Genomic DNA, 55,616 nt, shown 5'->3' with positions numbered 1-55,616 from the left:
GGCGAACGGCCTTGTTTTTCTGATTGTCTCGGTCCTCTTGCTGGCGCTGGTGGGGCCGGCATTGCGGGGGCTGATACCGGGATCACCGTAGGTGGCGCCATCCGCGGTGACGACCAGTGCGCGCACACCTCCGCCGTTGAGTTGGGCTGCAAGCAGATCGGGTGCGGTCCCCTGGGCGGCCAGTGCGTCGGCGCGGGAGGTGGCGGCCAGCAGTCGATCGTGCAGATTCCGACGCGCCTGCACGCCCAGGCTGACATCGACCGTCAGACCGAGCACGACCAGCAACACCGCAAGGAGCGCCACCACCAGCATCAACACCCGGCGCTGCAGCGACGGCGTGGCCGTCTGACTGTCGCTTGTCATGATCGCTGCGGCTGCAGTCGATAGCCGATGCCCCGCACGGTGTGCAGAATCCGCGGCCCGTGTGCCTCGAGTTTGCGTCGCAACCCGCTGATATGCACCTGAACCAGGTTGGGATCGTATGCGTCGTAGCCCCACACCGCGCTGAGGATCTGACTGGCACTGACAATCCGGCCGCGTTGTTCCACCAGAAATTGCAGCAACCTCAGTTCGGTGGCGGTCAGGTCGAGCCGGTGGCCATCGCGGGCCGCTACGCCGGCATCGACGTCCAAAATCACGTCACCGATCTGCACCACGGTGGGTAGTCGCCCGCGGCGACGCAGCACCGCGCCTACCCGCGACACCAGTTCGGCGAGCTCGAACGGCTTGACCACGTAGTCGTCGGCGCCCCCGTCGAGGCCGCGTAGCCGGTCCGGCAATCCATCGCGGGCCGTGATCAACACAATCCCGATCTCACCCCATTGGCGGATCACGTCGATGAGTTCGAATCCGTCGCGCCCGGGCAGCATCACGTCGAGCACCACCAGATCGGGCCGCACACCGTCGAGTACCTCTTCCAATCCTTCTCCGTCACAACGGATATCGGTGTGGTAGCCGACATCGGTGAGCGCTTCGCCGACCATTTCGCGGATGGTTTCGGAATCCTCGACTACCAGCACCCGCGGAGTGCCGACACTGAACTGGGTCATACTTCGCGAGGGTAACGCGGCAACTTTGCCGGCTCAGGGGTCGGCGATGGCGTTACGCTCTGCGCGTGACCTCGACCAACACGCCGCCGGCCGCTCCGCCACCGGCCGTCCGACGGCATTCCACCGGTGTGGTGATCGGCGCTGGGCTGGCGGGCCTGGCACTAGGCGCGGCTGCCGCCTTCGCGGTGACCGGTCTGGTGTTCACGGTTCGCGTCCAGCTGCCGCCGCCGCCCTACCCGCAGTTTTCTTCCACGCCGAGCTATCCGCCACCGCCGCCCGTATCGAGCGTCGCGCCGGCGCCCAGCATCGGGACGTCAGTGCCACCCAGCCTGGTACCGGTGCCCCCGCCGCCGCTGCCGCCCGGTCCCCCACTACTGCCACCGCCACCACCGCCGCCCGCTGTCCCGCCCGACGGCACCGCGACCGTGCTGGTGCACCCCCTGCCCGGCGGGGCTCGGGTGATCCTGGTCGCCGACACCACCCAGACCACCGAGGTCACCCGGGATTTGCGTCGACTGATGATCAGCGGCGGCCTGGCGACTCTGGTGGTCGCGGGGCTGTTGCTGGTTGCGGTGAGCCGCACGGCGTTGCGCCCGCTGGACCGGCTGACCTCCCTGGCCCGGGACATCACCACCGGTGACCGTGGTGGACGACTGCGCCCGTCACGCACGGATACCGAATTAGGCCGCGCCGCGAGCGCATTCGACGGGATGCTGGATGCCTTGGAGGAGTCCGAACAGCGTGCCCGCCGGGCCGCCGAAGAGGCGCAACGAGCCGAAGCCGCGACCCGGCAATTTCTTGTCGACGCCGCACACGAGTTGCGCACCCCGATCGCGGGAATGCAGGCTGCCGCCGAACAACTCGCCGCTCACGAGACCGATTCGGCTGGTCAGCAGCGGCGGGCCGATTTGTTGCGGTCCGACGCGCGACGTGCCGGGCGGTTGGTTGCCGACATGTTGGATCTGAGTCGCATCGACGCGGGGCTGGCATTGGATTGCCAAGACACCGACCTGGCCGTAATCGTCGACGCCGAAGTGCAGCGAGCCTCGATGCTGAGTCCCCGCATCTCGGTTGTCCGCACCGGGTTGCCGATGCTCACCATCCACGCGGATCCCATGCGCGTCGCGCAGAGCTTGTCCAATCTGCTGGACAATGCGCGCAGGTACACCCCAGCCGGCTCTATCACCGTCGACCTGTCCGAAGACGGCGCGGCCGCGGTCATCACTGTCACAGATACCGGCCCCGGGGTTCCCGACGATCAACGAGACCGGATCTTCGAACGTCTGGTGCGCCTGGATGCCGGACGCGCCCGCGAGCACGGTGGCGCCGGCCTCGGACTCCCGATCGCCCGGGCATTGGCCCGAGCGCATGGTGGCGACCTGATCTGTGTGCCGCATGACGGCGGTGCGCAATTTCGACTGAGTTTGCCACTCAGCTCGTCACGGCGGTGAGACCCCACTGCGTCAGCCACGGCTGCACCAATTCGGCCACCGAAAATGTTGCCGGCGTGGAACATCCGGGGTTGGGGTCGTTCGGCCTCCCGGCGCGGATGTGGATACCCACCGCGACGGCACCGTCGTTGGTCAAGAGATAGACGGGGCCCCCGGAGTCGCCGCATCGGCTGGCCGCCAGGAAGACCACCTTGCTTTCACTGACGCCGGTGATCTGTCCGCATTCCATCCGGCCCGTCGTCATGCCGTACTTGCACAGCTGCTGACCAAGTTGTAGCTCGTCGGCCACACCGGTGACCGGCATCGAGGCGGTGATGGCTGGGGTGCGGGGTACCTCGTCGGAGTCGAGCAGGATGAGCCCGATGTCGTGGGCCTCGCCGCGCTCTCCTTCGAGCACGGTTCGGCTGAATCTGCCCACGGTCGTGTAGGGGATGCTGCCAGGATTCATGCTCACCTTGCTCTGTTCGCCGACCTTGTTGCAGTGTCCGGCGGTGAGCACGCCGGTGTCGCCGTCGTCAGTGCGGACCAGAAATCCTGCGGTGCAACCCATTCCGCCGCTGCCGTCGGCGTAGGTGACGGCGATACCGGTGCCCGGCCCGATGGCGCCCGCAGCGGGCAGCGGGATGGGCGGCTGCACATCCGGCTTCAATTGCAGCAGCGGCGCCTGGTGTGGCGGCATCCACAACGCCGCCACAAACGCTGCGGTGCTGAGCAAGGCGAACGCGGACAGCCGCCAACTGTAAGTTCCCCGCGAATTCGGTGCCGGTCTGCGCCTTGCCCCGCGCGCGATCAACGGCCACACCGCCACCATCAGGCAAAGCAGCGTGCCGGCGAGCAACAGGACGGTGCGAAGAGACGCCTGTGTCGCCGGGTTCATGGGATAAATCATGCATCCAACGCGGCCCCAGCCGGGCAGGGCGGATTGTTCAGTGCGTGACGGCCGGCTCAGCCGCCGGATCGGCAGCCTCCGGCGCGCGCCGGTGGTGGCGCCGGTATTGGCGTACCTCGTAGACCAGGCCACAAAGGCCCAACCCGCCCGTGCACACCGAAACCAGGATCAGCAGCGGGCTGCTGTCCCCGGCGAACGCGTTGCCCAGGATGACCACTGCCGCGGTGCCCGGCAACAGACCGGCCATGGTGGCCCACATGTAGGGCTGCACCCGCACCGCTGATGCGCCGGCGGCGTAGTTGATCGCCGAGAACGGCACCACCGGAATGAACCGCAACGACAGGATCGCGAGCCAGCCGCGCTCGCGGAGCCGGTCATCCAGCCGGCCTACCGCGCGGTTGTGCACCAGACGGTTCAGTCGCCATCCGGTCGCCCGTACCAGTAGCGTCGCCAAAACCGCGCTCGCGGTGCTGGCGGTCACTGCGATCGCGATGCCGAACAACGGCCCGAACAACAAGCCCGCCGCCAGCGTGAACGCCGTGCGGGGAAAGGGCGGCACCGTCACGACTACGTGCACCAGCCAGAACACCAGCGGGAACCATGGGCCCACCGACCGGGCCCAATCCCGCATTTCCATCGCGGTGGGCAGCGGAACCAGCAGGGCGACAACCACCAAGACTGTGATTCCTACCACCGTGACGGCCAGGCGCAATGGCGACGTTTGCCGCACCGCGGTGGCGACGACACCGGCAATCCCGCGCACCGTGTCGGCGGTCTTGCTGATGGCGGCGGTCGTCACGGTCTCCAAGGGTACGGGTCGGACGTGAATATCCCGTAGCCGCAGGCTGGCGTTTCGTCACCGGTGAGCCACTGATCACAACACCTCGATAGCTATGTTCAGCCCCCGATCAATTAGCCTTATTAGCCAAGTGACAATCCCGGAGTAACCCACAATTGCTGCGGAAACAGGAGCAAATCGGTGTCCATTGACGTACCCGAACTCGCCGACCTAGAACAGGTTCGCGGGCGCTGGCGCAGTGCGGTTGCCGGCGTCCTGTCGAAGAGCACGCGGACCGAGCCCGCCGACCTAGGGGATCACCCCGAGGAGCGGCTGGAGACGCCGACCTATGACGGGTTCGCCATCCGCCCGCTCTACACCGCCTTCGACGAACTGCCGGAACCACCGCTGCCCGGGCAATGGCCGTTCGTACGGGGCGCGGATGCTTTGCGCGACGTCAAGTCCGGTTGGAAGGTCGCCGAGGCATTTCCGCTGCCCGACATGCCTACCAACGAGGCGAATGGGGCACTCCTGGCCGCTCTTGGTGAAGGTGTCAGCGCGTTGCTGGTCCGGGTGGGGGAGTCGGGCGTCGCACCCGAACAACTTGAGACGTTGCTCGACGGTGTGTACCTGAGCATGGCGCCGGTGATCCTCGACGCGGGCGCTGACTACGTCGCGGCCGCCAACGTGCTGTTGTCGCTGGTTGAACGGGTGGAAGAGGACCAGCGGGCCACGGTGTCGGTGGACCTGGGTGCCGACCCGTTGACGGCGACGCTCAGTGACCGCAGCGCTGCGCCGCTCGAGGACGTCGTCGCGGTGGCCAAACTAGCGGTCGGCAGCCAGGGCGTGCGGGCCGTCACCGTCGATGGGCCCGCGTTCCACAATCTGGGCGCGACCGCCGCGTGGGAGCTTGCAGCCACGGTTGCCGCCGCGGTCGCCTACCTGCGGGAGCTAACGCAGGCCGGGCTGACGGTCGGGCAGGCCCTCGGCCAGATCAGCTTCCGGTTGGCCGCCGACGATGACCAGTTCATGACGCTGGCCAAAATGCGCGCGGTGCGCCAACTCTGGGCGCGGGTCGCCGAAGTTGCCGGCGATCCCGACGGCGGCGCGGCCGTCGTGCACGCGGAGACGTCGTTGCCGATGATGACGCAGCGCGACCCGTGGGTGAACATGCTGCGCTGCACGCTGGCGGCGTTCGGCGCCGGCGTCGGTGGCGCCGACACGGTACTGGTGTATGCGTTCGACGTGTCGATCCCCGGCGGGTGGCCGGGCACCGCGACCAGCTTTGCCCGCCGAATCGCACGCAATACCCAGCTACTGCTGCTGGAGGAGTCACACGTCGGCCGGGTGCTCGACCCTGCTGGGGGGTCCTGGTTCGTCGAGGACCTCACTCAGCAATTGGCTGAACGGGCCTGGCAGCACTTTCAGTCCATCGAAGAGCACGGCGGTTTCGTCGAAGCCCGTGAGTACCTGGCCGGCCGCATCGCGGAGTTGGCCGAACACCGCGCCGAGGACATCGCGCATCGGCGGATCGCCATCACCGGTGTGAACGAGTTCCCCAACCTGGGTGAAGCTCCACTGCCGCAAGGGGATTCGCTGGGCCGGGCCGGGCACGTGCGGCGTTACGCCGCAGAGTTCGAAGCCCTGCGGGACCGGTCGGACGTATTCCTCGTCGAACATGACAAGCGCCCGCAGGTGTTGCTGCTGCCGCTGGGGCCCCTGGCCGAGCACAACATCCGCACGTCCTTCGCCACAAACCTGTTGGCCTCGGGAGGCATCGAAGCGGTCAACCCCGGAACCGTCGATGCGGAAGGGGTGGCGGACGCCGTCGATGCGGCGGGATCACCGGCGGCGGTGGTGATCTGCGGTACAGACAAGCGTTACGCCGACGAGGCGGCCGGAATTGTGCAGGCGGCGCGCGCCGCCGGCGTCGAGCGGGTATACCTGGCCGGTCCGGAAAAGGCGGTGGGGCAGGCCGAGCATAGGCCTGACGAATTCTTGACGGCCAAAATCAATGCGGTCGAAGCACTTTCGGATCTACTCACCCGGCTGGGAGCCTAGACAATGACGGTACATGATGTCGCCGGCAATCCGGCTCCGGAAACCGTCCCAACCCTGATTGGCAGTTTCGCCGACATTGCGCTGCACAGCGAACGGGCCACCGAACCGCCCACCGAAGGCGCGGTGCAAGAGCACATCACCGCCGCCGCCAAGGCGCACTGGTACTCACCGGACGACTTGCAGTGGCAGACACCCGAAGGCATCGACGTCAAGCCGGTGTACATCGGTTCAGACCGTGCGGCGGCAGGTGAGGACGGTTACCCGCTGCACACCTTCCCGGGTGAGCCCCCCTTCCTGCGGGGTCCCTATCCGACGATGTATGTCAACCAGCCTTGGACCATTCGGCAGTACGCCGGGTTCTCCACAGCCGCGGAGTCCAACGCGTTTTACCGCCGCAACCTGGCTGCCGGCCAGAAGGGCTTGTCGGTGGCTTTCGACCTGGCCACCCACCGCGGCTACGACTCCGACCATCCCCGCGTTCAGGGCGATGTCGGAATGGCCGGCGTGGCAATCGATTCCATTCTCGACATGCGCCAGCTGTTCGACGGTATCGACCTGTCGACGGTGTCGGTGTCGATGACGATGAACGGCGCCGTGTTGCCGATCCTGGCGCTGTACGTGGTTGCCGCCGAGGAGCAGGGGGTGCCGCCGGAGAAGCTGGCCGGCACCATCCAGAATGACATCCTCAAAGAGTTCATGGTCCGCAACACCTATATCTACCCGCCGCAGCCGTCCATGCGGATCATCTCCGACATCTTCGCCTACACCAGCGCCAAGATGCCGAAGTTCAACTCCATCTCGATCTCCGGCTACCACATCCAAGAAGCCGGTGCTACAGCGGATTTGGAGCTGGCCTACACGTTGGCCGACGGTGTCGAGTACATCAAAGCGGGCTTGGACGCCGGCTTGGACATCGACAAGTTCGCGCCGCGACTATCGTTCTTCTGGGGCATCGGAATGAACTTCTTCATGGAGGTGGCCAAACTGCGGGCGGGGCGGCTGCTGTGGAGCGAGCTGGTCGCCGAATTCGACCCCAAGAACGCCAAATCGCTGTCGTTGCGCACACATTCGCAGACCTCGGGCTGGTCGCTCACGGCTCAGGACGTTTTCAACAACGTCGCCCGCACCTGCATCGAAGCGATGGCCGCTACCCAAGGGCACACGCAGTCGTTGCACACCAACGCACTTGACGAGGCACTGGCATTGCCCACCGATTTCTCCGCCCGCATCGCGCGGAACACTCAGCTGGTGCTGCAGCAGGAGTCCGGTACCACCCGACCGATCGATCCGTGGGCGGGTTCGTATTACGTGGAATGGCTGACTCACCAACTGGCGCAGCGGGCACGCGCACACATCGAGGAAGTCGCCGAGCACGGCGGCATGGCCCAAGCGATCAGCGACGGTATTCCCAAGCTGCGCATTGAGGAAGCGGCCGCCCGGACTCAGGCGCGCATCGATTCGGGTCAGCAACCGGTGATCGGCGTCAACAAGTATCAGGTGGTCGAAGACCAAGAGATCGAAGTGCTGAAGGTCGAGAACAGCCGGGTGCGCGCCGAGCAACTGGCCAAACTCAAAGAGCTGCGGGAAAGCCGGGATAAGGCTGAGGTGGAGGCCGCCCTGGCCGAACTCAGCCGCGCGGCCGCTGCGCAGGGTCCCGCCGGAGACGACGGTCTGGGCAACAATTTGATGGCGCTGGCCATTAACGCGGCCCGGGCCAAGGCGACGGTGGGGGAGATCTCGGATGCCCTGGAAAAGGTTTATGGCCGGCACCAAGCCGAGATTCGGACCATCGCCGGTGTCTACCGGGACGAAATTCAGGGAGGGTCCAACATCACCGGGTTGTCCAAAGCAACCGAACTCGTCGAGAAGTTCGCCGAAGCCGACGGTCGCCGGCCCAGAATTCTGGTTGCCAAGATGGGGCAGGACGGTCACGACCGCGGCCAGAAGGTGATTGCCACCGCATTCGCCGACATCGGGTTCGACGTCGACGTCGGGTCGCTGTTCTCTACTCCCGAAGAGGTCGCGCGGCAGGCCGCCGACAACGACGTGCACGTCGTGGGGGTGTCCTCGTTGGCGGCAGGGCATCTCACCCTCGTCCCGGCGCTGCGTGACGCGCTTGCCGAGGTGGGCCGCTCCGACATCATGGTCGTGGTGGGCGGCGTCATCCCGCCTGGTGACTTCGACGAGCTGTACGAGGCCGGGGCGGCCGCAATCTTCCCGCCCGGGACCGTTATCGCCGAAGCGGCGGTCGGCTTGCTGGAAAAGCTCGCCGAGCGACTCGGGTACGACCTGAGCTAGCCGCCGATGGTTGCGTCGAGACTGAAAACTGGCACATGCCGTGCGGCGTGTCCTGTGCAGGGATGCAGTGTCGCGGTGAGAACCGCCCGATGAAGGTCGAGAACCTAGCCGAAGCGATCCGCAGCGGCGACCGTGCTGCGTTGCCACGGGCCATCACAATGCTGGAATCCACCCGCGCCGACCACCGGGAACGGGCCCAGCAGCTACTACTGACGCTGCTGCCCGACGCCGGCAACGCCCACCGGGTGGGCATCACCGGGGTGCCCGGGGTGGGCAAATCCACCAGTATCGAGGCGCTCGGCATGCACCTCATCGACCAGGGTCACAAGGTGGCGGTGCTGGCCGTCGACCCCTCGTCGACGCGCACCGGCGGCTCAATCCTGGGTGACAAAACCCGGATGGCCCGCCTGGCGATTCACCCCGACGCCTACATCAGGCCATCCCCGACGTCGGGGACGCTCGGTGGGGTAGCAAAGGCCACCAGGGAGACAGTGGTCCTGTTGGAGGCAGCGGGTTTTGACGTGATCCTGATCGAAACGGTCGGCGTCGGGCAGTCCGAAGTCGCGGTGGCCAATATGGTCGATACTTTCGTCCTGCTGACCCTGGCCCGCACCGGGGATCAGTTGCAGGGCATCAAGAAAGGTGTGCTCGAACTCGCCGACATCGTCGTGGTCAACAAGGCCGACGGTGCGCACCTCAAGGATGCGCGGGTGGCCGCCCGTGAGCTGTCCGGAGCGATCAGGCTGATCTATCCTCGCGAAACACTCTGGCGGCCACCCGTTTTGACGATGAGCGCGACGGAGGGGACCGGCCTGACCGAACTGTGGGAGACCGTCGAAAAACACCGTCGGGTGCTCACCGAGGCCGGACGGTTCGAGGCGCGTCGACGCGATCAGCAAGTGGACTGGACCTGGCAGATGGTTCGCGACGCAGTGCTGGACCGGGTGGTGTCGAACCCGGAGGTGCGCCGGATCCGCAAGGATGTCGAGCGTCAGGTCCGAGACGGCGAGCTGACCCCGGCCTTAGCCGCCCAGCAAATACTTGAGATAGCAAATTCCTAACGGTTAGGTAACTTAATCTTGGTTTGCCAGTGCCCGCTGGTGACAGGCAAGTAAATTCGAAGTGTGACGGTAGACATCGGAGTCGATCGCCGCGCTGCCCCTTCTCACGATGCCCCTGACGCAGGGCATGGTGTGTTCGGCGCCGCGGACTCCCACTTTGCATGCGTCATTCGTGCTTTTTCGACCATGTTCCCTGGTAGCCGCCTCGGCGGCGGAGCTTTAGCGGTCTATCTCGACGGTCAACCCGTCGTCGATGTGTGGAAGGGGTGGGCCGACCGGCACGGACGGATCCCCTGGTCGGCGGACCACGCGCCGATGGTGTTCTCTGCGACCAAGGGAATGGCGGCCACTGTCATTCACCGCCTGGCCGACCGCGACCTGATCGACTACGACGCGCCGGTAGCCGAGTACTGGCATTCCTTCGCCGCCAACGGCAAGGCGAAGATGACCGTGCGCGAGGTGATGAAGCACACCGCAGGGCTATCGGGTCTGCGTGGGGCCACCCAGGAGGAGCTGCTCGACCACGTCCTGATGGAGGAACGGTTGGCCGCCGCGTCGCCGGGACGGCTGCTGGGCAAGCCGGCCTATCACGCGCTGACGTTCGGCTGGCTGATGTCCGGGCTGGCCCGGGCAGTCACCGGCAAGGACATGCGGGTGCTTTTCCGGGAGGAACTGGCCGAACCGCTGGGCACCGACGGTATCCACCTGGGTCGTCCGCCAGCCGAATCACCGACCCGCGCAGCCGAAATCATCATGCCGCAGGACCTCGCCGCCAATCCGATCCTGACCGGGGCGGTGCAGAAAGTGGCGAACTATTTTTCCGGCGGGTACCGGTCCATGTACTTCCCGGGTGTCATCGCGGCCGTCCAGGGCAACATGGCCATGCTGGACGCCGAGATCCCCGCCGCCAACGGGGTGGTGACGGCCCGAGCGCTGGCCCGGATGTACGGCGCGATCGCCAACGGCGGCGAGGTCGACGGTACGCAGTTCCTGTCCCGGCGCCTGGTGAGCGGCCTGACGGGGGAGCGGATCATTCAGCGGGACCGGAATATCTTCGTACCGATGGCATTCCACCTCGGCTACCACGCGCTGCCCCTGAAGAATGTGATGCCCGGATTTGGTCACGTGGGGCTGGGCGGATCGGTGGGGTGGACCGACCCGGAAACCGGGCTGGCCTTCGCAGTGGTGCACAACCGGTTGCTCACACCGTTGACGCTGACCGACCACGCCGCCTTCGTCGGGCTGTACAAGCTGATCCGCGACGCCGCCGCCAAGGCGCGCAAGCGAGGCTACCGGCCGGTGCACGGGCTGGGCGCACCGTTCTCGGAGCCAGGGGCCGTCGCGGGGTAGCGCCGGACCTACGAATCTTCCAGGCGGAAGCCGACTTTCATGCTCACCTGGTAGTGCGCGACGCTGCCGTCTACCAGGTGGCCGCGAACGGACTGCACTTCGAACCAGTCGATGTTGCGCATCGTGTCCGATGCGCGGGCCAAGCCGCTTTTGATTGCGGCGTCAACCCCGTCGGGTGAAGTTCCGACGATCTCGATCACGCGGTAGGTGTGGTTGCTCATGGGCTTTCTCCTTTGATCGCGGGTCTTCAAATCAGGTTTTCAAATGCCTCGATTTGCTCGCGGGTTACGTCGAGGGGGCCGGCGCCGTCGTGAACGCGCTGTTCCCAGTCGATGGTCCAGCCGACGGCATCGCGGAAGCCCAGTCGGTTGTGCCAGCCAAGTTCCTGTTGCGCTTTGGTGGCGTCGAGGGCCAAAAGATTTGCTTCGTGGGGATGGTCGCCAGGCTGCTTCTCCCAGTGAGCGCCGCCGCCCCAGAGGTCGGCGGCCAGGGTGGCGACCTGGCCGACCTCGACGAAACTGTCCCGGCCGGGTCCGATGTTCCATTGGCCCTGGCCTGATCCAGCCAGCAGCGCGTCGGTAATGGTGAGGTAACCGTTGAGGCAATCGAGCACGTGTTGCCACGGTCGTACCGCGCGGGGAAACCGCAGCAAAGGTGCGTGGCCCTTTGCATAGGCGCGCACCAAGTCAGGCATCAGGCGCTCGGGGCTCACGTCCCCACCGCCGATTACGTTGCCGCCGCGGGCGATCGCGGTGGGGCAGCCGGGATAGCTGCGGATCCAGGATTGGGTGAGCAGATCGGCCATCGCCTTGGATGCGCTGTACGGATCGTCGCCTCCGAGTGGGTCGGTCTCGACGTAGCCGGCTTCTTGGTCGACGTTCCGGTAAACCTTGTCGGTGGTGATCACGACGTGCGCGCGCACTGAAGGAGTGGCGCCGACCGCCTCGAGGACGTTCATAGTGCCCATGGCATTGGTTTCGTAGGTGAAGCGTGGGTTGCGATAGGACTCGCGAACCAACGATTGGGCGGCCATGTGCACCACGACGTCAGGAGCCAACTCGCGAATTGCTGCGCATGTGGCTGCGGCATCGCGGACGTCTACTCGGTAGTCGGCTGCGAGTAGGTCGGCAAGTCCGGCCCGGTCGAAGAGGCCGCCGTCAGGTGGATTGAGAGCCAGTCCAGAAACCTGGTTGCCGCGCCCGAGTAGCAACAAGGTCAGCCACGGGCCTTTGAAGCCGGTGTGCCCGGTGACCAGGAAGTGCACAAGATCCCCTTGGGCGTTTGCGACGGTGAAGTGACATGGTATGCGGCCGCGGCACGGGCTTGGTGGGGCGCCCCGGCCGACCAGCCTCTCTAACTGCGGCTACACCGGTTCGTGCGTGAACTGAGTCGTCGTATTTGCCGAAAAACGTCCCAACGACGGGTGGCAATCTCGTACGCTCGTCCCAACAGTCTCCCTGGGCGTCAGGGGCTAAGTTGATCGCGTCCGAAGGGCGGGGTCGGGGATAACGAGGGGAGGGGCGGTTCGCGTGGCGAATCCACCCAACAAGCGAATCTGCATCATCGGGGGCGCCGGGCATGTCGGCTTACCGCTGGCCTTGGTTTTGGCGGACGCGGGCTACCTCGTCGACATCTTGGACACCAATGCCGCGGCGTTAAAGACAATCATGGCGGGTGAGATGCCTTTCATCGAGAACGGAGCCGAGGAGCTGCTTAAGCGGCTGCTGCCGACCGGTCGCATCTCGGCGAGCACCGACTCTTGGATTGTAAGAAATGCAGACATCGTCATCTGCGTGGTAGGGACACCGGTAGACGAGTACCTGACGCCGCAGGCACACACATTCTTCCGGATTATCAACGAGATCAGCCCGTACTTTCACGACGAGCAGACCCTTGTGCTCAGAAGTACTGTGTACCCAGGTCTCACCCAGCGCGTCCACGACCTGTTTCAAAAGCGTGGCATAGGCGTTCATGTGACCTTTTGCCCCGAGCGGATCGCGCAGGGGCATTCTATCCGTGAGCTGCGGATGATCCCTCAGATCATCAGCGGATTCGACAGCGAGGGAATCCGAGTCGTGCGTGACCTCTTCTCACGCATCACTAGCGAAATCATCGAGGTCGAACCGCAGGAAGCCGAACTGGCGAAACTGTTCTGCAACGGATACCGCTACATCCAGTTCGCCGTCGCCAACCAGTTTTATCTGCTCTGCCGCGAGGCGGGTCTCGATTTTAACCGCGTCCACCACGCCGCGACCTACAAGAACGGTCGCGTCGACAGCTTGCCGAGAGCCGGGCTGGCGGCAGGACCGTGTCTGTTGAAGGACACGATGCAACTGGCGGCGTTCAGTAACAACAACTTCATGCTGGGTCACTCAGCCATGCTGATCAACGAGGGACAACCACAATTCATCGTCAACATGCTTAAGCGCAGAGTTGATCTGCGAGACAAGACTGTTGGCATCCTCGGCATGACCTTCAAGGCGGACTGCGACGACACTCGCGACTCGCTGAGCTTCAAGCTATGGCATCTGCTGCTGCTCGAAGCCAAAGAAGTCATCAGGCATGACCCGTTCCTGGATGGTCCGGGTTATCTGCCCCTGGATACCGTAGTGGGGCGAGCAGACGTGATTGTGATCGGAGTACCTCACTCGGAGTACCGAGGTTTGCACATACCGCAGGGCAAAGTCGTCGAGGATGTCTGGGGATGTGTGGACGTGAGTGAGCTTGACAGTGAGTTGAATGGAGCCGAATTGGCGACTCTGGGGATGGGAGCTGCGGCCCGGTGAAGGTTCTGGTAACTGGCAGCGCGGGATTCATCAATGGCTACGTCGTCGACGAGTTGCTTCGGGCTGGCCACGAAGTCGTAGGGATTGACAACTATTCGAAGTACGGCCCAGTCAAGAAGAGCTATGACGATCACCCGAACTACCATTTCGTCGAGGGTGACGTCAAAGACGTAGATCTGATGCTCAGGCTGGTGGAGGGCTGCGACCAGATGGTGGCCAGCGCAGCCCGAATCGGCGGCATCACCTATTTCCACGAGTACGCCTACGACCTGCTCGCCGAGAACGAGCGGATCGCGGCAGCGCACTTCGATGCCGCCATCTACGCTTACAAAAAGGGCTGGCTGAAGAAAATCAATGTGATCAGCTCGTCGATGGTGTTCGAGAACGCCAGCGTGTTTCCCACCCCTGAGAAGCACATCACCGAATGTCCGCCTCCGACAAGCACTTACGGGTTTCAGAAACTGGCGTGCGAGTATTTCGCGCACGGTGCTTACGAGCAGTACGGCCTGCCTTACACGATCATTCGTCCCTTCAATTGCGTGGGTACGGGCGAACAGCGGGCAATCGGGGGGCGTGAAATCCCTAGCGGCAACGTCAAGCTCGCGATGAGTCACGTTGTTCCGGACTTGATCCAGAAGGTTGCAAAAGGTCAGGATCCGCTTCGCATCCTCGGTGACGGCACGCAAGTGCGGCATTACACCTATGGTGGGGATCTGGCCCGCGGCATACGTACATGCATGGAGCACCCGGCCGCTCTGAACGACGACTTCAACCTGTCCACTCCCGAGGCCACCACCGTGATCGAACTGGCCGAAGTTATCTGGCGCAAGATGCGCCCCGATACCCCCTTTCGTTATGAGAGCGATCCGCCGTTCGAGCACGACGTACAGCTCCGCTCACCGGACGTCCACAAGACATCCGAGATGCTCGGTTTTTCGGCCACGACGACACTCGACGACATGCTCGACGAGGTCATACCGTGGATTGTCGACGCCGTTGAAGCGGGGACCATCTGACGCGCGTTGAATTTACCTCAGAGGACAACATGCGTATTGCGGGCGAAACGGACTTACAGCAGCTCTACCGCAATCGATTCGGCCATGATCTCGAGTCGCGATCTGAGATTTGGAATGTACTGGTCAGCAATTTCCTACAATCGTGGATCAGGCGTAGCGACACAGTCGTTGATCTGGGATGCGGCTACGGCGAATTCCTGAATCACGTCAAGGCCACCCGTCGCATCGGCGTCGATGTGAACCCGGACAGCTCCGAGATGCTGGAGACGGGCGTGGAATTCCACGAAGGCTCAGCCGACGATCTTAGCTTCCTTGCCGATGATTCGGTCGACGTCGTCTTCACCAGCAACGTGCTGGAGCATTTGCAAAGTAAGGCGGAGGTCGAACGCACCATCGTTGAGGTGCATCGGGTCCTCAAACCCGGGGGCCACGTCATAGCTCTGGGGCCGAACGTCAGGTGTCTGCCGGGCGCTTACTGGGACTTCTGGGACCATGCGGTAGCCATCAGCGACCGTTCGCTGATCGAGCTACTCCAGATCCACCACTTCAAAGTCGTTGAAACGTTTGAGCGTTTCCTGCCGTATACGACCCGCTCCCCGTGGCCGCAGGCACCGATCCTAGTCCGGCTTTACCTGCGCTCCAGATGGGCGTGGCCCGTCTTCGGCAAGCAATTTCTGATTCGCGCGCAGAAGCCGGCCCGGCCTCTCGATACGGTTGACGAGCGAATGATTAGCGTCGTCATCCCGGTTTACAACGAGGGCGAGAACATTCAGGTTTGCATCCGGCGTCTCACCGAAGCGCTGGGCGACACAGCACACGAACTATTAATCTGTTATGACTTCGACGAGGACACCACGTTGCCCGCCATCGCGGCGATGCTCGACAAGCCCCCGACGGTTCGTCTGGTCCGCAACTCCATCGGCAAGGGCGTTGCAAATGCTCTCATTGCCGGCTTCGCAGCCGCACGTGGCGACGTGATTGTGAGCAGTATGGCCGATTTGTCGGATCCGCCATCGGTCATTCCATTGATGGCGAAGAAGATTCGCGAGGAGGGCGCGGACATCGTCAGCGGTTCTCGCTACATGACGGGAGGTTCGCAAACTGGTGGCCCTCGTCTGAAGACACTCATGTCTCGGACGGCCGGCTTGAGCCTGTATTACGTAGGTCGCTTGCCGACGCATGACGCAACCACCAACTTCCGCGGTTACAGCCGGCGGCTTATCCAAGAGGTTCCGGTCGAGAGCGTCCGCGGTTTCGAAGTAGGACTTGAGCTCACGACGAAAGCGTATTTGTTGGGTTATCGGGTCGACGAGGTGCCCAGCAGTTGGGAAGACCGGACGGCGGGTACGAGCAAGTTCGACTTGGTCGGATGGCTGCCGGCGTATCTGCGCTGGTACGGGCTGGCGATGCGGCGACCCATGTTGCGTTGGACGGCCAGCACGATGGTGACTGCCGGTGCTGCGCGTCTGATTAAACGGCGACGGCACGGCGACCACGACTGAGTCACGCTCGAAAAATGTTGTCGTGCAATGCAATCAAGGACGGACCGGCATCGTCGATGCCCGGCGTTCAGAAGGGTCGTTTGCCCCGCGTTCTGAATGGACGCGGCAGCGCGTCGGGGAAGCGAAAGAGAAATTAAAGTGGCGACCCAGGACACATGGGAGGTGCGCGCTAGCGTGCAGACCAGCAAGGGCCGCTACGTTTTAGTGGCCGTGCTGGTCGGTGCATGCGTACTGATGCTACGCGGCAGTCTTCGCCTTTTGCATCCAGCATTTTTCGCCGAAGATGGCGCAATTTTCCTGTCGCAGGCACATAACCGCGGTCTTGGTGCTTTGGTGCAGCCGTACGCAGGATATCTACACCTCATTCCGCGGCTGGTAGCCGCCACGCTGACGCCGCTGCCTTTGGCATTAACTCCCGTCGTCTATACATCGGCGGCACTGCTGCTTCACCTAACGATGCTGACCCCTGCGCTGTCGGCGCGGCTCGAATGGGTCATTCCCGGCAGAAAGCTGCGCGCATTGTTGTTCGTGTTGCTCTGCTTAATGCTGCCGCTGGGGGAGGTAGCGGCGAATATCACCAACTTAATATGGATCGGCGGAGTGTGCCTACTCCTTCTGATGCTGTCCGGTGACCCGCAGAGCCGGGGCGCAAAGATTGCTGAATCGGTCGCCGTCACTATTCTCGGCTTTAGCGGTCTGATGAGTATATTCATCGGGCCGTGGTTCCTGTGGCGGTGGTGGCGAATGCGATCCCGCCACAGCCTCGCATTGTTCGTGCTGGTGATGGGCGCAGCGCTGGTTCAGGGTGTGGTCCTTCTGCTGTCTGACCGCGAGACGTCTGGCGGAAGTCTGCTCGATCTGCCGCAGGTGTGGGCGCGAGTCGGCGCGACGTGGCTATTCGGTTTCACGCCTGTGCTGATTTCACCGTGGCGCATTTTGTTTCTGGTGCTGTCTCTCGCGTGGTGCGTGGGCGCTGTCCTGATCACGACATCAGTTTTGGGACGCACTGCTGTTCTCCTATGGCTTTTGCAAATTGTCTTGTTGGCTCCGCCCGCATTGGTCTGTGGTCCGCTTACGTCGCCGTACCTGATGCAGCGGGTGTTCGTGGTTCCCGCGGCAATCGTCATCGTGCTACTCGTGGCGGTGATAGGTAGCCAGAATCGCTTAAAGCTGGCGGTGTTGTGGCTAGTGCTGGGGATTGGGGGCACGCTGATAAATCTGTCACCGGCCGCTTATACTTTCCGGCCCGATCTGACCGGACTGCAGCATTGCTTCGAGCGGGGCGAGCCCGTTTGCCGCCAGGCGATATATGACGATGACTGGAAAATCGAGCTACATCAATAGCCTGGCAATACGTGGTGACGCTGACCGTCGCTGCCGCCATCTCCGGCGTACTGAGTAGCGGTTGCCGCGGTAGGACACTAGCGTATGACGGGAGACCATGCGGTCCTCGTGCAGCACTAGCGGATACGCGATGCTAGAAGAAGCGCCAAGGGTTAGGTAGCGGGGAGGGTGGCCACCGTGACCTTTTCCGGCAGCGGTGGCTCGGCGCCGGGCATCAGCACGCATTCGGAATAATTCATCGAGGCTGAACTGTGCCTGTTCGACGTGACGTCGTCCGGCCATTTGGGCCACTAGCGTTGGGCTGCAGTGTGATTGACTTCCTCCACCGCACCTATTGCGGCTGCCACGCCGCGCCGGAAGATAGGGACAGCTAGGCCCTAGTACTTGGCCGCCCCGGCGAATGACGCGGTGACTCGGCCGGAACCGGGCTCGCATACGGTGACATCCGGTCAAAGCGCCCAGGCATGGGGCAGCTTGCCGAGAGGGCGCGAGATCAGGTCCAGGCGGTTGACGAGATGCGTTGGATCATCGCCGGCGCCAACACTGCCCGCCACCGACTCGAATGGACCACGGATACGACCAACAGATGCGCCGTCACACCCCAAACCCCCACGGATGCGAGCGGGTTCTGCAGCACTAGCTAGTCCCCATTTAGGTCCGGCCCCGGGCGGGCGATCAATTACCGCGTTGGCGGTCTGCCGTGTGGGCGCACTCCTGGCGAGCTGGGCGCACGTTACGTGCCGGGATCTGAAGCGTCAGCGTCGGATAGAGCAGCTGGTAACCAAGGTTTCCGAGCTCGTCGCATAACGTGCCGGCCCACAGATGCTGATCCTTAGTCAGCCACGCACTGACGTAGTCGACGAACCACTCAAGCGCACTAGTGGTGGCGGGTTCCCGCACGCCGGGAGTCGTGACACCGTTCAAATAGTTGCGGACCGTTCTGCGATTTTTTCGGTATGGCGGGCAATCGCCGAGATCGACCACTTCGTTTGCAGGGCATGTATCTCCAAGTTGTCCTGCCAAGTGCGCATGAGAAAGCGGGTCTCGTTCAAAGAGCTGCTGGTGCGTGGTCACAGACCACCAGCATCTAAGGAGGCCCACCCTCATCGGCGGAGCGACACAGGTGGGCACTTCCGGTGAGGGAGTTGCGCATTTTCGATGTGCGCCGTCACCGAAGCGCAACCGCGCATATCCCTTAGTTTCGTCGTTTCCGGTACGTACGTACACGTTCCCGTTTAGGCTTCCTGCATGCTCAACACGGCTGAAACAGCCGCGTCCGAGGCCACAAAAGCTCATCGGCCGTCGCTCCGACAATCGATTGCCATCGTCCTTGTCGCGTTCGTCTGTCCGGTAGCAGTCGGCCTCTTGGCGAACGGATTCGTGTACGACGACCCGTTCATCTTGATGCGTTACGCCGCCAACCTCGCTGACGGACTCGGCTGGACCTTCAATCCCGGATCAATTACTGACAACGCTGTTACATCACCCCTTTATGTTCTCTTAATTTCGTTGGCGAAACTGGTCGGTGTCGCGCCCCCGCTTTCTGCACTCTGGCTCTACGTGGCCGCCTGGGGTGCTGGCGGCGTCACCCTCGCCCACGTCCTCTTCGCTGACGGGCGACGCCGCGCCGGATGGCTGGCCTGCGCGCTGTACTCGGCGGACCCACTAATGGTTCACGTCAGAGGCATGGAGACATCCCTCTACCTGCTTCTGATCATTAGCTCAGTTTGGGCGCTGCAACGCCAGCACTGGGTCTTGCTCGGTTGCTTGCTAGGAATGCTTGGGATTTGCCGATCCGATGGAGCTCTCCTTGCCGCAGCGGCGATCATATGGTTGCTTATCCGGCGACAACTCCGGCCTGCATTTCGCGTATTCGCGCCGTTCGCCGCCATCCTGGGCGTGTGGACAGCGGTGGTGTGGAGCGTCACCGGAAGCCCGTTCCCCAGCACACTCGCCGCGAAACTCGCACAGCGGGACGCCCACGGTGGTTTCATAAGCCAACTGGGCTTCTTGGAAAAATTGAACGCTGAAGGCATAACCGGGTGGGAAGTGCAGAACTTCAACGGTCTAACGGTACTCGGCGCTTTCATGGTCGCCGCAGCAGCTGTTGGCGCCCTTATTTCCTTCCGCCGCCGTGAAGCCGCACTCCTCGCATTTACCGTCGTAGCGGCCATAGTCGCAATTGAATATGGTCTCGTCTTCCGACTGTTCCCAAGTTACGTCTGGCACTACGCGCCGTGGACGTTGTGGGTGATCGCCGGCCTGTCAGTTGCGCTTGACGAATTGATCCAAAGAGGCCACACGACAGTGGCATTAGTCGCTACTGTGACTGTCTTGGCCGGGTTCGGTGCCGCTATCGCACTGCGCCCTACCGATGTTGACAAATCACGAAATCAACATCGCGCGGTCGGAGAGTGGATAGATCGCCACAGTACCGAATCTCATCCAACGGCGGCCATGGTGGAAATCGGCGAGGCAGGGTTCTACAGCCGCGCTGATATCGTGGACTATTGGGGCCTTCTTGACAAGCGCGCCGACGATTCAATAAGGCGTAACGACTTCACCTGGTGGTTGTCTCAAAAACCGGACTACTTCGTCACGGACTCGACGCCAATTGACCTGCCTACGATGGCGCTGCCCGAGTTTCAGCGCGAATACCGGTACGCCGCGACGTTGGGGCCGTTGACGATCTACCGTCGGATCAGCTAACGGGCGTTGAGGGCAACTGCTGCATCCGCCGGGAGGTAGATCGCGCCAAGACATCTGGCGGGAGCGGCTGTTGTAGAGGGAGGACCTATGCTGCCCAATATCAACCGGTCCAGCGACTCTTTGCCAATGTCGAAGCTTCGCGGCCGCTGGGACGACGCCTCAGGTGATGACTTCCGGTCCTTCTACGATCACAGTCGCAGCGCCGGGTGCCAGTTCTCCGCGGAGACGCGCCGTGTAGATGAGTTCGTCGAGCAGTCGCGGCGGTATGACGACGCCGCACTCGACGTGGCAAAGCAGCAGCGCGAATTCGGATCGAGATAGCAAGACTCGCTCGCTGCCAGAAGTCGCACCTACCGAACCTTCGCCTAGAAAGGGCAAAAGCCTCCGCTTACTGTCACCAATCACCAACCTCGTCTTCGACGTCTCATTTCCTGACTCGGAGCGGCAGGCTGAGATTCTTCGGGATTCGGAGATTAGGGCGATTCTGCCATGCGGCATTCGGCGCGCGGATGCCGATAATCGCATGTGGCTGAAGGGGGGCTTGCCGGACATACCCGTGCGGCGGTCCACTTCGTACTCGCCATAGGTCCGGTGTTGCTAGCATTGGAGTGAGCTTGTTCTTCGCTATGGCGGGCCGGTGGCTCTTGTCGGGTGAAGCGGCTGGATGATGCTATGTTGAAAACGATCAGAATACTGCGCGACGAGTCGCAGCGCAGCGCTCTCGCGAACGCGGCACGTCACCGCTTGGGCGGCGATGCGCTGTCATTCTTGTGCGAGACTCACCAGGAACTTCCGCCGCAACCCGCTGCCGCGCGTCGCACGCTTATTCTTTTCGCGCATTACGACCCTCAGGGCGTCATCGATCCCTACGTTGCTTATTATCTGAACGAGCTGAACCGGTTGGGCGCAACGATCATATTCGTTTCCGGCTCCCCGACGCTCATTCCGGAATCTGTGGCACCGATCAAATCGGTCTGTGCGGGCATCTACACCCGCCACACGCTGTCGCTGGATTTCGGCTCTTGGCATCTCGCTTGGTGCATCCTCCGGCAACACGGATGGTCACTGGATCAGTTCGACCGCCTCGTCCTTGCCAACGACAGCGTTTACGGCCCGCTTTATCCGATCGAGGAGATGTGGAATACGTTTCGCGATGCCGACATGTACGGCGCCATCGAGAGCGAAGAACAAGGCCTACACCTGCAGTCATTTTTTCTGGTGTGGGACCTGAACCCGCGAACCCGTCGCTTCCTCAACCGCTTCTGGAATCGTTTCCACTATATCGTCGACAAGAACACACTCGTCCAGAAGTACGAAATCGGCCTATCGCGGCGCGCACGGAAGGCGGGGTTGAGGATCAAACCCTTTCTTTCTGCAGCGACGATAAAAGCGGCCTATGAGCAGTCGTCGGCACATCAATGGGCCGACAAGTTCGACGGGGAGCCGTTCAATAACACCCTCTATTTCTGGGACGGGCTGATCGAACACTTGAGATTTCCATTCTTAAAGACGGTCTTGCCGCGGCGCAATTCCCCATGGCACGACTCGATGGCCGAACTTCAGAACTTCCTGGAGCAACACACCGCGTATCCGTATGCGCTCATTCAATCAAATTTGGACAGGCTCGGTTGCGGCGCAGCTTCGTGGGGCGTCGAGTCACCGGCTGGCTCAACCGCGGCGACCGCTGACGTGGCTGGGCAGACTCCGTAACTCCGCGCGTCACGGTCCTACTGCCATTTCGTAGAAACGCAGGCGGGCAGACGCAGAGTGGTTCCCGATCGACGTGTGCCTACCCACCCCAATTGTTCGCGCGCGAATCTCCAAGTTGGTGCCCCGCGCTGACTCAGGGTTATTGACCAGAAATGGCTCAGCGGCATTGTCGCTGACGAGGCGGTAACCCACCCCATCAATTGCAACCGTAAAAGCAGTGAGAGGGGCAGCCGCTCCTTGGAAGAGGCGATCAAATAAGTTGGCGTTCAAGTCTATGCCGACGAGCACTGCGTTTCCCGGCCCTGTGGGCGCAGGCACCGTGACGGTATCGTTGTCACGTGCAAGAACCTCCGACAGCCGAGTGAGCGGCCCGCAGTGGGGACGGGTGCGCTCGAAGAGAGCCCAATGGTTCTCAATGCCTTTCAACGCGTAATCGCACAGCAGCGCGCGTGAGTACAGCGGGGATTCCTGAGTGCCGAGCCTGCCATCGATCCCCGTGGCAGGCTTACTTGCGGACACGTGCGACAGGACATATTGCGGCCCGTCCTTCAGTGTCGCTTCGTTGAGCTTGTCCAGGACCGGCGTGTACGCCGAGTACGTCTGAAATACCGGTGCCGGGTGCCAGGCAAAGTTGTACGACCACACCACCGACGCCTCGCTGGGATCAACGTGAACCGTTCTCTTACCGATGGTCTCGACGAAGCGAGCCGGGATGGCGTAATTGGTACGTTGCCGTTCTTTCGATTGCTCGATGCTGTCATCCATCGCACCGGGCGCCCCAAGCGTGACCAGGCGGTCGACCGCATGCACAGGAGCCAGCACCGCCGCCAGCACCCGGTCGCCGACGCCCGGCCCGATGAGACTCAAAAACAGCAAGGTAACCGCGGTTCCGATTACCGCCACATGACGGGTCGAAATGTGAGGTGTTATGGCCAAAACCACCACAACCAGGGCCAAGAAGATGAAGACATGGCCGGCATCGAATCGTCCCAGCGCGGTCTTGGCGACCATTAGGCTCACCAGAGCGGTGAAGAATACGAAGCGGCGCGGAACATCTATGCCCCGCTGCACCAACACGAAACAGACCGCCGCGAGCCAGGTAAGTGTCAGCGCAACGGTGGGAATCGCAACAGCGCCAAGCACAACGGACATTCCGTCGACATAACCCGACGCCACATCGCCGCTGAGCCGCAACCATGTGGGCAGGAGTTCGAGTTGCTGGCCGGCGAGCAACCATGACAACACAGTGGACGCAGCGAAGGCAGCCAAAATCGCGAAGTGTCGCAGGAACGTTCGCCATCCGAGCAATACCGAAACGGTCAGTGCGATCACCAGAATGGTGGGTCCGCTGTTGATCTTCACCAGCAGCTGAAATCCAGCTACCGCCCCCAGTGTGACGCAGGTGACGAAGACAGTCGACCGCGCTGGTTCGCTCTGCAGCAGCAGCACGCTCGCCCACGCGAACGCTGCAAGGACGGCCAAGTCGGGGTAGAGGGAGGCGATCAAAAAATTCGCGATGCCCGTGGTCACGAATGCGACGATGAGTGACGTCATTGGGTTGAACCGTTGACGCAACGCGGCAGCGATCCCAAGAAACAATGCCATCAACACGATCAATTGGTAGACGGTGGCGGCAACTGACTGGCCAGAGTAATAGTTGACGGGATTGTGTAGGTATCCCAGCGGTCCAGCCGTGAAGACAATCTCGGGGCCCCACGCGAGGTTCTGGGCCCTTGCCAGCGCGAGCGCGCTCTCCCAAGACGGATCCAGGCCTACGGCGGCGTCGGCGGACGGGACCGCGAAGAACAGCAGGGCGGCGATGAATGCTGTAAGGGTTAGCTGCCAGGGGGCGGATCCCCACGTTGTTGTCGAGACCCATGATTTCAAGCGATCGGACCCCGCCATCCCCATGCCCTACAAGCTAGCAAACGTGAATAGATGCTTTTGGCGACTCTCTCGTCATCGGCGACCGTGCGCCGAGTCGGTGAATACACTAGCAATTTGCCAGGCATTCGTGTTCGGCTGCTGCCGCGATGCGGACGTCAGACCATACTTCCTTTCACTTGTCTAGTCTCGTGTAACTGCGGAACATGGCTTTTGCATACCACGAGCTTGATATCTGGCAGATCACTATTGGGATCAAATCCTTTCGTTTTACGACGAGATCAAATCGCAGAAGTTAAATCTTTCAAGAAGTCTTTGATGATCGGATCCGGGTTGCCCCACCACAGATTGCGCGAGCACGTATAGAACTCACGATCAGGGCTCCAATCCTGTTTGCTGACGTGGTGGTACCAATCCATCGAGCGAGCGGCTGAATCCGAACCGTTGCTTCGCTGAATGCGATGTGCGGCTCGATCCGAATACGAACCTTGGAGTTCTTGCGCGGTACGGATTACCTATGGTTAGCCGCTGATACTGTTTGCCGCCAGAATTGTGTATTTGGAATACTTGGCACTCTGCCTGCGGATCCCCAATTGCGTGCGCGCACGGCGAGTAGGCCGCGGCCGACTGGGCAAGGCAGTTAGGCCCGCGTCTCGTTGCCGTGAGCGGGCGGAGCGGGTGGCTTACATCGTCGGCCGACGATCGCGATACGCTCTCGTGGGGTCGACGAGTTGCTCATCACGCGCCAAACGCGACGTGCCTGGCCAAAGTGCTGATCGCGCTAACCATCGCCACGCCGTTCGCGGCGCAGACCGACCCGGGTACCGCTGGGCGTCATGGTCGCGAGTAGATTGCCGCTAAGCCTTCATGCCGTTGCGTCGACGGAGGCTCGTGGTGGCCGTTGAGCTTGCGAATGCCTGGTGTGACGTATCGGGCTCTTTGGCCAAACGTCACTCCACACCGGTGGCCCGACAACGACGCATGGTCGCCGGGCTTCGGTGACTCTATTGAAAGACGCTGACCGGCACCGTCCGTTGTCCGTCCGCCCGATGGATTACCGCGATCGAGTCGTAAAACGACACTTTTTCCACCAGCGTCGTCGCCAACGGCACCTTCAACTCGCGCAGTCGATGCTCACCTCCGGCCCGGTAGAACACCTCAGCTCGCGCTAGCTGATAATGCGCGTGCATCGCGTCAATCAACCATTTTGTGAAGTCAGGGAACGACATGCGGTCATCCCGGTACGGACGCCAGTAATTCGCCGAGATGTCCTCAACTACGTACACCCCATTGGAGGCCAAACCGTTCGGGAACAGGAACCGGAACGACTGCACGATGTGTGAATTCATGTGACTGCCGTCGTCTAGGATCACATCGAACGGCCCGAACTCGTCGACCACTCGCTGAAGAAACTCGGTGTCGGTCTGGCTGCCAACGCGGACATGGATCTGCCGGGACGGGTCATCGAATTTTGCGGTGTCCGGTTCGATGTCGACACCAACAATCACAGACTCAGAATGCAAGAAGCGCCGCCACATCTGCAGGGAGCCACCGCGCGCAACGCCGATCTCAAGCATTCGCACCGGCCGATCCCGGGGCAGCGCCGACTCGTACACCGGGAGGTAATGCAGCCACTTGTGGACATTCGGCGTCTCGGCGAAGATGGCACCGAGCTCGCCGTCCGGGGCTGGTGCATCCGAGGCAGCCCAAGTCACTACTCGCCCCAACTCCGGGCCAAGCTCTCGCAGCATGCGCCGACGACCGCGGTATTTGGAGTTGATCTTGACGAACGGGGGCTGCTTTGAGACGGCTACGCCGGCAGCAAAAAGTCTCTGCTGGACCCGCTGATTCAACTTTGAGGGCATGGTCGGCTACCTTACTGGGACCTTTAGGCGGCGGGTAGGTAGGCGCCGTATACCCCGATCAGCGGGTCACCCGCCAGATGCGCCCCGTGCTGGCGGTCCGCCCGCGCATACAGCTGTGAATCGCGGACCGAGCGGACCATTGCCCAATCGTCACGGCCGGCCGATGAGCCCCCCGATGGCACGGCGCACCGTGGCCGCCAAAGCCGCCAGGAGCGATGTGTAGCGAAAGATGGAGCGCGCCACGAGCAGTAGTAGACCAAAAGCGACACCTTCCAACCGTCTAAATGACGCGGCCGGGCAGTACGCTCGAATTGCCGCGTGCCACTGAGAAAATTTGGCGTCCTCGTGGGTGAACAGCCTGGGTTGCTTTCGAGGCGGCGGGAGCGGGCGTCGAGCGCATCGAGACCACCGTCGCGGTAGGGCGCAATAGCCGGTAAATGTGTTGCCGAGAGAGCCGGTGAGCGCGGGCGGCCTCGGTTCCTGACAGGTGGCTACTGATGACTTCAACGATGACACTCGGGCTTTGGGCATGAATCATGAGTCACCTTGACGCGACGCGTCAACTGTTGCCCTCGTGGCGCACATGACGCGACTCATCTCACCCATGCAAGTAACCACACACAAGTGGCCTCGCGGGTGCGGCGGCGGCCGGGTGTACAGTCGCCCCGTGGCCGTGCTGATTACGGTTCCGGTATTCGGACAACATGAATACACGCACGCTCTGGTAACAGATCTGGAGCGTGAGGGCGCCGACTACCTCATCATCGATAATCGCGGCGACTACCCCAAGGTCGGCAACGAACGGGTCATGACGCCGGGTCAAAACCTGGGCTGGGGCGGGGGCAGCGAACTCGGTTTCCGGGTTGCCTTCTCCGAGGGTTACTCCCACGCAATGACGTTGAACAACGACACGCGTATCTCCAAGGGGTTTGTCACCGGATTGCTCGATCCCAGGCTCCCGAAGGACGCGGGGATTGTCGGCCCGATGATCGACCACGGATTTTTGTGTGCGGAAGTGGAAAAGCCTGTCGACGCAGCCGACTACGTGCCACGACCGTTCTATCGGTCGGTACCCGCTGTCGAGGGCGTCGCCTTGATGCTGTCCCGCGCGTGCTGGCTGGAGATCGGCGGGATGGACTTGCGTACGTTTGGACGCTACGGCTGGGGTATCGACCTTGATCTGGTGCTGCGTGCCCGCGATGCCAAATTCGGTTGCTACACCACGGAAATGTCCTACATCAACCACTTCGGGCGCGTCACCGCGAAAGACACCTTCGGCCGCAAGCGCTACGAATTCCTGGCCGAACAGGTGATGAATCATGGGATGCGTAAAACGCACGGGCGGGGCTGGCAAAAGCGATTTCCGCCGGGCACCCTGCCGAAGCCGGGCTGGAGAAAGACCGGCGTCGCGTATCAGACCTTCCCGCTGGAGCCGTAAAAACGTTGATCAACAACGACACTGACTGCGCACCGACGGTCTCGGTCTGTGTGCCGATGTACAACAATGGTGCCACCATCGCCCGGTGCCTACGCAGCATCTTGGATCAAGACGGCGTCGACTTCGAAATCGTCGTGGTCGACGACGATTCCACCGACGACTGCGCCGCTGTCGCGGCAGGGATGCTGCGACAGCAGGATCGACTGGTGCGCAATAAACCTCGGCTCGGCCTCAACGGAAATCACAACAGGTGTCTGGAGGTCGCGCGCGGCGAACTCGTTCAATTCGTGCACGGTGACGACTGGCTGCTGCCGGGCGCGCTACGGACGCTGGCTTCGTGTTTCGACGATGCCGGCGTGGGGATGGCTTTCGCGCCGCGGAAAGTGGAGACCGACGACCAGGACTTTGTGCGGCAATACGGCGTCCTGCATACGCACTTCAAGGACCTCCAAACGCATAATGGCGGATCGACGCTGGTCAGACAGATGGCGGCGCGAGGTGGGCTGCACAACTGGATAGGCGAACCAACCTGTGTGATGTTCCGGCGTCGACTCGCGTTGGCAGCGGGCGCTTTTCGCGACGACGTGTATCAGCTCGTCGACCTGGACCTCTGGTACCGACTGATGTCGCGCTCCGCGGTCGGCTTTGTGCCGCAGGAGTTGTCCGTGCGCACCCACACTGCGTCGACAGAATCTGCTCGCAACCTCGCCATGCGGCGGTATTGGCTGGACCAGCTGCGTATTCTCACCTGGCTGGCGGTGGACCCGGCCTCCTCGGCGACGGTGCGGACCCTGGCGTATCTGTGGTGGCTACCCGCGTGGCTTTCGCTGTTGCAGGCCGTGGTCTGGGGCCCGCAGCGCTGGGTGTGCCTGAAGACCTTCTGCCAGGCGCCGTTTCGGGAATTCGCCCGGGCTCGCCGTTTCCGGGCCTCCCTCACCGCAACTACGTGATCTCGGCTGTCAGCTGGAATTCGGCGAAGGTACTGGAAACCAGTTCGCGCAATTCCGCTGCGGTATTGGCCCGACCGGGGCGGTAGGCAATCACCGTAATGAACACCTTTCCCAAGACCCGACCGGACGCGACGAACAGCTGCCCGCCAATGTTTTCTAATGTCCTCAAGGGAATGCCGGGCTCAATCAACCGCCCATAGGCATAGTCCGCGTCGGTGCCGTCCGGGCGGGCGGCCGCTGGATCCAGCGGCCCGAGGTTGGAACACCCGATCGGTAGGGCAGCGGAGCCCAGGCCCGCCCCGACCAGTCGCCTGGCCAGCCACGGCGGTGTCAGGGCGGCCAGCGGAATGGTGCCCAACAATTCGTTGGAGTTGGCCGCAAGCTCGGTTAAGGCTGATTTCAGCTTGCTTCGGATCTCGGCGAGGTCCGACGCCGCATGCGTCGGGTCGACGGTAATAGAGGCGAAGGTCAGGGCGTTTCCCCGGGTATCGCCCTTCTGGCGTTCACCCACCGGAAACGCCAAAGTGAGCGATCCGTCGTCAAGCCGGCGGTCCATTCGCACACCAAGCCGCGCGGCAAATCCCGCGAACAGCGAATTGCTGGTACCACCAAGCCGTTTCGCGCCCGCATCCCACTGCGCTTCGTCGACGAACGCGACCAGGGTGGGCACCACCACCGGTTCGCTGCGTCCGGCACGTGGACGTGGCGGGGCGGCCGCGATCGAGGAAGCGAGTTCTTGGCGGTCCTGGCGAGCCAGACGCACCATGGTCGCCACCGCCTTCGCCAGTTCCGGTATCGATGCGAGCGTCAGGCGGGCGTCCTCGAGGACGGCGCTGCGCCGCGTTCGGGATGCGGGCGGGGGATAGCCCAGATCATGCGTCCGGCCTTTGGCAGCATCCGCGATGACCTGGCACAACGCGAGTCCGTCCACCAGCGTGTGCGAGGCCACCAGTGTCACCGCGGCGCCGTAGTCCGCTACTGGTAACACTCCCAGGTGCCATCCGGGACCGACCTCCGGATCGATCGGCAAACACGCCCGCTCATAGGCCCAATCGTTCACCTCGGCTCGCGACCGAGCGGCGTCGGCGACGTCGATGTTCGCGGGCCCACTCGACACCACCCACCGATCGCGCGCGAAAGGCAACGGAGAACGCTCAATTCGACGGCCCAGCAAACCGTGGCCCAGATTCCGGTGAAAACGTCGCAGTCCGTCGAAATCGACCTGACGGTTGTACAACCAGACCACCTGCGCCAGCGTTCCGTAACCGAGCGCTCGCACCCCCAGGAACGAGACTTGGTCCATGTGCGCGAGTCGGTTGTCCACGGTAATGCGATTATCCACGGCGCAATCACGGCGGGTGTGATCCACCAGGCTGGTCCCGCGTTTTGCAGAGATGAATCCCCAGCAAAGGTACTCTGTTGTCCGTGGTTGAATCCTCACTTCCCAATGTCGTGCGCGAGCGTGCAAGTCTGCAGCCCAACGACATTGCGCTCACATACATCGACTTCGACCAGTCGTGGGACGGCGTTGAAATATCTCTCACCTGGTCACAGCTGTATCGGCGGATGCTCAACCTTGCCGCGTTGATCAGGGAGAATGCCACCACGGGGGACCGAGCGTTAATTCTGGCTCCGCAGAGCCTCGATTACATCGTGAGTTTTCTCGCTTCCCTGCATGCCGGCGTGATCGCGGTGCCGCTTTCAGTTCCGATGGGGGGGGCGCACGACGAACGCACCGCGTCGGTATTGGCCGACACCTCGCCCGCTGTCGTTTTCACTTCCTCGGGAATCGTCGACACCGTCGCCGAGTACGTGCGGGAGCAGCCCGGCGACGTCAAGACGCAAATCATCGAACTCGACCGGCTCGAGTTGGACGGTCGGCCGGGCGCGGCGTCGCGCGCTAAATACGACCAGCCGGACACGATCTACCTGCAGTACACGTCCGGCTCCACGCGCACACCGGCCGGCGTCATGGTTTCGAACAAGAACCTGATGGCCAACTTCGAACAGATCATGACGGCCTATTACGGCGTCTACGGCAAGCTCGCGCCGCCGGGATCAACGGTGGTGTCCTGGCTGCCGTTCTATCACGACATGGGTTTCATCCTGGGATTGATCATGCCGATCCTCACCGGGATGCCGGCCAAGCTGACCAGCCCCATTGGGTTCCTGCAGCGGCCGGCCCGGTGGATGCAGATGCTCGCGACGAACACCCTCGGATTCACCGCCGCGCCAAACTTTGCGTTCGACCTCGCGTCGCGCAAAACCAAGGACGAAGACCTCGAAGGTATGGATCTGAGTGGCATTCACGCGATCCTCAACGGCAGCGAGCGGGTTCAGCCGGTCACAGTGAAGAGGTTCATCGACCGGTTTGCCCCGTTCGGGCTCGATCCGAAGGTGATCCGTCCGTCCTATGGGATGGCCGAGACCACCGTGTATGTCGCGACCCGGCAAGCCGGCGAAGCACCCAAGATTGTCCATTTCGATTCGGCGAAACTTCCGGACGGTCACGCCGTCGTGTCCGAAAGCGAAAGCAGCACACCGCTTGTCAGCTATGGTGTGGTCGACACGCAGGAAGTGCGCATCGTCGATCCGGACACGAGCATCGAGTGCCGGGAAGGGACTGTCGGCGAGATCTGGGTGCACGGCGGCAATGTCGCCTCGGGCTATTGGAACAATCCCGAAACCACCGCGTATACCTTCGGCGCATCAATCGTCAACCCCACCCCCGGCACACCGGAAGGGCCGTGGCTGCGGACCGGGGACTCGGGGTTCTATTCCGACGGCGAGTTGTTCATCGTGGGCCGCATCAAGGACTTGCTGATCGTCTACGGACGCAACCACTCTCCGGACGACATCGAGGCGACCATCCAGACGATCAGCCCCGGCCGCTGTGTGGCGATCGCGGTTCCGCAGGACGGGGTGGAAAAGCTCGTCGCCGTCATCGAACTCAAACAGAAGGAAGAGTCGCCAGAGGAGGCGAACGAGCGGTACGGCGTCGTGAAACGTGAAGTGACGTCGGCCATTTCAAAGGGCCACGGGCTGAGCGCATCCGATCTTGTTCTGGTGCCACAGGGTTCGATTCCGATCACCACCAGCGGTAAACCGAGGCGCGCCCAGTGCGTCGAGATCTACCGGCAGAACGGCTTTTCCCGTCTGGACGCTTAGCGGGCGGACAAGCCCGTCAGCCGTGCCCGTCAGCCGTGCAATGCGCGGTCGGCCAGCGCCGCCATTGCCGGCGCCAACAGCCGGGAATACTCCAGCGTCAGGTGACCGGCGTCGACGTAGACCAGGGTGTTGCCGACGATCACCGGGCAGCGGTTCTTGGTGCAGAACAATTGCTCGAGTTCAATGTATTGTCCGCCACCGGCTTTGACCGCTGCGGCCTCGGCCGCGATGCCCGGCCGGTCGAACGCTGTTGACATGGGTGGCGAGCAGGCCGTCGCGTCATCGAGATGTTCTGACAGGCACCCGGGTACCGCGGTGTTCAGATGCGGAAGCGGCCCGAGCACCAGAACTTTCGCGCCAATCCCGCGCAACTGTTGCGTGAGGCGGGTCAGGCTGTCGACCCATGCCGGATCGTACGACGAGAAACCCGATAGGAAGCCGTTGCTGTGGGTGGCGGTGTACCCGCGGAACACACTCAACACGACCAACTTTGGATGCTCGGCACGCAACCGGTCCATGACCTGTCCGCGCCACTGTTCGCAGTGCTGCAGGTATTCAACGATCGGGGCCACAAAGCGGTTGGCGATGGGTAGGTCGAGCATCGGGCAGGCTGCCTTTGCCATCGTTTCGATCCGCCAGGGCCGCTGCTTGCCGACCTGCTCGAAGGCCGGAATCCACATCGAGGCGTGCGAGTCGCCGATCACGGCGACCGTCGTCTTGGAACTCTTGTCGCCCATCGCACACTCAGGCTGGCCGGCCTGGACAGGTAGGCGCAGACAACCGTCGAACATCATTTTGCCGAGTTCGCCTGCCGCACCGGCAAGTGACGGATTCAAGTTGGACGGCACGGCTTTCAGGTCGGCAGATTCCGCGACCGCGGCTTGCACCTGTGCGAACACGTTCTGTACCGCTACGTCGTAGGCCGCCGCGTCGTCCCCGGTGGGCACGGGCGGCGCTTTGATTGTGAGCGCCGGCATCGCCGCGCCACGCGCCACCGCGACCGGCATCGGTAACGAAGACACCCACATCAGCAGCGCCACGCCCACACACGCGGCCAGTGCGGTGGCAAAACCACCAACGGCCAGACTCTTTCCCGGTGATTTGTGCAGCGGGCCGGCGTAGCGCAGTGGGTTCTCGATGAAACGCAGCGTGAGCCATCCCAGCCCGCCCGAGACGACGACGGCCGCGATGAAATTGCCGAGCAGTCCCAGCGGGTGTCCAACCAGGATCGGCGCGAAGACCAGGACCGGCCAGTGCCACAGGTACCAGGAGTACGACAGCCGTCCGATCGCCCTCATCGGCGACCATCCCAGCAGGCGCCCAGCGCCCTGCGATGGTGTCGAGCAGCCCGCGCCGAGCAACAACGCTGTGCCCAGCACGGGCAATAGCGCGGCCGTCCCCGGATAGGGAATGTCGGGAGTGAAGGCGGTACAGGCCCACAGCACCATGGCCGTCCCCACCCACCCAACGGCTACCGCGGCTCTTGCGGGGAGCCGGCTCCAGTACTCGGCCGTCAGAGCCACCAGTGCGCCGAGAGCCAACTGCCAGGCCCTAGTGAAAAGCGAGAAATACGCCGCAAGCGGCATTACGTATGTGACTAGTAACGACACCACGAACGACGACACCGCGACGAACGTCACCAGCACCAGGTACGGGGTTTTCGACGGAGGTGTTCCTGGCTTCTTGCGCCGACGCAACCGCCGGATCAGCCAGGCCAAGCCGACGATCATCGGCGGCCACAGCAGATAGAACTGTTCCTCCACGCCTAGCGTCCAGTAATGCTGGAAGGGCGAGGGCGCGCCGCCGGAGAAGTAGTCGACCTGCTGGACGATGAACCAGAAGTTCGGAACATACAACGCACAGGCGATCGCGTCCTTCAGCGCGCTTTGGGCCTGAACGACCGGTAGCAAGACGGCCGCGGCGATGGCGGTGACAACGCCGATCGTGGCCGATACCGGCAGTAGTCGGCGCGAACGCGCCCCATAGAACTTGCGCAGCCCGACGGTCCCGGTGGTGCTGACCTGCCGCCAGAGCTGCCCGGTGATGACGAAGCCCGAGATCTCGAAAAAGATGTCGGGGCCCACAAAGCCACCACTGACACCCGGCATGGAAATGTGCCAGCCGACGATCGCCAGCAGTGTGAACCCGCGCAAGCCCTCGATGTCGTTGCGGAACCCGCTCTGCGGCGTGCGCTTCGCCTGCGCGTCGGGGGCGGGAAGAACGGCGGTTTCAGTGGGACTGCCACTGGTTTCAGCGGGACTGCCATTGGTTTCGGTGGGGCTGCCGCTGGTTTGAGTGGTGCTGACGCCGTCGGACTCGCTCGATTTGATGCTGTCGGACTGGCGCATGGTCACTCACTATAGATAAGAGAAGTTGGCTACAGGCACATACGGGATATTCGATTTTTAATGCCTGGCGCTTTCTCGCCCACCGTTGGGCGTTCGGCCGGTAGGCGCGATCGCAGACTCAATTACGTTGAGGCACAGTAATATTCGGCGGCTGGCGGGCATAGTCGAAAGGTGGGCGAAGTCAGGTGATCACCGGAGTGTCCGGCTTCGGCTTCACCGACTCGGTCTTGCGTTCGCTGCTGTTGTTTGAATCGCGTTCCAGCAATTCGTAACCGAGTCCAAACAACGGTAATGAGTGAGTGAGCAGGTGGTCGACCGGTTCCTTGCCGCTGCCTCTGCCTTTGGCCTTGGCTTTGCGCTTGGATTTGGCCGCACACTTCGGCAGGTCATAGGCCGGCATGGCGGTGAGGCCGAACAGCGGCAGCGAGTGACCCGGTAGCAAATCGATAGGGCTGACAGGAGGTTTCGCTGGGGCGGTGCGGACTGCCTTGGGTGCGATGGGCAACGGGACCGGCGCTCCGGGCGCCTTGCCGGTGACGAAGTGCTTCGCCCGATTCAGCCAAAGCTGTGCTTGCGCGGATCGTTTGCGCTGCTTGCCCTTTCCGGCCGTCTGTCCCACCTTCGACGGCCACCAGTTCTTCTGGCCGAGCAGCGCCGCCACGGCGGGCACCGTGATGGTGCGCACCAGGAATGTGTCGATCAGGATGCCGATACCGATGGTGAAACCGGCCTGGGCCATGGTCGTGATGCTGGCGCCGATCAGACCGAACATCGAAGCGGCGAAGATCAGACCCGCGGAGGTGATCACCCCGCCGGTGGACCCGACGGTGCGGATGACACCGACGCGCACACCGTGCGGTGACTCGTCCCGGATCCGAGATATGAGCAACATGTTGTAGTCGGCGCCGACGGCGACCAACAGGATGAACGACAATCCCGGCAAGCTCCAGTGAATGCCTTGTCCCAGAATCCAGTTGAAGACGATGACGGCGAGTCCCAGCGCCGACAAGAACGAGATCAGCACCGAGGCGATGAGGTACAGGGGAGCGATAATTGCCCGCAGCAAGATGACCAGGATGAAGAAGACAATGATGATGGTTGCGATGACGATGAATTGGATGTCGTCGTTGTAGAAGTCACGGGTATCGCGAAGCGCGCTCGGGACACCGATGATTTCTACCTGGGCGTCGGCAAGTTCGCTGTTCGGCTGCGCCGACTTGGCTGCCGAGAGAATCTTGTTGACTTGGTCCATGCCCTCTTTGCTGGAGGCGCCGAGCGCGCTTTGGACGAAATATCGCGCCGCGTGACCGTCCGGTGAGAGGAAGAATTCCGCGCCCTTCTTGAACTCGTCGCGCGTCATGATCTGCGGGGGAATGTTGAAGCCAGCCATACTGGGCCGCTCGGCATCGCGCTTCATCCCGAGCAGGAAGTCGGAGGCCTCGTTGAGGCCGCCGCCCATTTTCTTGACCTGATCCACCAGTGCCTGCACGCCGTCGGCCACGGCGCCACTGCCGTCGGCGAGTGCACCCGCTCCTTGTTGCAGTTGCGACAAGGTGTTTGGCAGGCCCTGCACCATCCGCAAGGTCGACACGATCTGCTTGAGCTGGTCGTGCAGCTTGCCGACGGTCTGCGCCAGCGTCTGGTACTGGTCCGTCTGCTGCAAGGTAACGGCAAATGCTCGGATTGACCGCAGCAGTCCGTCGTTGCCGGAGTCGACGACCGCGGCAAGCTGCGAACGCGAACGCACGCAGGCCGGGTCGGCATCGCAACTCGGGCTGGAATTCAGCGCCGTCACCATCGGAGCGGCCCACACGGCTGTGGTCTCGGCATCGGTCACGGTTCCGGAAAGATTGTTGCCGAGCGCTCGCATGCGTCCCACGTACTGGGAGGCGGTGTCGAGCTGCTGAATGGTCTTGTCGCCGCCCATCAGTTGCAACATGTTCTCCAACATGGCGACCATGCCGGCGGAGCTGGCTACGGCCTCGTTGACTTGAGAACGTATCTCGCCCAGGGCATCGGCCAGCTGCCGTGAGCCACCCACCAGATGGTCCAGATCGCCTTGGTGACCGGAAATCGCGGTCGAGGCCTCGTCCAGCTTGCTGCCGACCTCGCCGGCCTGGAACGACACCTTGGTTTCCTTCAGCGGTTCGCCGTTGGGCCGGGTCAGGCCACGAACCATCACGATATCGGGCAGGTCGGTGATCCGCCGCGACATCATCTCCAGGTCGCCTAGGGCGGCCGGGGTGCGCAGGTCCCGCGGCGAGTGGACGTACAGGAACATCGGTGTCATCGAATTCATCGGGAAGTGCTTATTCAGCGCGTTGAGTCCTCGCACACTGTCCATATCCTGGGGCATGGTCTTGAGGTCGTCGTAGTTGAACTGGATCAGCATTGCGCTGCTGGCCAGGATCGCGAGCACGAGCAGACTGCCAACCAGGTGAATCTTGGGGCGTCGCACGATGCGGGTTCCCGAGATCCGCCAGAACCGGGTGGTCAGCTCGCGCCGGGGTTTGATCCAGCCACGCCGTCCAGTGAGCACCATGATCGCCGGCAGAAATGTCGTCGCGGTCAGCAATGTGACCACGATTGACACGGTGATTGCCGGGCCCACCGCCGAGAACACTTCGAGTTTCGTGAAGACCATCGCCAGGAAGGTGACGGCCACGGTGGCAGCCGATGCGGCGATGACTTTGCCGATCGACATCATGGCCTTCTTGACCGCACGGTCTGAGGTTTCGCCATGCCGCACGTAGTCGTGATATCGGCTGATCAGGAACACGGCATAGTCGGTGCCCGCCCCGATCATGACCGCGCTCATGAACACGATGCATTGCATGTTGACCGTCAAGCCCAGTTCAGCCAACACGGACAGGACGCCCTGTGCGCCGCCGATCGAGACACCAATGGTGGCCAGCGGCAGCAACATGGTGACCAGGTTGCGGTAGACCATGATCAGGATCACCAGCACGCTGATGATCGTGGCGGTCTCGATGATCTTCACATCGTCTTCGCCGAGCTTTTGCACGTCGGCGGCGGTGGCTACCGGGCCACTGAGGTTCGCCGTAAGGGTGGTTCCCGCAACCGTTTTGCTAACGATGGACCGAATGTTTACCAGCGCCGCCTGACTCTCGGCCGATGCCTCCGGTCCGGGCAGGTTGATGGGTAGGTTCCAGGCCTTCTTGTCTTTGCTTTCCAGCAACTGGCGCAATTCAGGCGTGCCCATGAAGTCCTGCACCGACATCTTGTCCTGCGTGTCCTGGCGCAGGTTGTCGATCAACTTGCGGTAGGTCTCTTCGTCGGCGGGCGTGAGTCCGTTCTCATCGGTCAAGATGACCAGCAGCATGGAGCCGGCCGGTTTGTCGTCCGGGGCCTTGGGCTTGGCCTGCTCCGCGGGTGCCTCGCCGTCCTTCGGCTGGGCGGGGGCCTTGAAGGCCGCATCCATCGCTCGTTGCGCGATCATCGTGGGCGCGTTGTCCGGCAGCGGTTTGGTTTCGTGCTTGGCCGCCTGAACCTGCAGCGGGGGGAAAGTCAATGCCAGGAAGGCGACGACGGCGATCCAGCCAGCGATGGCCAGCCACGGCCACTTGACGACGAAGTCGCCGACGCGGTCGAAGACGCCCCCCACTTTTGCTTCGTCATGCGATCTCGCCTGCCCACCCACCCCAATAACGTACAAGGAAGAGTGCCCGCGGGGAGGGGGAATGGAAAATTCCGCGTTAACCGTGCTGGCGGCGCAATTTCGCCCGGCCAGCGTGGGGGCATGGATTGAAACAGCAGGTCAACTGATGCTTTTTAGGTTCGGCCAAGAAGTTGCCGGCTCAGAAGGAGCGCGCGATCCGCGTCCGCGGCCGGTAACTCGGTATAGGAAAAGTTGCACGCATGTGCTGATCTTGCCGACATCGAGGTTGGCCTTTTCGGCACGCCGCGCGCCCGAGTCGTGCAACACTCTTCCCCGTGGCTCTGAGATACCGCCTGCAATCGAACCCGTTAGTCGGAAAAATCACCACCAAGTACCTGCTGCCGCTGGGCACCCGCCAGGTCGGCGACGACGTGGTGTTTTTCAACTTCGGCTACGAAGAAGACCCGCCGATGGGGCTGCCGTTGGACCCGGCCGACGAGCCGAATCGCTACTGCATCCAGCTCTACCACCAGACAGCCAGTCAGGTGGACCTCACCGGCAAGAAGGTGCTGGAAGTGAGCTGCGGTGCCGGCGGCGGCGCTTCCTACATCACACGCAACCTGGGCCCGGCGTCGTACACGGGTCTCGACCTGAACCCCGCCAGCATTGAGAAATGCCGGGAGCGGCACCAGCTGCCGGGACTGGATTTCGTCCAGGGCGACGCCCAGAAGCTGCCTTTCCCCGACGAATCCTTCGATGCGGTGGTCAACGTCGAGGCGTCGCATCAGTATCCCGACTTCCCCGGGTTTCTGGCCGAAGTGACCCGCGTGCTCAAACCGGGCGGACATTTCCTGTACACCGACTCGCGACGCAATCCCGTTGTCGCCGAATGGGAATCGGCGCTGGCCGACATCCCCCTGCGCAAGATCGCCCAGCGCGATATCCAAGACGAGGCCAAGCGCGGGCTGGACGGAAACACCCGGCGTACGCAGGAGATGATCAGCCGTCGCGCACCGGCGTTTCTGACCGGCCTCACCCGCTATGCCGTCAACGCGATGGATAGAGACCTCAAGCGCGGTGGCGGGTTCACCTACCGCATCTACCTTTTCGCCAAGGACTGACGCAAAGCCCACACAGCTGATGAGATTTGTGGTGGCCACCTACGGCACCCGCGGTGACATCGAACCGTGTGTGGCTGTCGGGCTGGAGCTGCTACGCAGGGGACATGAGGTCCTGCTTGCCGTGCCGCCCAACCTGATTGGTTTCGTCGAATCGGCCGGTCTGAGCGCCGTCGCCTACGGGACGCGTGACTCTCAGCTGCAACTCGACGAACAGTTCGTGCACAACGGATGGAGAATCCAGAACCCGCTGAAGTTGGCGCGCGAAGCGATGGCACCAGTCACCGAGGGCTGGCTGGAACTCAGCACCATGCTGACCCCGGTGGCCCAGGGAGCCGACCTGCTCTTGACCGGCCAGATCTACCAGGAGGTCGTGGCCAACGTCGCCGAACACTACGACATGCCGCTGGCCGCGCTGCACTTCTACCCGATGCGCGCCAATGGGCAGCTGGCTTTCCCGGCCCGGCTTCCCGGTCCGGTAATTCGATCGACGATTCACACCACCGACTACCTGTACTGGCGGATGACGAAGGGTGTCGAGGACCAACAGCGCCGTGAGCTCGGTTTGCAGAAGGCGTCCAGCCCGTCCCCGACCCGCATGGCCGAGCGCGGCGCGCTGGAGATCCAGGCCTACGACGAGCTGTGCTTTCCCGGTCTGGCCGCGGAATGGCGGGGTCGGCGTCCGTTCGTCGGTGCGCTGACGATGGGTCTGCCATCAGAGGCTGACGACGAAGTCCTGTCGTGGATCGCCGCGGGTAAGCCGCCGATCTATTTCGGCTTCGGCAGCATGCCCGTTGGTTCCCTGGCGAAACTGGTGGACATGATCGCAGCGGCGTGTGCCGAGCTGGGTGAGCGAGCGCTGATCTGCTCCGGCCCTGGCGACGCCACGCAGGTACCGCACTTCGACCATGTGAAGGTGGTACGCGCGGTGAGCCACGCAGCCATCTTCCCGGCCTGCCGGGCGGTAGTCCACCATGGTGGCGCCGGGACCACGGCCGCGGGTTTGCGCGCGGGCGTGCCCACCCTGATTCTTTGGATCACCTCTGACCAGCCCTTCTGGGCTGCGCAGATCAAGCAGTTGCAAGTCGGGCGCGGTCGCCGGTTTTCGAGTGCCACCACGCAGACGCTGGTCTCTGACCTGCGGGCGGTCCTGGCACCCGATTACGCCACGCGGGCCCGCGAGCTGGCATCCCGGATGTCCAAACCCGCCGACAGTGTGGTTGCGACCGCGGATCTGCTAGAGGACCGGGCAGCGCGTTCCAGCTGACGATCTCGAGCTGGGAAGCTCCAGGATTTTCAGATACCGCGGGATTTTCAGATACCGCGGGATTTTCAGATACCGCCCATGCCGCTGAACACCAGCATGACACCGGTGCTGGCTGCCATGACCGGGAACAGCTTGCGCCCCACCGTACGCATGAAGTTCTGCAGGCGGGCGATCCAGTCCTGTGTTCTTGCCGGTGACAACACGTAGCTGACCAGCACGATCTCCAGCGCTGCCATCACCACGAACACGAACATGATCGAGGCGCCGAACTGGGCGCCGAGGCCTTCGTGGGAAGCCAGGATGGCGGTCAGGGCCGCCTGGTGCTCGACCGGCGGCAACGCCGTCATGATGCCGGCGACAAACGAGACCTTCGGGGACCCCGATGCCAGCAAGTGCCAGAGGTTGGCCGAGAACCGTGCAATGGGGGGCGGGGTCAGCCGCTGCAGCACCGCGCGGAACTGCTCCTTTGGGGACGGGCGGGATTGCAATGCGACAGCCGACGGCGTGACCGCGTCCATCGGCACACCCACCGCCTGCCGCCGCAACATCTGGGCTGCGATCCGCGCCGCGAAGAGGAGCGCGACGATACCGAGCGCGATGCGCACATATCCGCCGGTGAGGTCCGACACCGTGGCTGTGAAACTGTGCATGATCGGCGCCGCGAGGTCACGCAGGAAGAAGATCACCGCGATGCTGGTGACGATGCCGGCACCTGCGCCACCAAGCCAGTAGGCAACCATGTTCTGAAGCGGCCGTTCGCGGGTAACCAGGAAGGTAGCGATGAGCATCCGCACCGGATCGTTCGTCGCCATCCAAAGTGCAAGCACCAGAACCGTCGCCCACATGCGGAGGACGCTACCGTGCTAGGGCGAATGTCGTTGCGAAACGCGGAAATTGCCGCGATATTTTTCGCATGGGTAAGCGTTTTCGCAGGTAACTCGGCCATGGCGCGCCGCATCGGCCCGAACCTCTTCAGTGGTCGGTGAGGAACCGCAGCAATCCGTGCTTGCGCAGCAGGTACATCGACGCCTTATTGACCCATTTCTGCCGGTTGCCGCCGCGGACGTCGATTTCGTGGTGAACGACCTTGATGCTCGGGTCGAACTGTCGCCCGACGCCGCGTTGTTCCAGGCGAATCGCGAGATCCTGGGCTTCGTGCGCGCGAAGTACCGGGTCGTAGCCGCCCAACGACCGGAACAAGCTGGAATTGACCAGCATATTTCCTTCGTGCACCCAGTAAACCGGGGTCGGCGCCGGCGGCTCTAGCATGTTGGGCCAGTCTTTGACGATTGGCGCGGCCACCCGCCGGACCGATCGGGCAAGTCGAGGATTCTTCTTCCGCAAGGTGTCGATCAACAGCTGTACGACCGCCGTGGAATTGCCCCACAACGAGAACACGGCACCGTAATTGTCCAGTTCCTGGCTGCCGTCCAGTCGGTTGACCAAGCCGCCGACCAATCCGACACCCCGGTCGGCGTAGCGCCCCATCACCTCCCGCGCGACGGCAGGAGTGTCCGCGGTCTCGAGATCCATGTCGGCGTCGATGAAGTGGATGATCACGTCGTCTGGGACATGGTCGATGATCTGGTTGCGGTTGGCTGCGGGCCCGCCGTTTTCACGACCCCGTACCAAGGTGACGTCGCCGCCGAAGTCCGCGACTACGTCGCGGGTGTCGTCGGTCGAGCAATCGTCGAGCACGAACACGCCATCGTAGGATTGCGCCAAAACTTGTGGCAGCAACCGGCGAAGATTGTCGGCCATGTTGTAGTTCGGGATGGCGACAACAACCGGGGACTGTTTGGACATGGTTCTCGCGATCTAGTGCTGCCGGGGGCGGGATGGATGTGCTCGGGGCATTATGCGACGGCCCAAGGTATACCAATAAGGCATCGACGACCGGGCATGGTTCGCGTCGTCAGTCATGGACGTTCACCGGCGATCCCGTGTTCGGTTGCCGCACCGTCTCTTCCAACAGATCGGCCGCCTTCGCCACGGCATCCGCCGGGTCGGCCATCTGACCAGAGATCTTGCTGGCACGCGCCGCATACTGCGGCGCCAGGATCGACCGGATCTCATTGAGCAGCGATTTGCGGTTGATCCGCGAAAGACGGCGGGTGGAACCGACTTTCAGGCGTTGTACCGCGGCCCCCCAGATGGGTTGGTCGGCCACGTCCCACAGCACCAAAGTGGGCATCCCGGCGCGCAGACCCGCGGCGGTGGTGCCGGCCCCGCCGTGGTGGACCACTGCCCGGCACGTGGGCAGGATGGCCGAATAGTCGATCAGGCCAACCAGTTTCACGTGGTCTGGCACCACGTGCGCACCGCCGTTCGGGGGAGAGTAGATCAACGCCCGCTCGCCCAACTCGGCGCAGACATCGGCGATCATGGCGACCGTCTCGCTCGGGGATTGCACCGGCGTACTGCCGAAACCGAAGTAGATGGGCGGTGTTCCGGCCGCAATCCATGCCTCCAACTCGTCGTTGGGTTCGGTGTGCAACTGCATCGACAGCGCACCGACGAACGGCCGCCGGCCATCCCACTCTTCGACGAGTCCGGGGAACAACGCCGGGTCGTAGGCCTGGATTTCCGGCGCGCCGCTATTCACTATCCTGTCGAGTGCCGGCGTCGACGCCGGCGGCAGGCCCAGTTCCCGACGCTGGGTGCGGTCGGCGTCCTTGGTGGCGTAGGAATACGCCCGCCAGGACGTTCTGGCGACGGTACGGGCCACCGCGGGTGGCATCGGTACCGACGGCAACCCGACTTGTCCGTTGACGTGCATGGGGAAGTGGTGCAGCGCGGCGATCGGAACGTTGTGGTACTCGGCAACATTGGCAACCACACCGTGGTAGGTCTGGCCCGTCATCAACAGGTCGGCGCCGTCGGCCAATTCGGCCAGCGTCCTGCCCATCTCGGCCCAGCCTTCGACGAACAACTCCCGCCCGGCGTGCACCAGATTGAGCGGATTCTGCGCCTTGGTGAGGTTGCGCACGAAGGCCGCGACCTGGTTGATCTGTATGCCGGAATCCGGTCCGTACGCCACGGCGGCCAGCCCGCCACCTTCGACGAAACCAATCAGGTTGGGCGGCACCGCCATACAGACGTCGTGTCCGCGACGGAGCAACTCCATACCAACCGCGGCACACGGTTCGACGTCACCTCGGGTGCCGTGCGTCGCAAGCACAAATCTCATCGACGTCAGGCGGAGGTCAGCTCGTCGTACAGCAGGTCTGCCAGGCTGCGCACCGTCGTGTTGATGTTGGTGGCGGTGATGCGGATCCCCGTTTCCGACTCGATCCGGGTGCGCAATTCCTGGCTGCTGAGCGAATCCAGGCCGTACTCGGTCAGCATCCGGTCGACATCGATGGTCCGACGCAGAATCAACCCGATCTGCTCGGAAACCATGCGACGGATCCGGGCCGGCCACTCCTCCTGGGGAAGTCTGTCCAGTTCGGTCAGGAACTTGCTGTTGCCGGCATGTTTGACCGTCGACCGGAACGCTTCCGCGAACGGACTGTGCTGGGCGAATGCGTTCAGCCAGGGCGCACCCATGATCGGGGCGTAGCCGGTGTAGGCGCGGTTGTGCCGCAGCAGAGCCTCGAACGCGTACGCACCCTCCTCGGGCTGGATGGCGTCACCGGCCGCTTCGGCGAAGGACGTCGCACGACCGATTTCACCCCAGGGCCCCCAGGCGATCGACGTGGCGGGCAGGCCCTGAGCCCGCCGCCAGTGGGTGAACGCGTCCAGCCAGCTGTTGGCCGCCGCATAAGCCCCCTGGCCGGGTGAACCCACCAGGGCAGCCGCCGAGGAGAACAGGCAGAACCAGTCCAGCGGCTGCTCGGTTTCCCGGCCCTGCACAGCCTCGTGCAGATTCCACGCACCGTGCACCTTGGGCGCCCAGTCGCGCCGGATCAGTTCCTCGGTGATGTTGGGCAACGTGGCGTCCTCGACCACTGCGGCCGCATGCAGCACCCCGCGCAACGGCAGACCGGTCGCAGTGGCGGTGGCCACCAGCCTCTCCGCGGTGCCCGCCTCGGCGATGTCGCCGCACTCCACTACCACGTCGGAGCCGATCGCGCGGACCAACTCGATTGTCTCCAAAGCCTTTTGGGTGGGCTGGGAGCGGGAGCTCAGTACGATGCGGCCGGCGCCGGCGCTAGCCATCTTCTCGGCCAGGAACAAACCGAGGCCGCCGAGACCGCCGGTGATGATGTAGGAGCCGTCGCCCCGGAACGCCGGGGCCTGATCGGGTGGCATCACCACGCTACTGCGCCCGACATGGGGAACATCGAGGATCAACTTGCCCGTGTGTTCGGCGGCCCCCATCACCCGGATCGCGGTGGCCGCGTCCGCCATCGGGTAGTGGGTGACTTCCGGCGTCGGCAGCGCGCCGGTAGAAATCTGCTGGTACACCGTGTTCAACAGGTCGTGGACCTGATCCGGGTGGCTGTCGGCCATCAGCGCCAGGTCGACGCCGTAGAACGCCAGGTTCTGCCGGAACGGGAACAGTTCCAGCCGCGTATTGGAGTAGATGTCGCGCTTGCCGATCTCGACGAACCGTCCACCCAGGGCCAGCAATTTGATCCCGGCCTGCTGGGCGGCACCGGTCAGGGAGTTGAGCACGATGTCCACGCCGTAGCCGTCGGTGTCTCGGCGGATCTGCTCAGCGAAGGCGGTGCTGCGGGAGTCATAGACATGCTCGATTCCCATGCCGTGCAACATGTCCCGCCGCTCAGGGCTGCCGGCCGTGGCGAAGATGTGGGCACCGGCGGCGCGCGCGATCGCGATGGCCGCCTGGCCCACCCCGCCGGTCGCGGAGTGAATCAGTACCTTGTCTCCGGCGCGTATCCGCGCCAGTTCCTGCAGGCCGTACCAGGCGGTGGCGTAGGCGGTGGTGGCAGCGGCCGCCTGGGCATCGGTCAGGCCGTCGGGCACGGTGGCGGCAAGGCGCGCGTCGCAGGTGAGGAACGTGGCCCAGCAGCCGTTGTTGGACAGACCCGCGACGTGATCACCGACCTGGTGGTGGGTGACGCCGGATCCGACCGCGGTCACCACGCCGCTGAAGTCCAGACCGAGTTCGGGCTGTTGCCCGTCGAAGGTCTGGTAGCGGCCGAAGGTGGCCAGCACGTCGGCGAAGTTGATGCTGGACGCACTGACCGCGACCTCGATCTCGCCCGGGCCAGGAGGGACCCGGTCGAATGCGGTGAACTCCAAAGTCTCCAGGTCACCGGGGGTGCGGATCTGCAGCCGCATGCCGGCTTCGTCGTGGGCGACGATGGTGGTTTGACGTTCCTTGGGCTGCAGCGGGGTGGGCAGCATCCGGGCGGTGTACCAGCCGTCGTTGCGCCACGCCGACTCGTCTTCGTCGGTGGCCAACAACAGCTGCCGGGCGACGCGCTCGACCGCAGTCTGCTCGTCGATGTCGATGTAACTGACCTTGAGTTGCGGATTTTCCGAGCTGATCACCCGCAGCAAGCCGCGCAGACCGCCCTGCTCGAGGTTGGCGCAGTCCTCGGCCAACACCGTCTGAGCGCAACGCGTCAGGGCGTACAGCCGCGGCGGCGAGCCCAGCAGTTCGGGGAGTTCACGGGCGATGCGCACCACGTGCTCGACGTATTGCCGACCACGGTCACCGGCCTGCCGGTCCGCGTGCTGCTGCGGTGCGGTGAGCAGCACCACCCCGTGGAAAGCACCGGCTTCCAGTTGGCTGCGCAGTTCCTGGGCGTGCGCGCCGTGATCGGCGGCGAACGGCCAGGACAGCGTGGTGGCCTGAGCGTCATGCATCTTCAGCGCGTCGGTAAGAGCCGTCGCCGTCATGTCGGCCGCCTCGGAGGTGCTGATCAACAGCCAGCTGCCGGGCTCGGTGACCGTCTGGTCGGGCAGTTCGCTCGGTTGCCACTCGATCGTCAGCAGCCGCTCGCTGAGCACCCGCTCGCGCTCGCTGTCCGGCGAAGCGCCGGTGCCCAGCTGCAGACCACGCACCGCGATCAGCACGGTGCCGTGCTCATCGACGATGTCCAGGTCCGCCTCCACCCCGGCGGTACCGCAGGCCGTCACCGTCGCGTAGCAGTACCGGGCGTGCCGGGCCGGCCCGTAGGCCCGCAACCGCCGAATCCTCAACGGCAACAACAACCCACCGGAGGCCGCGCCGTCATGGCTGCCGACGCTGGGGTGGGCCGCCACCGCCTGGAAGCACGCGTCCAGCAACGCCGGATGTACCAATCCGTAGGTGCTCTGCTGGGGCCGTAGCGGGCCGGGCAGCGCGACTTCGGCGAGCACCGTGTTGCCGGCGCTTTCGGGGATGTGGGCACCGCCGAGGCCGGCGAAGGCCGCACCGAGCCGATGGCCGCGCTTGTCCATCCATTTCCGGATTTCCTCGCCGTCCACCGGCCGTAAGTGCTTCGCCAACAACGCATTCAGATCGTGCACCTGGGGTTCGTCCGCGGGGTCGGCGGCACGCAGGATGGCGGTCGCCTGCCGCTGGTAACGCCCCTCCCGGTTGTTCTCCACGGTGAAGCCGACGATGTCGGGCGCCTCGAAGGTTGCCGTGATGCCGATCGGCGTCACATCGTCAAGAAACAGCGAGTGCTCGAATTGCAGGTCGCAAACTTCGGCCGCGTCGCCCAGCACGGTGCGGGCCGCGACCAGTGCCATCTCGCAGTACGCGGCTCCCGGTAACGCGGCCGCGCTGCGGATCTGGTGGTCGGCCAGCCACGGCACCGCCTCGGTACCCACTTCGCCCTGCCAGACGTGGCGCTCGGGCTCTTCGGGCAGCCGCACGTGCACACCCATCAGCGGATGCGCGGGAACCAGGGCACTGCGGCGCGCGACCGAATCCAGACCGCTGGTCGCCAGGAACAGCGAACGCTGACTCCAGCTAGGCAGCGGAGCATCCAGCAGTTGCCCGTCGGGGTACAGCACCGCGAAGTCCACTGCGGCGCCGGCGGAGTAGAGGTCACCCACCAGCCCCCGTAATCCGTGCGGCAGCGGCTGCTCGCGGCGCATACCGGCCAGGGCAGCGGCTGTCTTGTCCAGTCCACGTGCGGTCTGGTCGACCGCGTTCGTCAGCAGCGGATGCGGGGACAGCTCGGTGAAGACCCGGAAATCGTCCTCCAGCGCCGCCTGCACCGCCGCGGCAAAGCGCACCGTGTGGCGCAGGTTGTCCGCCCAGTAACCGGCGTCGCAGTACGGCTCCTCGCGGGGGTCGAACGACGTCGCCGAGTAGTACGGCACGTCGGGTTGCAGCGGCTCGATGTCGGCCAACACCTCGTAGAGCTCGTCGAGGATGGGGTCGACCTGCGGGGAGTGCGACGCCACGTCCACCGCTACCTCGCGAGCCAGCACGTCGCGTTCTTCCCAGGCCGCGACCAGGTCACGCACCGTCTGGGTATCGCCGCCGATCACGGTGGACTGCGGCGAGGCGACCACCGCCACCACGACGTCGCTGACGCCGCGCGCCACCAACTGCGTGATCACTTCCTCGGCGGGAAGTTCGACCGACGCCATGGCGCCCGCTCCGGAGATGCGGGTCATCAGCTTGGAACGCCGGCAGATCACCTTCACACCGTCTTCCAGCGACAACGCGCCGGCTACGACGGACGCGGCAGACTCACCCAGCGAGTGGCCGATAACAGCGCCGGGGTTGGCGCCGTAGGCCTTCATGGCCGCGGCCAGCGCCACCTGCATAGCGAAGATCGTGGGCTGAACACGGTCGATACCGGTCACCTTCTCGGCCGCAGTCATCGCCTCGGTGACCGAGAAGCCGGATTCGGCCGCGATCAGCGGCTCGATTTCGGCAACCTTGGCCGCGAACACCGGTTCGGTGGCCAGCAAATCCTTGCCCATCTCGGCCCACTGCGAGCCCTGCCCAGAGAACACCCAGACGGGTCCCCTGTCGTCCTGCCCGGTCGCTTGCGGGTAGGGCACCTCGCCGGCGGCGATCGCACGCAGTTCCTCGGTCAGCTGCTCGCGACTGTCGGCAAGGACGGTAGTGCGTGCTGCTCTGGGGGAGCGCCGGCGAGCCAGCGTGTAGGCGAGGTCGGAAATCTCGAGGTCTTCCTGCGCGTCGATCCAATCGGCGAGGCGGGCCACGGTGTGGCGCAGGCCGTCCTCGGACGAAGCCGACAACGGGAAGATCAGTGCGCCCGCTAGCGGGGCGGCGGCTTCTGGATCGACGGTTTTGGACGCCGGCTGTGCCGGCGCCTGCTCCAGCACCGCATGCACGTTGGTGCCGGAGAACCCGTAGGACGACACCGCCGCACGGCGCGGGCCCTGGTCAATAGGCCACGGTGTATTGTCCTGCGGCACAAAAAGATTGGTCTCGATTTCGGCGAACTTCTCCGGCATGGCGGTGAAGTGCAGGTTCTGCGGGATCATCCCGTGCTGCAGGGCCAGGACCACCTTCATCATGCCCAGCGCGCCGGCGGCCGACTGCGTGTGGCCGAAGTTCGTCTTGACCGACGCCAGCGCGCACGGCCTGTTAGTGCCGTAGACCTCGGCCAGGCTGGCGTACTCGATCGGGTCACCGATCGGGGTGCCGGTGCCATGGGCTTCGACCATGCCGACCGTGCTCGGATCGACGCCGCCCGCGGCCAGCGCCGTCCGGTAGGCGTTGACCTGGGCGGGCCGCGACGGCGTCACGATGTTGACGGTGCGACCGTCCTGATTGGCGGCGGTGCCGCGCACCACCGCCAGGATCCGGTCGCCGTCGCGCTGCGCATCCTCGAGGCGCTTGAGCAGGATCATCACTGAACCCTCGCCGGAGACGAAGCCGTCGGCATTGACGTCGAATGCGTGGCAGTGCCCGGTGGGCGACAACATTCCGATGGCCGAACCCGAAGCGGCCTTTCGCGGTTCGAGGGTCACCGAAGCGCCGCCGGCCAGCGCCAGGTCGCTTTCGCCGTTGTGCAGGCTCTGGCAGGCCAAATGGATGGCAGACAACCCCGACGAGCATGCGGTGTCGACCGTCATCGCCGGACCGCTCAGTCCCATGGCGTAGGAGATCCGGCCGGACCCCATTGCGAAACTGTTACCCATGTACCCGTACGGGCCGCTCAAGGTGTCCGCGTCGGCGTGCATGAACAGGTAGTCGTCGTGCATCAGGCCGACGAACACGCCGGTCTGCACCTTGGCCAGGGCTTCGCGGGTCAGACCACCGTGCTCCATGGCCTCCCACGCGGTTTGCAGCAGCAGGCGGTGTTGCGGATCCATCTCCGTCGCCTCGCGCTCGGTGATCCCGAAGAATTCGGGGTCGAAGTCGGCGACGTCCTCGAGGAACGCGCCCCACTTACACACCGTTCGGCCCGGTACACCCGGTTCGGGGTCGTAAAACTCCTCGACGTCCCAGCGGTGGGCGGGCACTTCGGTGACGAAGTCGTCGCCGCGCAGCAATGCCTCCCACAACATCTCGGGGGAGTCGATGCCCCCCGGCAGTCGGCACGCCATACCGATGACGGCAACTGGAGTCACGCCAGACCTGTCCACGGTCGTTCACCTCTCCCTACCCGTGTGTCCTACCCGTTTGGACTTCGTCCGTGGCTCCGAGCCCGCATGAAGCATCCGGCAAGCAGTGCCAGCTGTCTCGATCCGGGCCAGAATTCCAGCGGCGCAGCGCGCCTGCTACGACCCCCACGGCAAAGCTCACCTGCAGTTCTTGCCTGTTCTGCAGCGTATCCGCTCAGCCTGATCGATGTGGAAAAATCGGTGCGGTCGTACAAAAAAATTGGTACGCGGTGACGCTGATTTCCGAAGCTGAACGCCGCTCATTCGGACCGGTACCCAGCGCGAATCGAGCGAATTCTGCGAAACCGCCACGCGCGGTGTGGTCACCGACGTATGCTCGCGTCTCAGTGCCCATGGCGCCGAGTCGTCCTCGGCGAGCCGGGTGTGATATTGCCGACAGCAGTTTGCTGCTGGCTTGGTCTATTTGTCGTTTCGCAATTAATTCTGAGCACTTGGCGTTGCTGCTGATGCCCTGTACCGCCTGCTTTCAGTATTGCGCCCCCGCCTTTCGATTGGACGGGGGCGCAATACTGGAAGTGCAGATTCTATTGTGCTACCTGAACTGCGGCGTTTGCGTACTGGCCCTCGGCGGCACGCGCGAACACCGACTTCAGTACCTCCAGGTAACGGGTCACCGACTCGCGGGCAACCGGGTTATTCGGGAAGTTCACCATGACCGAAACCTCGTCGAAAAGGCGAATTACCGAGAAGTAGAGGTAGGCCGGGTTCCTGCCGTCGTTGTAGGCCGTTGCATTTGCACCCTTCAGTGCGGTTGCGACCACCGCGGAAAGCGGCGGCAAACCGGCGTCCATGTAATTCGTCATGAAGAACTGAGACGAATTGCGCTTCAGCCACGGCGCCAATTCCAGAACGCGCTCGTAAGGCACATTCGCCATATCGATGTTGTCATCGAACGACGCCTGCGTGGAGCGAGCGGTTTCCTCGAAAGAATTCGGGTCGATTTCCACGGTGTAAGGCACCGCGCCGGTGAACCAACCCATCGAGAGGTATTCCTCCGGCGACGTCCGCTTGTCGACCGGAGTCATGCCGAAGTACCTGTCCTGGCCGGTCAGTTCGTGGTGCGCCAACGCGACGCAACCGAACAGGCCGCCGCTGAACCGAGCCTGCGCGGCCATGCACCTGGCTTCGAACTTCGCTGTTTGCTCAGGGGTCAGCAGTTTCTCGATCAGGATGTCGCCACCGCAGGTCAGCGTCTGCTCACCCAGCGGCAACGGGAATTCCGGCAGGCCACCACCGTTGTTCTCGGCAAAGTCGATCCATTTGCGGACATCGGGGGAGTCCAGGGTGCAGTCGGCCGACGTCTTCGCCTCACGGATGCAGAAGTTGTCGTGGCTGCCCGGCTCCGGCATGACCAGCGGCGGCTTGCCCTCGAGCAGCGCGCGGTAGTTGGTCAGGATCTCCACATACAGCGAGGAAACGACCGCGGGGTCGCAGTGCAGGTGGTCGACAATGGCGAAGAGCGAGCAGTGATTCTCGTGCTGAATCAGACCGAACCGGAAGCAGTCCCATTCCAGGGGAGCCGGCGTCGAAACAACGAGGTTCCGCCATTCCGGCTGCGTCAATTGACCGTGCTGAACCGGCGCGAGCTGAATGTCGCGAGGATTCTGGATTTTGTGCCGGACAATGTCCTTCGGCCCGTTGTATTCGAACCAGCTCCGGTACGTTTCATGCCGGCGCACGTGGGCATTGATGACGTGCGTCATAGTGCGAATATCGCACTTACCGGGAATTTCCCAAGAACCCATTACCAGACGTGAATAGTCGAGCCCACGCTCGCCGAATTCCACATATCCGCGCAAGTGGCCGGCCTGCATGGAACTCGGGGGCACGTCAACAACCGGTGCTTGCTTGGCTCTCGCGCGCGATGCCGGTGTCGGCTGCCACGTCACGACCGTGCCCGGTCCTGGCTCCCAGTCGTAGACAATTCCTACGCCGAGAGTGACGTCTGCTGATCCCCCGCCTATGATCACGCTTCCTCCTCGTATCTGCCAGCTGCCAAGCAGCGGCGCTTGGTCTTTTTTACCTCATTAGGGTGTTGCTGCGTCGCCTTTTGATGTCAATTCGTCGTAAAGGTGATCAGCTAGACCGCGGACGGTCGTGATGTCGGTCGTTGTAACCCGAATCTTGACCTCGGACTCGATGTGCGTGCGCAGTTCCAGGTTCCCCAGCGAGTCCAGACCGAACTCGGAGAGCGGCCGGTCGACGTCCACCGCGCGACGCAGGATCAGACCAACCTGCTCGGAGATCATGCGACGCAGCCGTGCGGGCCATTCCTCGCGGTCCAGCTCAGCGAGCTCGGCAAGGAACCTGCTGTTGCCCGACCGGCCCTTGCCGGCGGACTTGAATGCCTCCGCGAACGGACTGCGCTGGGCAAAGGCGGCCAGCCAGGCTGAACCGGTGACCGGCGCATAACCGGTGTAGGCCCGGTTGTGCCGCAGTAGCGCCTCGAAAGCGTAGGCGCCGTCTTCCGGGTCGATCGAGTCGCCGGAGGTTTCGGCGTATGTGGTGCCGCGGCCGATCTCGCCCCAAGCGCCCCAGGCGATCGAACTGGCCGGCAGGCCCTGGGATCGCCGCCACAAGGCGAAGGCATCCAGCCAGCTGTTGGCCGCGGCATACGCGCCCTGACCGGGTGAGCCGGCCAGCGCCGCGGCCGAAGAGAAGGAGCAGAACCAGTCCAACGGCTGCTCGGCTTCCACCTTCTGCAGCGCCTGATGCAGATTCCAGGCGCCGTGCACCTTCGGCTTCCAGTCCCGCTCGACGAGTTCGTCGGTGATGTTGAGCAGCGTGGCGTCCTCGACCAGGGCTGCGCCGTGCAGTACACCGCGCAACCCCAGGCCAGTGGCGGTCGCGGCGGCGACCAGTCTCTCCGCGGTGCCCGCCTCGGCGATGTCGCCGCATTCCACCACCACATCGGATCCGAGGGCGCGGATCATCTCGATGGTTTCAAGCGCTTGCTGGCTGGGCTGCGAGCGCGAGCTGAGCACGATGCGCCCCGCGCCGGCGTTCGCCATCTTCTCGGCCAGGAACAATCCGAGACCGCCCAGGCCGCCGGTAATGACGTAGGCGCCGTCGGTACGGAAGGCGCGGGCCTGCTCTGGCGGCAGGACCACGCTGCTGCGACCGGAGCGCGGGACGTCGAGGATGAGCTTGCCGGTGTGTTCGGCAGCGCCCATCACGCGGACCGCGGTGGCGGCCTCGGCCAGCGGGTAGTGGGTGGCCTCGGGCAGCGGCAGCACGCCGTCGGCCGTCTGCTGATACACCGTGTTCAACAGGCCGCGGACCTGGGCGGGGTGCGTCCGCGACATCAACGCCAGGTCGACGCCGTAGAACGCCAGGTTCTGCCGGAACGGGAAGAGGCCTACCTTGGTGTCTCCGTAGATGTCGAGCTTGCCGATCTCGACGAACCGTCCGCCCATCGCCAGCAGCCTGATCCCGGCCAACTGCGCGGCCCCGGTGACGGAGTTGAGCACGATGTCCACGCCGTAGCCGTCGGTGTCGCGACGGATCTGCTCGGCGAACGCGGTGCTGCGGGAGTCGTAGACATGCTCGATCCCCATGTCGCGCAAAACTTGCCGACGCTTCTCGCTACCCGCCGTGGCGTAGATCTCGGCCCCGGCGGCGCGCGCGATCGCGATCGCCGCCTGTCCCACCCCTCCCGTTCCGGAATGGATGAGCACCTTGTCATCGGCTTTGATCCGGGCCAAATCCGACAAGCCGTACCACGCGGTGGCCGAAGCGGTGGTCACCGCGGCGGCCTGTGCGTCGGTCAGCCCCTCGGGCAGCGTGGTGGCCAGACGTGCGTCACACGTGACGAAATTCGACCAGCACCCCTGCGGGGACAATCCACCCACGTGATCGCCGACCTTGTGGTCTGTGACCTCTGGTCCCACGGCGGTCACCACTCCGGCGAAATCCAGTCCGAGCGGCGGTTGCTTGCCGTCGAAAGTGGGGCAACGCCCATAGGCGGCCAGCACGTCGGCGAAGTTGATACTCGAGGCGCTGACGGCCACCTCGATCTCGTTCGGACCCGGGGACTCCCGGTCGAACGCCGTGAGCTCCATCGTTTGCAGGTCACCGGGCGTGCGGACCTGCAGCCGCATGCCCTGCTCCCGATGCTCGACGACGGTGGTGTGGCGTTCCTCCGGCCGCAGCGGAGCCGGGTACAAGCGCGCGGTGTACCAGCGATCATCGCGCCAAGCGGTCTCGTCCTCGTCGCTGGCCAGCAGCAGCTGACGTGCCACCTGCTCGGCCTCGTGCTCAGCAGGCTCGTTTGCAAGGTCTATGTAGCTGACCTTCAGGTGCGGGTGCTCGGCGGCGATCACCCGCAGCAGGCCACGAAGGCCGCCTTGTTCCAGGTTGGGGCTGTCCCCGGCCAGCACGGTCTGGGCATTGCGCGTCAGCACGTAGAGCCGGGGCGACTGGCCGACCAGTTCGGGCAGCTCGCGGGCGATGCGAACGGCAAGCTTGACGTATTCGGCGCCGCGGTCAACCGACTCTTCGTCTGTCCCGGTCTGACGTTCGGTCAGCATGACCAGACCCGAGAAGGCACCGGTCTCGAACTGTTCGCGCAGCCGTTGCGCCTCCGCCTCGTGGTCACCGTGCAGCGGCCAGGACATGGTGGTGCTCTGGGCGTCGTGCATCTTCAGCGCGTCGGTCAACTGGGTCGCCGTCATATCGGCGCCTTCGGAGGTGCTGATCAGCAGCCAGTTGCCCGGTTCGGTCACCGTCTTCTCGGGCAGCTCGCGCTCCTGCCATTCGATGGCCAGCAACCGTTCGCTCAGCACCCGGTCTCGCTCGCTGCTCGGCGAGGATCCGGTGCCCATCTGCAGGCCGTGCACGGCCAACAGCACGGTGCCGTGCTCGTCGAGGATGTCGATGTCGGCGTCCACCCCTGAGCCGGCGGGGGTCACCGTCGTGAGGCAATACCGGGCATTGCGGGCCGGCCCGTAGGAGCGAATCCTGTTGACGCCCAAGGGGAGTAGCAGACCGCCGTTACCGGCGTCGCGCAGACTGGGATGCGCGGCCACTGACTGGAAGCAAGCGTCGAGCAGCGCCGGATGGATCCCGTAGCCCCCTTGCTGGGATCGGATGGAGACAGGCAGCCCCACCTCGGCCAGCACGCTGTCGTCTGTCTCGGCGGTATATGCGGTGGCCAGACCGCAGAACGCGGGACCGAACTGGATGCCGCGCACGTCGGCCTCGCCCCGCAGGTCGTCCCCGTCCACGGCGTTGGTGTGGCTGGCCAGCAAGGTTTCGATGTCCCGGGCGTCCGGAACACAGTCTTCGTCTTCCTCGACGGCGTGCAGGGTGGCCGACGCGCGTCGGGTACGTTCCCCCGCCTGCGTCGTCTCGACCACGAACGGCACCATGCCGGGGGCTTCGACCGTCGCGGTGGCCCCGACCGGGGTTTGTTCGTCGAGGAGCAGCAATTGCTCGAATTTGACGTCGCGGACTTCGCACGCGTCACCGAGCACCGTGCGGGCCGCGGTCAATGCCATTTCGCAGTAGGCGGCACCGGGCAGCGCGGTCGCCCCATGGATCTGGTGGTCATCCAGCCACGGAAGTGCCTCAGTGCCGATATCGCTCTGCCAGACGTGGCGCTCGGGCTCCTCGGGCAGCCGCACGTGCGAACCCAACAAGGGATGCACGGCGATGGCGTGAGTGTGCGCAAGACGGTCGGTGCTTTCCAACAACATCAAGCGGCGGTGTGCCCAGGCCGGCAGGGTGGCGTCGACCAGCCTGCCGGTGGGGTTGAGGACCGAGAAGTCCACCGCGGCGCCCGCGGCGTACAGGTCGCCGACCAGCCTGCGTAACCCGTGGGGCAGTGGTTGCTCGCGGCGCATCGCGGCCAGCGCGGCGGCTGACATGTCCAGGCTGCTGGCGGTTTGGTCCACTGCGTGGGTGAGCAGCGGGTGCGGGGACAGCTCGTTGAAGACCCGGAACCCGTCCTCGAGGGCGGCCTGCACGGCCGCCGCGAAACGCACCGTGTGCCGCAGGTTATCGGCCCAGTAGTAGGCGTCGCAGTACGGCTCCTCGCGCGGGTCGAAAGACGTCGCCGAGTAGTAGGGCACCTCGGGTTCGAGGGCGGTGATGTCGGCCAGTGCTTCGGTCAGGTCGTCCAGGATCGGGTCGACCTGCGGGGAGTGGGACGCCACGTCGACGGCCACCTCGCGAGCCATCACGTCGCGCTCTTCCCAGGCCGCGACCAACTCGCGCACCGTCTGGGTGGCACCACCGATCACCGTGGATTGTGGGGAGGCCACGACCGCGACCACCGCGTCGTTGATGCCGCGGGCCATCAGCTCCGAAAGTACTTGCTGGGCAGGCAATTCCACCGACGCCATGGCTCCGGCGCCCGAGATGCGGGTCATCAGCTTGGAGCGGCGGCAGATGACTTTCGCGCCGTCTTCCAGCGACAGCGCCCCGGCGACCACCG

General features: G+C 63.7%; 33 protein-coding genes and 2 pseudogenes. 17 read left to right on the top strand and 18 right to left on the bottom strand.

The window, feature by feature from the left end; translation table 11 throughout:
- Positions 1–363 (bottom strand): annotated as a pseudogene (locus A5636_RS03090) (hypothetical protein); the annotation flags it as partial.
- Positions 360–1,049: a response regulator transcription factor gene (locus A5636_RS03085; RefSeq protein WP_065157239.1), complete on the bottom strand. Its 690-nt coding sequence runs from the start codon at positions 1,047–1,049 to the stop codon at positions 360–362. The pseudogene A5636_RS03090 and the gene A5636_RS03085, both read right to left, overlap by 4 nt.
- Positions 1,050–1,114: 65 nt before the next feature.
- Here A5636_RS03085 and A5636_RS03080 point away from each other — a divergent pair, with 65 nt between their 5' ends.
- Positions 1,115–2,500, top strand: a complete 1,386-nt coding sequence (locus A5636_RS03080; RefSeq protein WP_253900475.1) for a HAMP domain-containing sensor histidine kinase — start codon at positions 1,115–1,117, stop codon at positions 2,498–2,500.
- Here A5636_RS03080 and A5636_RS03075 read toward each other — a convergent pair.
- Positions 2,481–3,377 carry a S1 family peptidase gene (locus A5636_RS03075; protein WP_253900474.1) on the bottom strand — a complete coding sequence of 299 codons (897 nt, stop codon included), beginning with the start codon at positions 3,375–3,377 and terminating at the stop codon, positions 2,481–2,483. The genes A5636_RS03080 and A5636_RS03075 overlap by 20 nt on opposite strands.
- 49 nt (positions 3,378–3,426) lie before the next feature.
- Positions 3,427–4,188: a TVP38/TMEM64 family protein gene (locus A5636_RS03070; RefSeq protein ID WP_065157243.1), complete on the bottom strand. Its 762-nt coding sequence runs from the start codon at positions 4,186–4,188 to the stop codon at positions 3,427–3,429.
- 180 nt (positions 4,189–4,368) lie between these two features.
- Between A5636_RS03070 and mutA the strand changes: the two genes are divergently transcribed.
- The 4 genes from mutA (at position 4,369) to A5636_RS03050 (ending at position 10,937) form a co-directional block, all read left to right on the top strand.
- Complete coding sequence (mutA, locus tag A5636_RS03065; protein WP_065157237.1) at positions 4,369–6,228, top strand: methylmalonyl-CoA mutase small subunit; 1,860 nt, start codon at positions 4,369–4,371, stop codon at positions 6,226–6,228.
- A gap of 3 nt (positions 6,229–6,231) precedes the next feature.
- The gene (gene scpA, locus A5636_RS03060) at positions 6,232–8,526 is read left to right on the top strand and encodes a methylmalonyl-CoA mutase (protein WP_065157236.1); all 2,295 of its coding nucleotides are present in this window, start codon (positions 6,232–6,234) and stop codon (positions 8,524–8,526) included.
- 89 nt (positions 8,527–8,615) lie between these two features.
- Positions 8,616–9,587: a methylmalonyl Co-A mutase-associated GTPase MeaB gene (meaB, locus tag A5636_RS03055; protein ID WP_065157242.1), complete on the top strand. Its 972-nt coding sequence runs from the start codon at positions 8,616–8,618 to the stop codon at positions 9,585–9,587.
- Between the two features lie 63 nt (positions 9,588–9,650).
- Positions 9,651–10,937, top strand: coding sequence for a serine hydrolase domain-containing protein (locus A5636_RS03050; protein WP_065157235.1), 1,287 nt, complete (start codon positions 9,651–9,653; stop codon positions 10,935–10,937).
- 8 nt (positions 10,938–10,945) lie between these two features.
- Here A5636_RS03050 and A5636_RS03045 read toward each other — a convergent pair whose 3' ends face one another.
- Together A5636_RS03045 and rfbG are read right to left on the bottom strand one after the other, a co-directional pair.
- Positions 10,946–11,158 carry a dodecin gene (locus A5636_RS03045; RefSeq protein WP_065157234.1) on the bottom strand — a complete coding sequence of 71 codons (213 nt, stop codon included), beginning with the start codon at positions 11,156–11,158 and terminating at the stop codon, positions 10,946–10,948.
- Between the two features lie 26 nt (positions 11,159–11,184).
- Positions 11,185–12,201: a CDP-glucose 4,6-dehydratase gene (gene rfbG, locus A5636_RS03040; protein ID WP_065157233.1), complete on the bottom strand. Its 1,017-nt coding sequence runs from the start codon at positions 12,199–12,201 to the stop codon at positions 11,185–11,187.
- Positions 12,202–12,466: 265 nt separating this feature from the next.
- Here rfbG and A5636_RS03035 point away from each other — a divergent pair, with 265 nt between their 5' ends.
- The 4 genes from A5636_RS03035 to A5636_RS03020 all read left to right on the top strand — a co-directional run bounded on the left by A5636_RS03035 (position 12,467) and on the right by A5636_RS03020 (position 17,585).
- Positions 12,467–13,723 carry a nucleotide sugar dehydrogenase gene (locus tag A5636_RS03035; protein WP_065157232.1) on the top strand — a complete coding sequence of 419 codons (1,257 nt, stop codon included), beginning with the start codon at positions 12,467–12,469 and terminating at the stop codon, positions 13,721–13,723.
- Positions 13,720–14,739 (top strand): NAD-dependent epimerase/dehydratase family protein, encoded by a 1,020-nt coding sequence (locus tag A5636_RS03030; protein WP_065157231.1) that lies wholly within the window; start codon positions 13,720–13,722, stop codon positions 14,737–14,739. The genes A5636_RS03035 and A5636_RS03030 overlap by 4 nt, the downstream gene beginning before the upstream one ends.
- Positions 14,740–14,768: 29 nt before the next feature.
- On the top strand, positions 14,769–16,241 hold the full coding sequence (locus A5636_RS03025) for a glycosyltransferase (RefSeq protein WP_065157230.1): 1,473 nt from the start codon (positions 14,769–14,771) through the stop codon (positions 16,239–16,241).
- A 174-nt stretch (positions 16,242–16,415) separates the two neighbouring features.
- Positions 16,416–17,585, top strand: a complete 1,170-nt coding sequence (locus A5636_RS03020; RefSeq protein WP_155763545.1) for a hypothetical protein — start codon at positions 16,416–16,418, stop codon at positions 17,583–17,585.
- 675 nt (positions 17,586–18,260) lie between these two features.
- On the opposite strand, the gene A5636_RS25945 is transcribed toward A5636_RS03020, so the two are convergent.
- Positions 18,261–18,659, bottom strand: coding sequence for a hypothetical protein (locus A5636_RS25945; RefSeq protein ID WP_155763542.1), 399 nt, complete (start codon positions 18,657–18,659; stop codon positions 18,261–18,263).
- A 174-nt stretch (positions 18,660–18,833) separates the two neighbouring features.
- On the opposite strand from A5636_RS25945, the gene A5636_RS25200 reads away from it, so the two are divergent.
- The 3 genes from A5636_RS25200 to A5636_RS02995 all read left to right on the top strand — a co-directional run bounded on the left by A5636_RS25200 (position 18,834) and on the right by A5636_RS02995 (position 22,004).
- Complete coding sequence (locus tag A5636_RS25200; protein WP_081287569.1) at positions 18,834–20,294, top strand: hypothetical protein; 1,461 nt, start codon at positions 18,834–18,836, stop codon at positions 20,292–20,294.
- An 87-nt stretch (positions 20,295–20,381) separates the two neighbouring features.
- Positions 20,382–20,615, top strand: coding sequence for a hypothetical protein (locus A5636_RS03000; RefSeq protein ID WP_065157226.1), 234 nt, complete (start codon positions 20,382–20,384; stop codon positions 20,613–20,615).
- Positions 20,616–20,945: 330 nt separating this feature from the next.
- Complete coding sequence (locus A5636_RS02995; protein WP_065157225.1) at positions 20,946–22,004, top strand: rhamnan synthesis F family protein; 1,059 nt, start codon at positions 20,946–20,948, stop codon at positions 22,002–22,004.
- Positions 22,005–22,013: 9 nt separating this feature from the next.
- On the opposite strand, the gene A5636_RS02990 is transcribed toward A5636_RS02995, so the two are convergent.
- Both A5636_RS02990 and A5636_RS02985 read right to left on the bottom strand, forming a co-directional pair.
- On the bottom strand, positions 22,014–23,915 hold the full coding sequence (locus tag A5636_RS02990; RefSeq protein WP_065157224.1) for a hypothetical protein: 1,902 nt from the start codon (positions 23,913–23,915) through the stop codon (positions 22,014–22,016).
- A gap of 977 nt (positions 23,916–24,892) precedes the next feature.
- Positions 24,893–25,753: a class I SAM-dependent methyltransferase gene (locus A5636_RS02985; protein WP_253900473.1), complete on the bottom strand. Its 861-nt coding sequence runs from the start codon at positions 25,751–25,753 to the stop codon at positions 24,893–24,895.
- Positions 25,754–26,405: 652 nt separating this feature from the next.
- Here A5636_RS02985 and A5636_RS02980 point away from each other — a divergent pair.
- Both A5636_RS02980 and A5636_RS02975 read left to right on the top strand, forming a co-directional pair.
- Entirely contained in the window at positions 26,406–27,191 is a 786-nt protein-coding gene (locus tag A5636_RS02980; RefSeq protein ID WP_065157222.1) for a hypothetical protein, read from the top strand.
- A 5-nt stretch (positions 27,192–27,196) separates the two neighbouring features.
- On the top strand, positions 27,197–28,141 hold the full coding sequence (locus A5636_RS02975; RefSeq protein WP_065157221.1) for a glycosyltransferase family 2 protein: 945 nt from the start codon (positions 27,197–27,199) through the stop codon (positions 28,139–28,141).
- On the opposite strand, the gene A5636_RS02970 is transcribed toward A5636_RS02975, so the two are convergent.
- Positions 28,134–29,483, bottom strand: a complete 1,350-nt coding sequence (locus A5636_RS02970) for a hypothetical protein (RefSeq protein ID WP_253900472.1) — start codon at positions 29,481–29,483, stop codon at positions 28,134–28,136. The two genes, A5636_RS02975 and A5636_RS02970, sit on opposite strands and share 8 nt — an antisense overlap.
- 77 nt (positions 29,484–29,560) lie before the next feature.
- Between A5636_RS02970 and A5636_RS02965 the strand changes: the two genes are divergently transcribed.
- Complete coding sequence (locus A5636_RS02965) at positions 29,561–31,309, top strand: AMP-binding protein (protein WP_155763540.1); 1,749 nt, start codon at positions 29,561–29,563, stop codon at positions 31,307–31,309.
- A gap of 29 nt (positions 31,310–31,338) precedes the next feature.
- Here A5636_RS02965 and A5636_RS02960 read toward each other — a convergent pair whose 3' ends face one another.
- Both A5636_RS02960 and A5636_RS02955 read right to left on the bottom strand, forming a co-directional pair.
- Complete coding sequence (locus A5636_RS02960) at positions 31,339–33,657, bottom strand: acyltransferase family protein (protein ID WP_081287567.1); 2,319 nt, start codon at positions 33,655–33,657, stop codon at positions 31,339–31,341.
- A 181-nt stretch (positions 33,658–33,838) separates the two neighbouring features.
- Positions 33,839–37,324, bottom strand: a complete 3,486-nt coding sequence (locus A5636_RS02955) for an RND family transporter (RefSeq protein WP_437339791.1) — start codon at positions 37,322–37,324, stop codon at positions 33,839–33,841.
- A gap of 118 nt (positions 37,325–37,442) precedes the next feature.
- Between A5636_RS02955 and A5636_RS02950 the strand changes: the two are divergent.
- A pseudogene (locus A5636_RS02950) lies at positions 37,443–38,397 on the top strand (phthiotriol/phenolphthiotriol dimycocerosates methyltransferase).
- A gap of 19 nt (positions 38,398–38,416) precedes the next feature.
- Positions 38,417–39,661 carry a glycosyltransferase gene (locus A5636_RS02945; RefSeq protein ID WP_065157217.1) on the top strand — a complete coding sequence of 415 codons (1,245 nt, stop codon included), beginning with the start codon at positions 38,417–38,419 and terminating at the stop codon, positions 39,659–39,661.
- A 65-nt stretch (positions 39,662–39,726) separates the two neighbouring features.
- On the opposite strand, the gene A5636_RS02940 is transcribed toward A5636_RS02945, so the two are convergent.
- The 6 genes from A5636_RS02940 to pks2 (A5636_RS02915) form a co-directional block, all read right to left on the bottom strand.
- On the bottom strand, positions 39,727–40,506 hold the full coding sequence (locus tag A5636_RS02940) for a GAP family protein (protein WP_065157216.1): 780 nt from the start codon (positions 40,504–40,506) through the stop codon (positions 39,727–39,729).
- A gap of 127 nt (positions 40,507–40,633) precedes the next feature.
- A complete protein-coding gene (locus A5636_RS02935) occupies positions 40,634–41,467 on the bottom strand; it encodes a glycosyltransferase family 2 protein (protein WP_065157215.1) in 834 nt (277 codons plus the stop codon).
- Between the two features lie 109 nt (positions 41,468–41,576).
- Entirely contained in the window at positions 41,577–42,851 is a 1,275-nt protein-coding gene (locus tag A5636_RS02930; RefSeq protein WP_065157214.1) for a glycosyltransferase, read from the bottom strand.
- Between the two features lie 5 nt (positions 42,852–42,856).
- Positions 42,857–49,141 (bottom strand): sulfolipid-1 biosynthesis phthioceranic/hydroxyphthioceranic acid synthase, encoded by a 6,285-nt coding sequence (pks2, locus tag A5636_RS02925; protein ID WP_081287565.1) that lies wholly within the window; start codon positions 49,139–49,141, stop codon positions 42,857–42,859.
- Between the two features lie 563 nt (positions 49,142–49,704).
- A complete protein-coding gene (locus tag A5636_RS02920) occupies positions 49,705–51,150 on the bottom strand; it encodes a condensation domain-containing protein (RefSeq protein ID WP_081287564.1) in 1,446 nt (481 codons plus the stop codon).
- 57 nt (positions 51,151–51,207) lie between these two features.
- Positions 51,208–55,616, bottom strand: a 4,409-nt coding sequence (gene pks2 / locus A5636_RS02915) for a sulfolipid-1 biosynthesis phthioceranic/hydroxyphthioceranic acid synthase (protein WP_065157211.1), incomplete at its 5' end; no start/stop codon positions are given.

The organism is Mycobacterium asiaticum, assembly GCF_001673315.1.
In the GTDB taxonomy this organism is placed as follows: domain Bacteria; phylum Actinomycetota; class Actinomycetes; order Mycobacteriales; family Mycobacteriaceae; genus Mycobacterium; species Mycobacterium asiaticum_B.
The sequence above is the reverse complement of the archived record's forward strand: the minus strand, read 5'-3'. Positions and strand labels throughout refer to the sequence as shown.

Bases quoted from the DNA above. Each gene is read 5' to 3' on its own strand.
- A5636_RS03085 (WP_065157239.1), bottom strand. From the start codon at position 1,049: ATGACCCAGTTCAGTGTCGGCACTCCGCGGGTGCTGGTAGTCGAGGAT.
- A5636_RS03045 (WP_065157234.1), bottom strand. From the start codon at position 11,158: ATGAGCAACCACACCTACCGCGTGATCGAGATCGTCGGAACTTCACCC.
- A5636_RS02960 (WP_081287567.1), bottom strand. From the start codon at position 33,657: ATGCGCCAGTCCGACAGCATCAAATCGAGCGAGTCCGACGGCGTCAGC.
- A5636_RS02935 (WP_065157215.1), bottom strand. From the start codon at position 41,467: ATGTCCAAACAGTCCCCGGTTGTTGTCGCCATCCCGAACTACAACATG.
- A5636_RS02990 (WP_065157224.1), bottom strand. From the start codon at position 23,915: ATGGGGATGGCGGGGTCCGATCGCTTGAAATCATGGGTCTCGACAACA.
- A5636_RS02940 (WP_065157216.1), bottom strand. From the start codon at position 40,506: ATGTGGGCGACGGTTCTGGTGCTTGCACTTTGGATGGCGACGAACGAT.
- A5636_RS03025 (WP_065157230.1), top strand. From the start codon at position 14,769: ATGCGTATTGCGGGCGAAACGGACTTACAGCAGCTCTACCGCAATCGA.
- A5636_RS03075 (WP_253900474.1), bottom strand. From the start codon at position 3,377: ATGAACCCGGCGACACAGGCGTCTCTTCGCACCGTCCTGTTGCTCGCC.
- meaB (WP_065157242.1), top strand. From the start codon at position 8,616: ATGAAGGTCGAGAACCTAGCCGAAGCGATCCGCAGCGGCGACCGTGCT.
- A5636_RS25200 (WP_081287569.1), top strand. From the start codon at position 18,834: ATGCTCAACACGGCTGAAACAGCCGCGTCCGAGGCCACAAAAGCTCAT.
- A5636_RS02985 (WP_253900473.1), bottom strand. From the start codon at position 25,753: ATGCCCTCAAAGTTGAATCAGCGGGTCCAGCAGAGACTTTTTGCTGCC.
- A5636_RS02945 (WP_065157217.1), top strand. From the start codon at position 38,417: ATGAGATTTGTGGTGGCCACCTACGGCACCCGCGGTGACATCGAACCG.
- A5636_RS02930 (WP_065157214.1), bottom strand. From the start codon at position 42,851: ATGAGATTTGTGCTTGCGACGCACGGCACCCGAGGTGACGTCGAACCG.
- A5636_RS03000 (WP_065157226.1), top strand. From the start codon at position 20,382: ATGCTGCCCAATATCAACCGGTCCAGCGACTCTTTGCCAATGTCGAAG.
- scpA (WP_065157236.1), top strand. From the start codon at position 6,232: ATGACGGTACATGATGTCGCCGGCAATCCGGCTCCGGAAACCGTCCCA.